Source organism: Nostoc sp. (genome assembly GCF_036916575.1).
GTDB lineage: Bacteria > Cyanobacteriota > Cyanobacteriia > Cyanobacteriales > Nostocaceae > Nostoc.
In genome coordinates this window covers 173,015-230,685 of sequence record NZ_JBALGC010000004.1, presented here as the reverse complement: position 1 = coordinate 230,685, position 57,671 = coordinate 173,015, and the positions used below count along the sequence as shown (strand labels likewise).

The window sequence follows — 57,671 nt, the reverse complement described above, 5'->3', positions numbered from 1 at the left end:
TTTGAAGATAGTGCTTTGAGTGGAGTTGGCATTGAAAACATCAAAGCTGTCTGTGATGGTAGTTTGTCCATCAAACAAAATATTGCCCAAGTCTACAGTGGCTCCTGTAGATTTGCTCAAGTTTTCCAGGTTTTCCAGGGCAAAGTTTTCCAGGATGAGTTTGCTAGGACTAAACACCTCAGAAAAGCTGATTTCCAGATTGTTGTCATTTTGGGTCAACAGCAGATTTTTGGCAGTTAAGCCTGCACCTTGAAATGTTAGGGTGTCTACTTCGGCAATGACTGCTGCTGTCGGGTTTGTTCCTTTACCTACGCCACCGAAATCAGTGATATTATTATTGTTGATGAAGGAGTCGTAAACAAATTTAAATTTATCTTTGCCACCGCTACCTGTGAAGATATCCTTGCCATCGCCATCTGTGAGGATATCATCGCCATTACCACCGTTGAGGGTATTATTACCAAAGGCGCCAGAGGCAAAAAGAGAATCATTGCCATCGCTCCCAAAGAGCAGGTTATCGGCTGGGGAATTGCTAGCATTTAAGGTATCGTCACCTACACCACCGTTGAGGGTGTTTTTGTCACGTTGTTCCTGGAAGTAGTCCTCCGCTTCGGGAGGGGAGTTAGAGACAGAGAGAGAATCATTGCCATCGCCCCCATTCAGTAGCTTATCGCCTGATGAATCGCTAGCACTTAAGGTATCGTCACCAGCACTACCAATGAGAGTATCATTACCGTTGGTTCCAATTATATTTGCCATAATTTTTACCTACCTAAATCGTTTTTTTCAGTAACTTCAGTTTTCAAGTTGATATTTGTGCGGTTTTCAGGCACAAAAATTCGCCGAAATTTGATTAACTTAGTGCCATTCCCCCATGCCCGATGTCCAATACTTCTCTTCTTAGGTTGCGCCCTAAGCGTAGCTATGCCGCAGGCTTTACGACTCCGCTCAGTACAAGTGCCCAACAAATTAATCATCTTCTAGTTTCAACAATTGTTCATCAAGAGTTTGTATCCGCCCGCGCACAATTTCTTCTGAGAGAATTCGCTTCCGCATTGCCTCATTGAGTGCTCCTTTTTCTGCCAGCAGTAAACGGCGGCGAATGGCATCAAGTTTACTGCTGTTGCCACTTTTGCCTTCCAACTTATCAGGGCGACGATTATAAAGTTCCCGCAGTGTCTTTTCTGCACCAGCAATTCGCACCTGATAAGCTGAACGCATCTCTTCATAAACGGCTTTTGGTAACACCCCTGATTTCAACAGGCTATCTAATTCATCCTGTGCTGCCTTACCTGTCATCAACTGGGCTTGTAATTCTTCAACCTGTTGTTGAACTTCTGAAAATTTAGATAATTTTAAGCGTTTTACCACCCAAGGCAAACTTAAACCCTGTGCGACTAATGACACCAGCACACTGCCGAAGACTATAGCAATCAGGACTTCTCGCCCTGGTAATGTAGTGGGTAAGCTCAGTGCCAGAGCCATTGAGAGTGAACCTTTGATGTTGCCTAAAAAGAGTAAATGTTGCCAGCGCAACGGAATTGGGCGGTCAAACCAACGAACCGCTGCTAGTAGAGGATAGACCGTAAGAACTCGCCCGACTTGATAAGCCAAAACTGCAAGTAGAATTGCAGGTAAAGTTTTCCAGAGTGTTACCAGGTCTATTTCTACACCAATCAATAGAAAAATAAAGGTATTGACAGTAAAACTGGCATATTCCCAGAAACTCAACAAGGTAATGCGACTAGAAGCAGAAGTATTCCCAGAAAGGCCTAAATTCCCGAAAATTAATCCAGCTACAACAACGGCGACAGCACCTGATACATCTAGAAATTCTCCAGCCTGGAAAGTGCCTAATGCAACTGCTACCGTCAGTAATAGACTGCTAAGGGGATCATCCAAACGGGCGAATACAGGTATGCTCAAGTAGCCTAAGACTAACCCCACAAGGCAGCCTCCTAGAGAGATAAATAGGAATTGTTGGATTCCCTGTAGTAAGGTGAGTGAACCTGTCGAATATACTTGCAAAACCAGGTTGAACGTAACTAGGGCAGCAGCATCGTTAAATAAAGTTTCTCCTTCAACGATGGTGGAAAGCCGGGAGGGTACCGGTATTTCCTTAAAGATAGCAATCATTGAAACTGTATCAGTGTTTGCCAGCATTACTCCTACAAATAAGGCAGGTATCCAGCTCAGTCCCAGTCCAAATTTCAATAGGACGGCAATAATAGCGCTGGAAAGCACAGCCCCTGGCCCAGCTAGTAGGGCAATTGGTTTAAAGGTGCTGCGTAGGCGACTGACATCTGTATTAATACCAGCTTCAAACAGGAGAATTGGCAGGAAAAGATTCAAAACAAGGGTTGGATTTAAACCAATCGGACGAGACAATAGCTCAGTGATGGGCAAACCTGCTAATACTAAACCCACAACATAAGGGATTCGCAACCGCCGGGATAGCAAAGCTACACCTGTAGCAACGAGCAAGAGAATAATTGAAACTTTGACTAATTCAGTAACATCCACTATTACGTTTTGGAAAGTTATTTGGACTTGACTGATAGATTTTCTCCTCATTTATGCCAAATTAGCAACTTTAACGTGTAAGTTCAGAACTGAACAGGCCAGTACCTCGCTACCGCTAAAAGTGTACCCACTGCTATAGCAATTACCCCCTTGCGTAACCCACTCAGATTTCACACACTCATTCAAGAATCTATCCCACTAATACAAGAATGTGGTAATCTATCTATTTATCGAAATAGAAGGTATATGACTATATGGCTGGACGAGCGACCGTATATATATAACTATAGCAATCCTAAATAAAATACAAACTAATGGTACATTTATACAAAAATGAAGTTCCTTACCAATCAATAAGAATTTGATTTTCCTAAACTCTATCAGGCTCAACACTGTTCGGATCTCAAATAGGATTGCTATATGATACAAATAAATTTCATTTTGAACTAACAATGTTAAACCAAAAAATTATCAAAAATACTTCGATATTCCCTTTTTATTCTCCTTGGTTTATTATCATTATTTTTTCTGTTCTTGGTTTAATAGGTATTCTCAACCATTCGATGTGGCGAGATGAACTAAATCCCTGGCTGATTGTTAGAGATAGTGAATCTTTCGGCGATTTAATTACAAATATTCGTTATGAAGGTCATCCTGTTCTCTGGTATTTTTCTCTGGCAATTCTCAGAAAAATAGTAGATGATCCTATTATTATACAAATTTTCCATTGGGCAATTACAGTTGTTTCAGTTGCTATTTTTTGCCTATATAGCCCTTTTAATTATCAACAAAAATTTCTGTTTTCCTTTGGTTTTTTTCCTTTTTATGAATATCTTTTAATTTCTCGAAATTATGCCTTTAGTATGTTGTTCATTTTTGCCTTCTGTACGATTTTTTCATCCCGAAAAAGAACTTATGCTTATTTGGCAATTTTATTGGGTTTATTAGCAAATAGTAATGTTTATGGTTTATTTGGATCATTTTCCTTATCATTGACTTTGCTAGCTGAATTTTGTTTTGATAGCAAACATCGCCAGCAGTATTTTAGTCAAAGCCAAAAATACGACTCATTTTTAAGTATTATAATTATCATATTTTCTTTTATTTTATCCATTTATATTATTACTCCTCCGACAGATAGTTATCTTCATGGTGGGTTAAACAATAATTGGCTAATGCAATTAGATATCCGTCATTTGTTGAAAAGCATAGGTAGAATATTTGCGAGTTATTTATTAATTATTCCTGCACAAAAAAAATGGCTGGATTTAATTGTTTGTGCAGCAATTGCTTTATTTATTGTAATTTTAACCTTGATGAAATTATCTAAAAAGCCAGTTAGCCTCTTTTTCTACATTATAGGGACTTGTGTAATATTTGCGTTTACATACTTGAGATTTACAGGGATGCCTCGGCATTTTGGACATTTTTATTTAGTTATGATAGCTGCTTTATGGCTGGGAAGTTATTATCAAGAGTCTACTGTTTTACTCAAGAATTTTTCTGTTCGTCCAAATTTAATTACATTTGTTCAAAAATGGCATTATATCGTTTTGATGCTAATTCTTTGTGTCCAGTTTGGGGGAGGTATTTACAGTTTTTCAAGAGATTTAGTTGTACCATTTTCTGCTAGTCGGGAAACAGCTCAATATATTCAAAAAGCTGGGTTAGATAATGAGTTTATTGTTGCTAGTCGAGATGCAAATATGGCTCCTTTAGCGGGTTATCTCAATCGAAAGTTTTACTATCCTGAGCTTCAAAAAATGGGAAGCTTTACCCTATTTAAAAAAGGTCGTCAAGATGTCGAGCAAGCTGAGATATTAAGTCAAATTAATTCTCTACTTATAAATAAAGATGAGCAAAAGAAAATTTTGCTGATTTTAAATAAAAAACTGAATGTCAACCGTAATGATTTGAAGATTGTTCCGATCAAAGATTTTCAGAGAGGCTGGGTGGATAATGAACGATATTATCTTTATTGGGTAGATGAAGCATAAAGTACCAAGTAGAGCGATGCCTACGGCGGCAAGCTACGCACTTCTGCCCGCTTGTTTTCCCCAACAGGGATATAGTTATAGCTAAATTAGCACTCTTTAATCACTTTAGGCAGAAATTAACAATTCAAAATTCCAAATTCACGCATTGTACTCCTACAAAGAAGCAAGCTACGCACAGCGTCTCGTACAGGACGGGAGCAAACAATAGCCAAAAAGAAAGATTTTCAGGTAGGGGCAATTCATGAATTGCCTCTACAGCGTATCTGCATCAGAGCGTCCTGTTAATTGATTAATCCCCCTGTGGATGCTCATCCCACAAGGTTGTCAGTTCCCGTAAACTTTGATGATTGCCATTACCCAAAATTAGATGATCTAGCAGCGGAATGCCCAAAACCTGTGCCCCTGCTAACAACTGGCGCGTCAATTCTATATCTTCTTGGCTGGGTTCAAGGTTTCCAGAAGGATGGTTGTGGGCAACTATTACCCGCGTTGCTCCTTGGCGAATAACTTCACGAAAAATATCACGGGGAGAGGCTAGGGTTTCGGTTGCGGTGCCAATGGTAATTACTTGCGTACCCAGTAAACGATTCTTGACATCTAACAGCACCACTGCAAAACGTTCTTTTGTTTGCCACATCAAATCTTGACTGAGGGTAGCAGCAGCAGCAAGTGGGCTATCAATTAATGTGCCATCATTGGGTCGAGATTGAAAGGCGCGTTTGCCCAATTCAATTGCTGCTAAGATACTTGTCGCCTTAGCTGGGCCAACACCAGAAATTTGCATCAACTCAGCGGGGGTAACTTCTCGCAGAACTACCAAAGGATCACGTTGGTGTTTGCCTAATTCGCTCAAGATATATTGTCCCAAACCCACAGCAGATAATTTTCCCGACCCTTGACCGGTGCCTAGAAGAATTGCAATTAACTCCGCTGTGGCTAAAATTTTGGCACCATGCGTCATTAGACGCTCACGCGGACGCTCATTTGTAGGTAAGTCGGCAATTCTGAGGCAATAGGTCATAGGAAACTAAGAGAATACTCACCCTAGATGGAACTATCCTTAGTTATCCCTTGTTTGCGATCGGAATTATCCTTAACTAGAGAAAATCTTTAATCTTGGGAAATTTTATCTATTTCTGCACATCATGTTTTCGGAGGAATAAAAGTCAATTTTTTAACGAACCGCCTTCTCTACGAGAGGCTTTTGCCAACGCGCAGCGTCTGGCAGAGAAGGCGCAGAGAAGCCAGTGCGCCCTTGCGGTTCCCCGACTTGTTCGCTCTTAACGTTCCCGTAGGGTAGCAACTGGCGCGACGCAGAGAGAAGAAAGAAATGCTTAACTAAGCTGTATTGCGTCAGGGGTTGCTTCGCCGCAATCCAAACATCGACATCATTCGAGTCCAAGATGTAAATTTATCGGGTAAGGATGATCCGACTATATTAGAGTGGGCAGCCCAAGAAGATAAAAGTTTTCCTCACACATGATGTCTCTAAAATTACCTGTTATGCTTACAAACAGATAGCAAAAGGTTAACGGATGCCAGGTGAAAGAGAGGTTACAATGACCGCTGATGATAGAGCCTATGAATTAAACATCCTGAAAAAAGTAATCAACACTTATTTAGATAAAACTATACCAGTTACAGAAGAGGGTTTAAATTCTCTAGTGTCCAAACACGATGAGACAGTCTGGAAGATAGCTACAAAAATTTATAGCGAGAGCGGACATAAGGTTGAATTTTCTCTAGTTCGTGATATTGTTAACTTCCTGTAGCTTGCACTGTTGGAGAACTCTTGGACTACATTCATAAGCAAATCTCTACCTGAAGATTAGCCGTTAGCAAAGTGCGTAGTTTACCGCCTTAGGCATCGCATGATTCTCACGCCAAAGTTTAACTAAGCTGCAATTGGTGCTAGCTTTAATAAAAGAAGTTCTTTTCCTAAGTCATTTTTCAGTTGATGGAACTACATTACTCCCTATTTCTTACTCTCCACTTCCTATCCCAGTTATTGGTACATTTGTGTTGCTTTGAGCATGTGGTAGGTAATGATTAACTGAGTAAGAGCGAGGGGATAACTCTGGAGTGTTTCCTCAGTTGTACCAGCAATTTTACCCAGTTCTGGATTACTTTCGCGATCGCAAATACTTCGTAAATGGGGCATATCAGAACAAATAATATGCTCTAGCTTATTCACCTGTTCTAAGGTTGCATGACCATCAACTTCTAAGACATCCACAGGCTTACTCATATCCCTGTCTAGCCCCAAGCGGATTGCTGAGTCAGAATTACCATAGGTAGAGTTGATAATCGGCGTAAAATCTGGGTGGGGAATTGTCGGACGTAATACCAAACGCACATTTAAATGTCCATTGGTTTCATCATCTTCGCCGACGGGTGGGTAGAAACTGATTACTATATCAGACCATTGTCGCTGCGGACGGATAAAATCTGCTGAATCTGGTTCGCGTTTTTCTAATTCTGCTAATACCTGTTCATCTGTGTAGCCGCGCTTTTGCGTATCCCGTTTGACTTTCCACTTAGCGCGTAGTTCTTCAGGTGGTGCAAGGTAAACTTTCACGTCGTAAGAATCACGGGCAGCACGGGTAGAATAACCGAGTAATCCCTCAATAATCACGAATTTATTGGGCTTGATATACTGCGGTGGCTCGAATGTGCCGGTTTTATGGCTGTAAACTGGTTTAAGAATTGGCTGTCCTGTGCGTAGCAACGACAAGTGTTGCTGCATTATATCTAAGTGGTTGCAGTCGGGGTGGAGAGCCGTGATGCCAATCTCTGCACGTTGTTGGCGATCGTAACGGTGATAATCATCTGTGCAAATAAGCGTAACATTTTCTGGGCCGAGTACCTGAGCGATTCCTCGCGTTAGTGTTGTTTTTCCAGCAGCACTGTCGCCTACAATACCAAGAATTATTGGACGGCTCATCATACCTCTCAGAATAAAAACAAGTTTAGTAATAAAATTTCCCTACAATAGTTTTTATTCTAAAAGGGTTTAGGCAAGTAACTCAAGTAAAGGCTTGGTATGCAATATCTCTACATATAGCTGTTGAGTTTCAGAATAAACATCCGAATTTTGTGGTATTTCACCCTGGCGATCAAAATAGGTCAGGTTGAAGTAGCAAACCTGACCTCACATTATCTTTCACAGGACTTACGCAAAATTATGAAAAAACGAACCGCAAAGGACGCAAAGGACACAAAGGAATGGAGTTTTAAAGGATTCTTGCGTAAGTCCTATTTCACTGAGCGGCATCGAGATTAAACTAGAGCGTACACTTTAGCTTCCCACGGGAAAATACCTTCTCTGCCTACCCATTCAGATGGAACTATCCGCTCTTGAGTAATTTCCTGCCACTGCTTGCCAACTGGGGTTACAGGCCAATTTGGAACTCTGTACTCAGAACCAACAGGAGTGCCGTAGTCAGAGAAATTTGCCACTACAACTACTAATTGATCGGCTTTATTACCACGCTGCCAGACTATAACTCGTTTACCATCATTAAAGTCAACATGAATAAATTCAGTATCATTCACAGCTAAAGCATCGGAAGTCTTACGCAAGCGAATCAACCTCGCAACGTATTGGAAAATACGTTGCCGCCAATCGTCTTTGACACGGCTATAGTTAACAGGGTCAATCTGCTTATAATCATCTGTTGGAACCAAATCCTGCTGATCGGCAAATTCGTCTCCGGCAAGGATCATCGGAATTCCTACAGCGGTCAGCAGGGAGACAAATGCTAGCTTAATTCGCGGTTCAGTATGATCAATTCCATTACTAACCAGGTAGCTGAAGAAACGCTCGTTACCATAACCGCCAACATCATGGGAAGTTATATAGTTTATCGCCTGAGAACCATCTGTAAAACCTAAGTTTCGGCAATCAATTAGTTTGCGGATACTCGACTCAAAGCTGGGTTCATCCCAGGCATTCTTACCTAAAATCACCTGTCGGATGATTTGCTTGAACTTTTCATTCCAAAGTCCATCCAGACGATTTTGGTGGATGAGAGATAGGGGTACACTCAACTCTTCGCCAACTACGAGGAAGCGATCGCCGGTTCCACCTCTTTTGTCCCAAAGGGTGCGGGCAAAATCTTTGAATTCCTGCAAAAAGTCATAGCTGGCAATATTGTTGACGCTATCCAACCGCAGACCATCAACCCGATAGTATTCTAACCAGTGGGCAATATGAGCTTTTAAGTATTCACGGGCTGGGACAAGCCATGACTTTTGCCCAGTAATCGGGTTATAGCCCTCTACTTTATAGTTGTACTTAAATAAATCGCCACCAAAGCCATCTCTTGACCCTTGTTCTGGATCACCACTAGCCCATTTGATGTAAAATTCCAAAAAATTAACGTTATGGTAAGGATTATTCCGCGAGAATGCCATCACCACATCCACAAAAAAGCGTAACCCTTGCTGATGGCAGACTTTGATCAGATTAGCTAAATCAGTCGAAGCAGTAGGTGCTGACTGGCTATCTGGACTTCCTAAGTCAAAATCCGCTGCAAAATAATTTGCTGTACCATAGCCCCAATTGAGATTATCATCACTGTCTTCTGGTGGCAGAAGTTCTAGGGCATTGATTCCCAGTTCCACAAGATGAGCGCGGTTATTCAAGGCGCTGAGTAGGGGAAAAGTAGGAGCGATCGCTTCTGGGATCAACAGTGCCAGTACGTCACGAAATGTACCAATTCCTTCTTCAATCAATCCATTTGAGTTAATCTTTGTCCAGCGGGTTGGTAATTCGTAAATCACCAGTTGATTATTGGTTGGCAGCGTCTCTAAAGGAGCATCCCCTTCCCAATTTACAGTTTGCCCTTCGGGATCACAGGGAATCAGCGTCTGATTTTGATAAAGCACGACGCTTGCCGGATCGAAGCTAGCAATACCTCCCAATTCTGACGGCGTTGGTGCACGTAAGCGTCGATCCACAGTCGTTGCTGTTGGATCTGTGCAGTAGAGAATTTGGTTAATATTGGCAGAGTCGTAGGGGTCTGAGTTGCGGACTTTAAACCAGTAAAAGTAGACCTGTCCTTCAGTTAAACCAGATTCTTGAGCCGAAACTTCCCACAATTCTGGAAATTCTGTTGATTGACGAAGCGGAATTTCTCTGAATTGAGCTAATCTGTCTGGGCTTTCGAGAGCAGTGTTGCCAATGTAGAGAGTGGGAGCTAGTTCTGAAGCACCAGGACGCCACAAGACAAAATGAGTTTTTTTGCGGCTCAATAAATCGATGGGCATTACAAAAACCTCTGGGTGAGCAAAGTTCAGTTATGAAGTTCTTACACAACAGCCGAGTCTTATTCCAGACGATAGCAGGACTTACGCAAAAATAACGTAATTTCGTCATTACGAGCGATAGCGTACTCCTAGGTCGAAGCAAGCTACGTACAGCGTCTCGTAGAGAAGTAATCCCCGCTGACGTATTAACAATGCAACCGATGCATTAACAATGCAAACCGATACATTAATAATGCAAGCTGACGTATTAACAATGCAGCCGATGCATTAACAATGCAAATCGACGCATTAACAATGCAAAGTGACGCATTGGCATTGCCGAGTATTGCCTTTGATTAATTCGCTACGAATTAATGAAATGCTGTATTAAGTGTAGTGTTGAGTTGGCGATCACTAACCAAATCACAAGTGTGATTATTACAGCAGATTGCAACTTCTCTTCTTAGGCTACACCAAGGTAAGGTACAGATCATCGTAGGGAACATGGCTGTACCCCTACCCGTGTACTTCATTTACCTGCAATACGCTGTAGGTTCAATCCCGAAATGAAGCAAGAAATCAATATTGGTAAGCGCAACAATCAAACGGCAGTTGCTACAACTTTTGGAGAAATACGCAATGCGCTACCTCAACTTTGTGCAGATTCCCTACTCGCTGTTGAGGTTGAAACTGCAAGCGCTGTGTAAACGTTATGGATTGCAGGAACGCACGTTATGACAACTCAAACATTAGGACTTGAACAAAACCTCTATGACTATTTACTATCAATCTCTCTCCGAGAACCAGAGATTTTGACCCAACTGAGACAGGAAACAGCCCAGTATCCAATCGGGAGAATGCAGATTGCTCCCGAACAGGGGCAGTTTCTGGCGTTACTGGTGCAGTTGCTGGGAGCTAAGAAAACTTTGGAAATTGGGGTATTTACAGGTTATAGTGCCTTGGTGGTGGCATTGGCGTTACCGAGTGACGGTCAAGTGGTAGCCTGTGATGTCAGCGAGGAATTTACAACGATCGCTCGGCGCTATTGGCAGCAAGCAGGAGTGGCGGATAAAATTCAACTGCACATTGCCCCAGCTTTGGAAACTTTGGATCGGCTACTGGCAACAAATGAAGCAGAAACCTTTGATTTTGCCTTCATCGATGCAGATAAGAGCAATTATGATCGCTATTATGAGCGATCACTGCAATTAGTACGACGGGGAGGACTGATTGCGATCGATAATGTCCTCTGGTCAGGCAGGGTTGCCGACCCCCAAGTGCAAGATAATAGAACTAAAAGAATTCGTGCCTTTAATCAAAAGCTGCATCAAGACCAGCGAGTTAGTCTTAGTTTAATAGCGATCGCAGATGGCTTGACTCTAGCACTGAAGAAGTAATGTCTTTGAATCCCCATTTATCCATTTGTTATGAATGCAGAAGCGGCCGTAGTGTCGCTTTTACAAAAAATAGTGGTTCCATAAGTTACTTTCATCTGTGACCCTTGGGAAGAAGACCATTTGTAGCGGCTGGCTTTTCCCACCAAAATCCACTTTTGCTACTTTGAAGTGTCACATTAAAATTTTCTTTGTTTGAAGATTAATCATGGCGTAAAATATTGTACTCGTAGACATTTTTTTCTTTTTTTAAGTATTTGTTCGGTAGTATATTATTACTAGACCAAAGTGGATAAATGCATCTACTAATTGTTTAACCTTTAATATCCGTGGAAGATATTCTGCAAGCAGTAGAAAGAATTATGCAAGACAAGCCTCTTGCTTCCATTCAGTGGTTTGTGCTCTCTCAATCGTGGTTGGGCAAAACTTACGGTGAAATGGCACAGGCATCAGGCTACCGCGATAATTACATCAAAGAAGTTGGCTCTCAGTTGTGGCAAGACCTTTCCGTTGCACTTGGAAAAAGAGTAACGAAAAAAAATCTGCATTTAGCCTTGAAAAAACACCTGCAAGACAAGATAGGTGATCAAGAGAATCAAAGACAACAAAAATTCGGCGAAGAATCTAGCTTAAAAATGGTTTCTCCAGGCTTTTTTTTAGCAAGCAAGATAGAATTTCCTAGCGGACCTGTACCACTGGATTCGCCTCTTTACATCAATCGCCCTCCCCTGGAAGAACTTGTTTGTAGCGAGATTTTGCACCCTGGTTGCTTAATCCGGATCAAAGCACCTAAAAAGATGGGAAAAAGTTCACTGCTCAACCGGATGATTGCTTATGCTAGAGAGCAAGGTTATCAAATTGTCTATTTGGACTTTCAAGAAGCTGACCAAGACGTTTTTGTTTCCCTTGATAAATTTTTGCGTTGGTTTTGTGTCAATGTCAGCAGGCAGTTAAATCTCCTTCCCTCTCTAAATGATTTTTGGGATATGGAAATGGGCAGCAAGGTAAGCTGCAAAATCTATTTTGAAGCGTATCTGCTGCAATACATTGATCATAATCCTGTAGTTTTAGCTTTTAATGAAGTCCATCGAGTTTTTGAACATCCCAATATTGCCCAAGACTTTCTGCCAATGCTGCGATGTTGGCATGAACTAGGAAAGCAGAATCAAATCTGGCAAAAACTGCGGATGGTGGTGGTTCATACAACAGAAATTTATATTCCACTCAACCTCAACCAATCGCCTTTCAATGTAGGGATAACAATTACGCTGCCACCATTTACTCTCAATCAGGTACAGAATTTAGCATTACGTTACGGACTAGATTGTGCAGCAGACTCCGAAGGGGCAAAACGCCTTGCACCCCTACAAACAATGGTAGGAGGACATCCCTATTTGGTGAGCCTTGCGCTTTATCATCTATGTCAGAAGGAAATAACATTAGAGGTGTTACTAGAAACCGCATCGACACCAGTGGGAATTTACAGTCAGCATTTACGAGAACTGTTGACCCTACTCCAAAAAGAACCAGAATTAATGTCAGCTATGCAACAGGTAATTGTAACAGATGAAAAAGTGGAGCTAGACGCGATCGCTGCTTACAAGCTAGAAAGCATGGGTTTGGTTAAACTAAACGGCAATCAAGCTCACGCTATGTGTGAGTTATATCGCCTTTATTTTAGCCAACAGCTTGTCAAGCACTAAGGTTACTAATGGTTCTAATATTTTATCAAGCAAATAATGAAGGGTTTGTAATAAGCACGAAGAGTGCTTAGAAAATAAGAACTAAAGTCCTTACTACAAACTTGCTTACCATCAATTTAAACTTGACAGACTATTAGTCAATTGTTGGAAAAATAATAAAAATACTCGATATGAGCAGAATTTTTTCAACTGGCCCATCCAAAGTTATTGATTTAGATATAGAAATAATTTAAAATAAATCAAATGAAGAATTATCGATACCAAGTTGGTGGTACACTCACCAGTGACGCTCCTAGCTATGTTAAGCGCAAAGCAGATGTGGAACTTTACGAAGCTTTGAAGCAGGGTGAATTTTGCTACATCCTGAGCAGTAGGCAAATGGGCAAATCCTCACTCATGGTACAAACAAAGCACCGCTTACAACAAGAGGGCTTTAAATGTGCCACCGTTGATATGACTAATATTGGTTGTGAAAATATAACTCCAGAGCAGTGGTATAAAGGAGTTGTAGGCGACCTATGGTTAGGTTTTAAACTGTTAGAAAAAGTCAATTTAAAACCCTGGTGGCAAGAACAAAATGATATTTCTTTGGTTCAGAAACTCAGTCGGTTTATTTCAGAAATTCTCTTAGCTCAGTTTCCTAATGAAAGACTATTTATTTTTATTGATGAAATTGATAGTATTCTCAACCTCGATTTCTCTGTTGATGACTTTTTTAGCTTGATTCGGTTCTGTTATAACCAACGAGCAATTGATCCAGAGTATTATCGAATTACATTTGCAATTTTCGGTGTTGCGACACCTTCAGAGTTAATTCTATATCGAAATCATACGACCCCGTTTAATTTTGGTAAAGCTATACAAGTAAATGGTTTCACATTTGAAGAAGCTCAACCATTATCTTTGGGACTGGATATTAAAGACAATCATCCTCAGAAAGTTTTGAAAGAAGTATTAGCTTGGACAGAAGGGCAACCATTTCTTACTCAAAAGCTGTGTCGGCTACTTGTAAATTTATCTGAAGATGATCTGGGTAAAAAGCTAAAAATTCCCCCTGGCACTGAAGAATTTTGGATAGAAAATGTGGTGCGATCGCACATGATCGAAAAATGGGAATCACAAGATGAACCGGAGCATCTCAGGACAATTCGCGATCGCATTCTTAGAAACGAACAAATTGCCGCCAGATTGCTAGGAATTTATCAACAGATTCTCCAAGGAGTGAAAGTATCAGCCGACGATAGTCGAGAACAGGTAGAACTGTTGCTGTCTGGTTTGGTGATCAAAAAGCAAGGCTTTCTCCAAATCAAAAACCAAATTTATCAAGAAATTTTCAATTTAGAATGGGTTGAAAAAAAATTAGCTTACTTGCGCCCTTACTATGAAAGCTTCAATGCATGGGAAGCCTCAAACCAAAAGGATGAATCTCGCCTATTGCGCGGACAAGCCTTGATTGATGCTCAAACTTGGGCAAATGGCAAAAGCTTAAACAACTTAGATTATCAATTTTTAGCTGCTAGTGAAGAATTAGATCGGCGAGAAATGCAACAAGCATTAGAGGCCGAACGTGCTAAAGAAGTCGAAGCACGACTTGCAGAACAACAAAAAAGGTTGGCTCAACAGAGAATATCTTCCAGAATAGTAACATTTTTGCTCTTGGGCATGACAATTAAGTTGGTGATTTCTCTAATCTGGGGAATGTCGCTTTTACGAAAGATTAATGCTTTAGAATCACAGATAAAATGTACCCAGATAGAGCATCAGGGCAAAGTAAGAACTGCAAATTCTCGGTTAGGTGGATGCCATCTGTAAAATGTTAAGATAAAGTGCTTTTTGTCCATCAGTTAAAATACTCAAAATAGTCTTAATATGCATTTTTTCAGTATTTTCTCACGAATGATTCCGGATTGCTATATTGACCAAGTATTAGCAGCTGATGCTGAGGATGTAGTTTAGGCGATCGCAGGATTTTGGGAAGTGCGTAGGCGTAGCCCTTCGTAGACATCGCTCATATATGATGGTTGATGAGCGTGCGAGCGCTGTAGAGAAAGCATGGTCTGACCAAAGCTGTTGATGATGTGAGTTAAAATCCTGATATCTTCAATAACTACCCCCGCAGAACGCCCTCGAAAAAGCGATCGCTATGCTTCAGTACCCCAATCTCGAACAAGCGCTGAAATATCACTTCGGTTACGACAGATTCCGCCCCGGACAACGGCAAATTATCGAAGATGCGCTGCAAAATCGAGATTTATTAGTTGTCATGCCTACGGGTGGGGGAAAATCTTTGTGCTTTCAGTTACCTGCATTGATTAAAAAAGGTTTAACGGTGGTGGTGTCGCCATTAATCGCTTTGATGCAAGACCAAGTGGAAGGATTGCGAAATAATAACATTGCTGCCACATTTTTGAATAGTAGTCTGAATCCCTATAAAGTGCGATCGCGGGAAGAAGCCATCCTCAGCGGTAAAGTTAGATTACTTTACGTCGCCCCAGAACGTCTGTTGAGTGAAAGATTTCTCCCGTTTCTCGATTTAGTCAAGGAAAAAATTGGGATTGCGGCTTTTGCGATTGACGAAGCCCACTGCGTCTCTGAGTGGGGACACGACTTCCGCCCAGAATACCGCCAATTGAAATCTCTGCGGAAACGTTATCCTGATGTTCCTACCCTTGCCCTCACCGCCACAGCAACCGATCGCGTCCGTGCTGATATCATTCAACAATTAGGGCTAAAGCAACCCAGTATCCATGTTGCTAGCTTTAACCGCCAAAATCTTTACTACGAAGTTCGTTCTAAAACCAAGTCTGCTTACGCTGAATTATTAGAACTCGTCCGGGAAAATGAAGGTTCGGCAATTATTTATTGCTTAACGCGTAAAAAAGTTGATGAACTCACCTTTAAACTGCAAAACGATAAAATTTCTGCTTTGTCTTATCATGCCGGATTAACTGATGAAGAACGCAGCAGCAATCAAACTCGATTTATTCGGGATGATGTGCGCGTCATGGTGGCAACGATTGCCTTTGGTATGGGAATTAATAAGCCAGATGTGCGGTTAGTAATTCACTTTGATTTACCCCGTAATTTGGAAAGTTATTATCAAGAATCAGGTAGGGCGGGAAGGGATAGTGAACCCTCACGTTGTACACTTTTTTTCAGTTTCAGTGATATTAAAACTATTGAATGGAGTATTAACCAAAAAACTGACCCCCAAGAACAGTTAATTGCTAAACAACAACTACGTCAGGTAATTGACTATGCTGAAGGTACTGTCTGTCGGCGGACAATTCAATTAGGTTATTTTGGGGAACGTTTTGGTGGGAATTGTGGTAACTGCGATAATTGCCGTCATCCCAAACCAATGCAAGACTGGACAATTGAAGCCATGAAGTTTTTATCTTGTGTGGCACGTTGTAAAGAAAGATTTGGGATGCTGCATATTATTGATGTGTTGCGGGGGGCAAAAAACCAGAAAATTACCCAAAATGAACACGATAAACTTTCTACCTATGGTATTGGTAAAGATAAGAGTGTAGATGAATGGCGGATGCTGGGGCGATCGCTTTTACATCAAGGGTTGCTAGAACAGACTAGCGATGGTTACTCAGTTTTGAAACTTAACGCCTTCAGTTGGCAAGTGATGCGGCGACAGCATATTGTTTCCCTTGCTGTTCCCGTAGCACAGAAAATTACTTGGGAAGAAGGGAGTGAAAAAGCTGCCCAAGCAGAGATATTAATGCAGAGATTGCGATCGCTCCGTAAACAACTTGCTGATGAACAGTCTGTTCCACCTTACGTTGTCTTTCAGGATTCTACCCTGAAATTGATGGTACAGCTACAACCTACAACAATAACCGAATTTGGTAAACTTTCGGGCGTAGGCAGTCACAAACTTTCCCAATATGGCGATAAATTCCTCGCAGAAATTCGTGCTTACCGCCAAGAAAAAGGTTTGGTAGATCCACCACAGGTTAATTTTACACCCTCTCTTGGCTTACCTTCCGATACAGAAATATTCACATTACAGTTACATAAACAAGGTTTGAGTGTTACTGAAATTGCCCAAAAACGCAACATTCGCCCCACGACAATTATTCGTCATCTGGCAGATTTAATTGAGAAAAATCAGCCTGTAGATTTAAATCAGTTAGTATCTCTTGAACATCAACAAAAAATTTGGCAAGTTTTAGAAGTGCTTGGTGATATCTCTTTAACACCAATTCGAGAACAACTAGGCGAAAGTTACAGTTTTGATGAAATTCGCTTAGTACGGGGTAAGTGGCGGCGTGAAAATCGTAAGTAATAATTCAATTTTAGAGGAAAATTTTAGGTTGAATGGAAAAAAAAATCTCAAGTAACGCATTAACTAAAGTCCAGGTACTGATTATGGCGATCGCAGCTGGTGTCTGTGTTGCTAACATTTATTATAATCAGCCAATCCTCAAAGATATTGCATCTTCTTTTGGAGTCAGTGAAGGCGAAGCGGGTAGCATATCTGTGCTTTCGCAAGTTGGTTACGGTTTTGGACTTTTCTTTTTAATCCCTCTGGGCGATAAAATCAACAAGAAAAAATTAATTTTTTGCTTACTTACATGTTTGTTCTGTTTGTTGATAGTCATGACGTTTTCACAAAACATCGTCGAAGTTTGGATATTGAGCGCAGCAATTGGGATTGCGACAGTCTCAGCTCAGGTTATTCTTCCCTTAGCAGCAAGTATAGATAGAGTAACTACAGGCAAAACTGTAGGCAACATTTTTACTGGTATATTGATCGGAATTTTAGGAGCAAGGGTTTTTAGTGGATATATTGCTGAATGGTTGAGTTGGCGTTATGTATATGGATTTTCAGCAGGAATGATTTTAATTGTTACTATTTTACTACAGATATACTTGCCTGATGTCAAAAATGAATATAGTGGTGATTATTTAGATTTATTAAAATCAACGCTTCAACAATTAAAACGTTTTTCACTCTTGAGAGAAGCATCTTTAATTAGTGGGTTATTGTTTGGTGTCTTTTGCTCATTTTGGACAACCCTGACTTTCTATTTAAGCGGAGCGCCTTTTAATTTTCAATCTGACACAATTGGCATGTATGGCTTTGTGGCGATCGCAGGTGCATTGATGGCACCAGTTTTTGGTAAATTAGCTGATCAAGGTAACTCCCAACGTTCCTTGACTATTGCTGTATCGCTGATGATTGCAAGTTTAGTAATTGCTAAAATTGCTTCTAATTCTGCACTGGCGATCGCTGTTGCTGTATTGTTACTAGATGTAGGTTTACAGGCAACCCAGGTCACTAATGTCGCAAGGATATACACTCTTGATGCTCAATCGAATAGTCGCATCAACACAGTTTACATGACTACCTATTTTATTAGTGGTGCTGTAGGTACTAGCATTGGTCTATTGTGCTGGCATCTTGGTGGCTGGAATTTGGTGACTTGGCAAATGTTAATTTTTACTTTACTTGCATTTTTTATTATTGTCCGACCTAAAATAACTACAGCAAGAACAAATAAATAATCAAACTCTCGTTTTCGATTAAAACAACTTTCTTTTTGGGAGATATACACATTTATTCTTTTCCCAAAACCAGATGTGTATAACTGATTGTCAGATATCGCCTTGCACCAATAACTAAATTTTCTCCTCATCAAGGCGATATCTACAGATAATCAGCTTATATTAAGAAAAACTAGGGATTTCAGAGGTGGAATCTTGTGATAGTGCAGTATTTTGGCTTTTGGCAGACAGAATTACAGATACTAGCTTAGGCAGTGCTAGGCAGGCAACAGTATTTAACAACGTCAGTAATATACCATCTATCAAACTCATATATTAATCTTCTCCGTTTGAAAATCGGTGTTGACTATATTTTTAGTTTGAAGCAAAATTAGTACAATTGCTTAAAATCAAAATATGGAATTTCTTTTATTGGATATAAGTTAACTAAATATATTCTTTTATTCTATAAAAACTATCAATTTTTAAGTTCTTCCAACTCCTCACTTGACCGACAAAGACTCATGATACAAGCCTACGTAGGCTCCCTTGTTTACGAAAAGCTGCGCCTTAAGCGTTCGCGCAGCGTCTCGTAAAGCCTAAGTGGGCAAGCTGCTCAGTGCATCGCCTAAATTTATTTATGGAGAAGAAAAATATATATGTAGAGACGCGTTACGTGAAAAATACGGCATCCTCACTTAGACCGACGTAGGCTACGCTCAGTGCATCGCCTAAATTTATTTATGGGGATTAAAAATGTTTAAATTTTGAATGCGTGAATTTTGAATTCGGAGCGTACCCCTTTGGGGATCTTGTTACGCGCAGCGTCTCGTAGAGAAGCAACGTGACCTTTGATGTATACTTTGCAAATTTTAAAATATACTCTAATATTTACTTGATAAATGGTCTTTGAGAGATTTTAGGCAATTAGAATAAATATGTCTTAAAGAGTTAATTGAAAGCTAATTTTAAATACCAAGTAATTTTTACTGGCAAACAGTCCATCAATTCAGAGAACACTTGGCACAGAAATTAGGACTAAATTTACAAAATTGGCTACCTGTCAATGGGTAAGCTGTACAATACGGAAAACTCGTAAGCTCGACTCTGACTGTTTGCAATTTGGAACCATTCGGCAACGCTTCAGTAGATTTGGTTTTATCAACCAGAAGGATAGCTAAAACCTTAGGTAACATTATGCAAGCAGCAATATTGAGCAGCGTTAGCAGTATAGCATCTATCAAATTCATAGGTAATCATCTCCTGTGAAAAATAGGCGATCGCGTTCTTAGATGCAAGCATAATGTATGCATAGCATTGATGTTCAGTCAATCTATTGCTTGCAGTCTATGTAAATTAACTTTAACATAAATTTTTGTAAATAGAAACGTGGAATTCCTGGAATTATCATACACACAAGGAAATGTGGATAATAATGACGGTGATTGTAGCGAAATAACAAAATAAACTGGAAAACGATCAGTTTACGATATTTAGGTAAGGTGTTATGTCAAAAACCCAAACCACATCTTCTTTTTTATCTCAGATCAGCGAGCGAGAACGCCAAGCATTAAAGCGGTTGGTAGATTACACAAATCTGGAAACGTTGCCAGAAATTTGGCCTTTGGCAGCTGGGCAATTTGGTGATGTTGTCGCCCTCCGCAACCCTCACAGTAAACCAGAAGTAGCGATTAGTTATACCCAGTTGGCAGAGCAAATACGACTCTTTGCTACTGGGTTGCAGGCGTTGGGAGTAAAGATAGGCGATCGCATTTCCTTAATTTCTGACAACAGTCCTCGCTGGTTTATTGCCGATCAAGGTATCATGACTGCTGGGGGAGTTGATGCGGTGCGTAGCTCCCAAGCGGAAAAAGAAGAACTGCTGTTTATCATCGCTAATAGTGGCAGCACAGCAATAGTAGTTGAGGATTTAAAAACATTTAAAAAATTACAAGACCGCCTCCAAGATTTACCAATTCAAGTAGTAATTTTACTTTCGGATGAAGCACCACCAACAGACGAAACCCTAAAAGTGCTGAACTTTGCCCAGTTGCTCGAAATTGGGGTAAATCATAATTTTGTGCCAGTCAAGCAAAATCGTGACGCTTTGGCAACCCTAATTTACACCTCTGGCACCACAGGCAAACCCAAGGGTGTAATGCTGTCTTATAACAATTTGATGCACCAAGTAACAACATTTGGGACAGTATTGCAACCAAACGTGGGCGATATCGTTCTCAGCATCCTACCTTCGTGGCACAGTTATGAACGAACTGTTGAGTATTATTTACTATCTCAAGGTAGCACGCAAGTTTATACCAACTTGCGCTCTGTAAAAGGGGATTTGAGACAATTTAAACCCAACTATATGGTGGGTGTACCCCGCCTGTGGGAATCGATTTATGAAGGAGTTCAAAAGCAATTCCGCGAACAACCAGCAAATAAGCAACGCCTAATTAACTTTTTATTGGGCATTAGCGAAAAATATATCAAAGCGCGGCGAGTTGCTCAGGGATTGAGTTTAAATAATCTTCATGCTTCAGCCGTCGAACGATTAGCAGCTAGGATACAAGCATCTGCTTTATTACCCCTCCATACCTTGGGAGAACGACTGGTTTATGCCAAGGTGCGAGAAGCCACAGGAGGACAAGTTAAGCAGATGATTAGCGGCGGTGGTGCGCTTCCCAGACATATAGATAATTTCTTTGAAATTATTGGCGTGCAGATTTTACAAGGTTACGGCTTGACAGAAACTTCTCCTGTTACCCATGTGCGGCGTCCTTGGCGAAATTTGATTGGTGCATCAGGGCTACCACTTCCGGCTACAGAAGCTAAAATCGTAGATCCTGAGACAAAAGCGCCTCTACCAGTAGAGAAGCGAGGCTTGCTATTGTTGAGGGGGCCGCAGATTATGCAAGGCTATTACCAAAATCCGGAAGCGACAGCGAAAGCAATTGATGCTGAAGGTTGGTTTGATAGCGGCGATTTGGGTTGGCTGACACCACAAGACGACTTAGTGCTGACTGGCAGGGCGAAAGATACGATTGTATTGACTAACGGAGAAAACATCGAGCCGCAGCCAATTGAAGATGCGTGTTTGCGATCGCCATACATCGATCAAATTATGCTCGTCGGCCAAGATCAGCGCAGCCTGGGAGCCTTAATTGTCCCCAATCTTGAAGCCCTAGAAAAATGGGCAGCAAGCCAGAATCTGATCCTGGATACACAGAATAATCAAGTTACTTCCTCAGATAGTCAAAAAATTGACTTGGGGAGTAGAATGATCCAGGATTTATTTCGGCAAGAATTGAATCGGGAAGTGCAAAATCGTCCAGGCTTTCGACCGGATGACCGCATCGGAACGTTTAAACTCATCCTAGGACAGTTTTCCATCGAAAATGGCTTGATGACACAAACACTGAAAGTTCGACGACACGTCGTCACAGAACGCTATCGCGATATTATTGACGGCATGTTTGCCTGATGATTCCACCTGCTAACTATAAGAGTGAACGTGAAATATTTATGGATGTCTCCAAATCTAATTTGCTCCTGAAACGCGTCGTTAACGTCAAAGTCATTGTTACTCCCCTCTGGAAAGAGGAAGTACAACAGCAGCTGCAAACGCAAATCAATCAACTTGACCAGCAACTGCAACAGCTAGACGTCGAAGGACAAAGAGCGATCGCGGCAATTCAAAAACAGAGTTTGCAACCACCTGGCCCCCAGACCCTCCAACAAATTGACAATATCCAACTCCAAGTCAATCAAAAGAAAAGTGAATTCCTAGAGCAGAAAAATCAATTGTTGCAAAACCTCCAGCAAGTACAGTTTCTCCAGCAAGATCAGGAAGTTAACCAATTCCAAATGGAAGGCTTTTTCCGGGTAGAAATTGGTGATAACCTAATTAGTAAAATGCAGGTTGAAATCGTTCTGCGCGATGGCGTTGTAGAAGAAATTCGCGGCGACATTTAGTAAAGTTATGAGTTATGAGTTATGAGTTATGAGTTGAAATTCCTAACTCCTCACTTTTGTACAGACGCGATTAATCGCGTCTGTACTTTTAACTTTTGACTCCAGCCCAAACAATTTGCCACACTGGAGGTGAGCTAATAAAAAGCGATCGCCCAAAGGTGGTCATCTCAACTCGATATTTAATACCAACTGAATCATCACCCCGCTTGATTTGCGTAATCGTCACAAAGGCCTGATTCCGTTGCGGATAAGCTACCTCTACCTTTCGTGTTCCTCCCACTGATGCTATGTCATCAAAGGCATTCAGGGCGAGGGTAGCAGGATCACTACCTTGGAGAGATGAACTGAGCTTTTCTAGAGGTATAGTTTTATAATCAGAACGCTCTAAGTATGCTACAACCTCTTGAGACTGATGTATTGCTGCCACCTGCTGCGTTTGTCCATCACTAGTCTCAACAATCGGTGCGGATGGCTGGCGCTGGATAATATAAACTCCAGCGCCAGCAGTGGCAAAGATACTTAGTATCACAATCAAAAAGAATTTCAACTTTGCCGACATAAAAGTAAACAGGAATTTCAAATAGGTTTATTACCAATTTTGAATTCTAGATTGAACTGCATCCGATATCCTCTACCTGTGAGAAGCTCCTGTATCTTAAGCAGTGGTTATGAGGAATATAAATAGCAATCCCATTTTATCCGTGAGAAACTCGTAGTCGTTTTTGCAAGTCAACAACTAAAACGAGATATTGGCTAACCATTGAGGATAGCTCTGTATTATAGACCTCTAAGTCATATTTAGGTTCCTAAAGTCAAGGGTCATTGGTCATCAGTCATTAGTCATTAGTCAAAAGCTAATGCCCCATTCCCTGTTTGGTCAATCCCCAATGCCTGATGCCCAATGCCCTGTTTGCCCAATACCCAACCTAAAATATAAAATCTCCAGTCCAAAATTCTTTTCTCAAGATACAATTCGATCTGACAAAAGCTGTTAAAGTCCATAAACCATTGATTCCCAAACCACCCTATGAGCATTCACGAAGTATTTATGCCGGCTCTGAGTTCTACGATGACTGAAGGCAAAATCGTCTCCTGGATGAAATCGCCAGGTGACAAAGTGGAAAAAGGCGAAACAGTGGTGGTTGTAGAGTCAGATAAGGCAGATATGGATGTAGAAACCTTTTATGAGGGATTTCTGGCCCATATCGTAGTTGAAGCTGGTGAAACTGCCCTGGTAGGATCTGTGATCGCCTTCATCGCCGAAACGGAAGCTGAAATTGAAACTGCCAAATCTGTTGCCAATTCCGGCGGTGTGGCTGCTACTACTACCTCTTCCCCTGAACCAATCCCCGCTACAGCCACAACCGAAACACCTACCTTAGCGTCTCAAAACGGGTCTAACCACAAAGAAGGAAGGCTTGTAGCTTCACCCCGTGCCCGCAAGTTAGCCAAAGAACTTAAAGTTGATTTAACTACTCTCCAAGGCAGTGGCCCCCACGGCCGCATTGTCGCCGAAGATGTTGAAGCATTATCCAATAAGGGCAAACAACCCGCCCCTGTGCCAGTTGCCCCACCAGCACCTGTACCAACCAGCGCCCCAGTTGCACCCCCAGCACCTCGCACACCAGCACCCACACCAGTGGTAGCGGCTGTTCCTGGTAAAATCGTACCTCTAACTACTTTCCAAAATGCTGTAGTGCGGAACATGGTAGCCACCATATCCGTGCCCGTCTTCCGTGTCGGTTATACAATTACCACCGATGGATTAGACAAACTTTATAAACAAATTAAATCCAAAGGCGTGACAATGACAGCGCTACTGGCGAAAGCTGTAGCGGTAACGTTGCAAAAACACCCATTGTTAAATGCTAGCTACTCAGACCAGGGTATTGTTTATCATTCTGATATCAACATTTCCGTAGCAGTAGCGATGGATGATGGCGGATTAATTACACCTGTGCTGCAAAATGCCGACGCAGTGGATATATATTCTCTGTCACGTACTTGGAAGTCTTTAGTAGAACGTGCTAAGACAAAACAACTACAGCCTCAAGAATACAACAGTGGTACATTTACCTTGTCAAATTTGGGGATGTTTGGCGTAGATAAATTTGATGCGATTTTGCCGCCTGGACAAGGTTCAATTTTAGCGATCGGGGCATCCCGCCCGCAAGTGGTAGCAACACCCGACGGTTTATTTGGCGTGCGCCAACAAATGCAAGTCAATATTACCTCTGACCACCGGATTATTTATGGTGCCCATGCTGCGGCGTTCTTGCAAGATTTAGCGAAATTGATTGAGACGAATCCTCAATCTTTGACAATGTAGTTTTGAAAAGACACCAAATTTAAATGTTAGCGCTATCAGCGAGTAGCAGTTTCTCGTAGAGTAGCGCTAACAATAAATAATACGTAGACTTAAATTTTTGATAGACAAACTATGTAGCGATATCACATCTTTACATAAGTTTATGTCCAAACTGATATCAAAGTGACATACGACAACTAATTGATGACACGCCCTAACTGACGACTACGCCCATAGGCTAATGCCACAATTAAACCAATCACACCCAATGAAATCAAAACAGTGTGCAAATGACCTTGTTGCAAGCTAAATCCTAACCATCCCCAAGAAAGCAAGGAAATAATTTCAAATAAACTTAACAATACATCAAGTTTACTATTTTGCCTTCGTCGAAACAATTCTGTAAACTTTACAGGGCGAGAATTCCACAGACTGAGAGTTGCTGCACAAGTAGTACCAGCCAAAAAAACCACCATCGGCATAAACCACGGTTTACCGTTGACTATCAAAACAATAAACAGTGGTGATATGAATAACCAGATAGGAATTAATGCCGCTAACAACTTCAATTGATGCAGCTTTGAACTATTTACTGGTGAAGATTTGAGCAAATCTGGTGCTTCTTCCCCAGAAACGCAAATTTGCACTAAATTTAATGTCAAAGCTTCTGCCAACACTAAACTCATCCCTAAAATACCACCATTGTTATGTTGTCGTAATATACTCAAAAATGCGAATGCGAGGAGAAATATTTGCAGAAATAGGCGTGAAATTAAATAAGGATTGCGCCGCATAATCCGCCATTCTTTGAGTAAAGCAACACGATTAAAACCACCAACAAGGCGAGTTGCTTGGGTTGGGCGCAGCTGACGATGTTCACTTGTAATATGCTGCTGTGTACCTGCAATAAAATAACGATGTAAAACTTCCACCGTTAACCACGTCAAACTGATACTAATTAACAACACTAACACTACTGACACCGGATCAAAGAAAATAGCCCTTGCAGGAAACCAAACCCAACTATCTGCACTCAAAAAGTTTCCTTTCGCTAACCAATGTTCTAACTGAAACCAAATTGATGCCGTGTTTCCATCCGTTTTTTTCAGGAGATTAGGTAACTGAGAACTCAAATATATAGTGATGATAAATAAAACTGTAAGAACTTGAGCAAAAGTCCGCGTCCGTTTTGCACCTATAACACGAACTAACCCTAAAACAAATAACATTGCTAAACTTGTAGCGCTTAAGCTAAGACCAATCAAAGCCGGGTAAAGCCCTAAAAGTTGAGGAATACCGAGTAATAAAGCGATTAAACTTATAGGAATTACAAATAAACAACCACTGAAAAAAGTTTTCAGGGCAATTTTTAACACTTGACTCGCAAAAATCACTTGACTCGAAATTGGTGATGACACAAGTAAATCTAAATCCCCGCGTTCAAATAACCCTATCAAGCTACTTCTCATCGCTTGGATAAAGCTATAGTAAAATCCGAACAACCAAACTACTACCGCTATCCAAATAGCAGAATCTGGTATGGTATGAAATGATATCGTACCTCGAATATTACCAGACGTAACCCCTAACCAAGTTAAATAAACACTACCCAAAAGTGCAAAAATACTGAAAACAAATATTGCTACAGGTCTAACAGTAATTTCACGCCACCACAAACTTAATTCGTAGTCCAAAAGCCAAGGTAATGTCCCTACTTTCATCTTGCACCTTCAACATTATTATCTTGAGTTAATTCTAAAAAGACCCTTTCCAAACTACCGCCTGCTTCACCACTTTGAGTTCTAAGTTCATCTAAAGTACCTTCGGCAACTAAGTACCCATGATTAATAATCCCAATTCGCTGCGCCATACGCTCGGCAATTTCCATAATGTGAGTAGTTAAAATTACCACACCACCTTGGTTTACAAACTCGGTGAGCATATTTTTGACTAAGCGGGCTGCGGCTGCATCTAATCCTGTTAGCGGTTCATCTAAGATAATAATTCTCGGCTGATGAATTAATGCCCCTGCTAAAGCAAGTTTTTGCCTCATCCCTCGCGAAAAAGTTTCACTAAAATCTCCTCTGTTATCCCACAAGTTTAATTGTTTGAGGAGTTCTTCGGCAGAAGATTGAGCTTTAGAAGGAGGAATTCCCCAAAGTCCGGCGATAAACTCTAAATACTCTATCGGACGTAGCTTGTTGTAGAGTAGAGGCTCTTCAGGTAGGTATGCTAAAAGTTGCTTTGCTTTTTGAGGCGATCGCCGGATACTATGTCCTAAGATCATAATATCCCCGTTATCTGGTCGTAGTAACCCTGCAATCATTCGTAGAGTAGTAGTTTTTCCTGCACCGTTGGGACCTAAAAGAGCATAAAATGAACCTTCTGCAATCTGCAAGCTGAGATTGTTTACTGCTTGGTGAGAACCATAATATTTGGTAAGTTGGGAAAGTTGAAGTGCGATTCTCATATGTTGTGATTATGCTTAATTCAAACGAAGCAGAACATTTTATTGAGGATATTATGCGAGCGATCGCCTAAGAATATCAATGCCCAGAAGTATTTCCAAAAGAGAAAGGTGTTATTGAGTTGGCGGATGTTACGGTCTATACAGTAATGTATACAATTGGCATATTTCTGGCGTGATTCCATGACGACGAATTTGTTCAACAACACGCTCAATTTATACTGATGGCGTCCCTAATTTCATGACGATAATCATTGCTTTGAATCTTCTAAAAATATTGCAATCATTTGTTTAGTTAGAGTTCCTAAGTTTGATAATGTTGTTTATCGAACCCTCAAATATCAATCAGTCTAGTTTTTTAGTTTTATGCAAGATACTATAAACAAACTTTATATTCCACATTCGGCACTTCAAAATGTCATACTTAATGCTTCAATAAATTTTATATACAAAACTTATTTAATTGAGTATTAATACTTATATTTGCTAGGCTTTTAGCGTTTAAAAAATAAAAAAGTGGGCATTACCCACTCTACATAAATTTAGCCCTTAACACAAAGTACTTGCTTAAGTGTTGCTACAACCTCAACCAAGTCTGCTTGGTTTTCCATAACTTGTTCTATTGGTTTATAAGCACCAGGAATTTCATCTAACACGCCCTCATCTTTGCGGCATTCTACACCATTTGTTTGCTCAATTAAATCATCAAGCGTATAGACATTTTTTGCCTTATTTCTAGATAGCAAACGCCCTGCGCCGTGAGAGCAAGAACAGAAGCTGTGGGCATTACCTTTACCCTTAACAATGAAAGACTTTGCCCCCATCGAACCAGGAATAATCCCATAATCTTCAGTCTGGGCACGGACTGCACCCTTACGAGTAACGTATACATCCTCGTCAAAATGCACTTCTTTTTCGGCGTAATTGTGATGACAATTAACCTGCAATAAAGGTTTAGTTGCCTTCCCACCTGCGAGATGCTTCTCAACTATGTGCTTAAAACGTGCCATCATCACATCGCGGTTGACACGTGCATAGTTTTGTGACCATTGTAAATCGTGCCAATATGCCTGGAATTCTGGTGTACCAGCGACAAAATGAGCCAAATCAGGGTCAGGCAATTTATTACCAGCCATCTTTGCTAATTCTCTGGCTGTGTGAATATGACACTGAGCGAGTTTATTACCGATGTTACGCGAACCAGAATGCAGCATTAGCCAAACTTGATTCTCTGTATCAAGGCACACTTCAATAAAGTGGTTTCCTCCACCGAGAGAACCCATCTGTTTCATTGCTTTAGTTTGTAGGTCTTGCACACCACGATGCAAATCTTTAAAATCATCCCAGTGTTGCCAGTTGCTGACAGATTTTTCAATGTTTTTATTTTCGTTGAATCCAGTCGGAATTGCAGCTTCAATATCCAGGCGGATTTTCTTTAGTTTACCTTCCAGTTGTTCAGCAGTAAATGCTGTTTTGATAGCGCTCATTCCACAACCAATATCCACACCAACAGCAGCTGGTATAATTGCCTCTTTGGTTGCAATTACAGAACCCACTAAGGCACCTTTTCCTAAGTGAACATCTGGCATTAATGCCACGTGCTTAAACACAAATGGTAGCGATGCCACATTCTTTGCCATCTTAGTTTCTTCTGAGGCCAAAGAGTGATTTGCCCAAGATAAGACCGGTGCTGGTGTGGTAATTTCTAACTTTTCGTAGGGCATAATCGTTTCTATTTTAGATTTTAAATTTTAGATTTTGGTGAGGCAGTGCGGTCTTCTCCCTTGGCGATAGCGCAGCGTAAAGGCCTCTCTTCTCCTTCTTCTGTCGGAGACGCTGCGCGAACAAAGACGCTAACGCGAACGAGAGGCTTGTCTGCGACACACTGCGCGTAACTTGCTTCTCCGTAGGAGTACGCCAATTGCATAGCATCTGGTAGAGAACGTTTGGGGGTTTCCCTGATGAGCAACTGCCGTTAGCGCAGCGCTAGCGACAAAAGAGCGTTACCCGTAGGGATTAAGTATAGGGCACTGATAATTATCGCTATGGTTTATAACCCATTACTTAGTTAGTTGTAGCAATTTAAATGTTGTATTGTCTTTCATTTGGCTCTCTCAATTTTCGTGAAGCTGAAGAACTACTCATAGAGTAATACCAATTCAAAATGACGCTCGCGGACTCGCTAACGCTGTGCTAACAAAATTCAAAATTAAGCAAGCCAGACAGAACAAAGGTATGTCCGTATGTATCTGTCGTATTCTTTTTTTAAATTGGTATAATATATGTATTATATTTATAATACATATAAGTGACAAAAGTCAAGCCAATACCAGAGAGAAAGCAGATAATTGCCAGATGTATTAAAATTTGTAAAGAAAATCAGTTGTTTAAATAGCCTCTTAAAGTTCTGATACAATATGGCAGTGCGTCAAGATACAATCTGGGAACGTTTTTTATCACCCGTAGTGCGTCTTCTGATTGATGAAGACGGATTACGGCGTTACGCTGATAGTATTGATTGGGAGAAAGAGTGCGATCGCTATCGACGAGATGATGTGATAATTCCGTGGTACTACAGTAATCAAAACTTTCATGGTATTACTGGCGGATATCTGACTTACGGTGCAGCAGTTACTTACGATCCGATTACTCAATATGTTCTACCGCCGAATGAAAGTATTGTTCGTCAAGCTTTAATTGATGCCGTCAAGGTAAAACCACGACGCATACTCGATTTAGGCTGTGGCACAGGTTCCACTACTTTAATGTTAAAGCAGGCTTTCCCCCAAGCGGAAGTTATTGGTTTGGATTTATCACCCTATATGTTGGTAAGGGCAGAAGATAAAGCGAGAAATGCTGGTTTAGATATAGTATGGCGACATGGGAATGCTGAAAAAACTGGTTTGAGTGACGCAACATTTGACTTAGTGACAGCTTCTTTGCTATTTCACGAAATACCAGATGCGGTGTCTCTAGCAATTCTGCGGGAAAGCTTCCGGTTGCTGGTAACTGGAGGGCAAGTATTAATTCTAGATGGGAATCAGAAGACTCTGCGTCAGTTAGAATGGCTTAATGATGTTTTTGAGGAGCCATATATTTGTGAGTATGCTGCTGGTAGCGTAGAGGCAAATATGGGTGCAGCCGGATTTGAAGCAGTGCGATCGCAGGATGTATGGTGGATAAATCAGGTAACTAGCGGCGTTAAACCGCTCGCAACCGAAAATGTGCGCCAGTACACTCCCACATCAATAGATACCACAATAGAGGGGCTTGGATCTCCAGCGTTTGGCATAATGGCATGAGTTTAAAGGCAGTTCTCTTTGATTTTAATGGTGTGATCATTAACGATGAGCCAATCCACCTGCAACTGATAGATGAGATTCTCATGGAAGAAAATCTCCAACCCCAACGGGTTAATGAGCGTCAAGCTTCTTTAGGACGCAGCGATCGCGCTTGTTTTCAGCAATTACTCGCAAATCGTGGTAGAGTGGGTAACGAAAACTATTTAACTCAATTGCTGTACCGCAAAGCTCAAGCCTATGTGGTGGAACTAGAGAAAATACAGAAACTGCCTTTATATCCAGGTGTAGAAGATTTAATATTTCAGGTGCGATCGCGGAATTTGAAACTAGGATTAGTCAGTGGCGCTTTTCGTAAAGAAATAGAATTGGTACTCCAGCGAGCTAAACTAGCCGAACATTTTAAAATTATCGTCGCGGGTGATGACATCACCACCAGTAAACCAGAACCCGATGGTTATCTACTAGCAGTGAAACGCCTGAATAAAGCATATCCGGAATTGAATCTTCAACCACAAGAATGTTTGGCAATTGAAGATACCCCAGCAGGTATAGCAGCAGCGAAGCGATCGCACATGCAAGTTGTTGGTGTAGCGAATACTTACCCATTTCACATGCTCCAGCGCTGCTGTAACTGGACTGTTGATTATCTCAGTGATTTGGAACTCGAACGCGTGCAGAAGGTTTATTCCCAAAAACAGCCTCAGCCATTGGTAAGTGAATGTTAAAATATTCTATGGTGAGCGGGTGTTGAGCTAACGAGTGATATTACTCTTGACTCAGCACTAATGAAGGGGAATTAGCTCAGTTGGTAGAGCGCTGCGATCGCACCGCAGAGGCCATCGGTTCAAATCCGTTATTCTCCATTTTGTATAGCGACAAATTATTTCTCTGTAGCAACAGATTATTTGTCGCTCTACATCTGTACATTACCCATTGTCTATTTTCTCTCATGACCATCTGGGGTTGCCATATTTGCGGTAGAACAAAAGTTCCCGGTCTACCAACTGTACTTTTCGAGAATCAGGGTTAAATGAGAGGATTAGCGGTGAGATGCTACGGTCTGCTTGCAGCTTGTCAAGCCTATTTAAAGCAGCAGACAAATCTGACAATCTAACCTGTGGCTCTGATTTATTAATCCGAGTCATTATTTCGTCACGGTGCAAACCATACTAGCTCGATCCACATAAGTATATTTGGGTATGGATGTTGCTATGCCAAAAACTTCACCAAGCTGAACCATATTTTATTACTCTAAAATAATCTTCACACCCTTACTTACCAAGTTTAACAAGTGTTCAGGCAAACTTTCTACCACCTGTTTAACTGCCTCGATTATAACTTCGACCTTACGTTTAATTAGTAAAAACAAGAAAAATAATCCGAACTTTTGAAACAAAGGCAACTGAATCGATATGAAAAAAAGGAGCCTGACTCAGACTCCTTAATCAAAAACTAGTAATAGAATTGTGACTACTTCACAGTCACCTTACCGCCAGCTTCTTCGATGCGCTTCTTAGCATCTTCAGCAGCATCCTTAGCAACACCTTCTTTAACTGCCTTGGGTGCAGCTTCCACCAGGTCTTTCGCTTCTTTTAGACCTAAACCAGTCAATTCCCGGACAATTTTCAGCACGGCAATCTTCTTATCAGCTGGGACTGATTCGAGAACTACTTCAAACTCGGTTTGCTCAACAACTTCCTCAGCAGGAGCAGGACCACCAGTACCAGGGCCTGCGAACGCTACGCCAACGGGTGCAGCTGCACTCACGCCAAAAGCTTCTTCAATTTGCTTGACTAACTCAGAAGCTTCCAGCAAAGAAAGGGTTTTTAGCTGTTCTAAAATTTGATCGGTTGTAGCAGACATTGATATAACTCCTGTAATTTTGATTATTTATTTGTCATGGGTCATTGGTCTTTAACTATAGACTTTTGACTCTTGACTGATGAACCACGAAATCTATTCAGCAGGGCTTTCAGTGCTGCTATCTTGTACAGTAGCGGTTTCGGTACTGCTATCTTGTACAGCCGGGCTTTCGGTACTGCTATCTTGTACAGCAGGGCTTTCAGTGCTGCTATCTTGTACAGCAGCGGTTTCGGTGCTACCACCACTTTGCTCTTGCTCGGCCACAGCCTGCAAAGCACGAGCCAGTGAACCAGGAACTTCGTTGATACCCACAGCAATCTTGGTAGCCAAAGCGTTGATAGCTCCTGCAATTTGGGCTATGAGTTGTTCCTTAGATGGCAAGTCTCCCAATACCTTGACATCAGGTTCTTTTAGTAGACGACCTTCCAGGACACCACCGCGAAGTTCTGTTTTCTTGCTGACTTTTTGGAATTCTTGGTATGCCTTAATTGCCGATGAAAAATCTTCTTTTACCAGCAAAAAGGCGGAAGCACCGTTTAGCAATTCCGACAGAGGTTGCCATTTTTCATCACCTTCAATGGCAATGCCCATAAGGGTATTCTTCGTCACCTTACAAACAGTGCCACTAGGACGTAGCCGCCGCCGTAAATCGGTGATTTCAGAAACTGTTAGTCCCTGATAGTCAATTACCAGTGCCAGAGTTGACTCACTCAAAGTTTCTTTGAGGTCAGCTACTATCTCTTTTTTATTTTCTATTGTTCTACCCATTCCAGTCTCACCTCCTTAAAACAATCAGCGATTTCCCTACTCGTGCGCTTTTTCTAAACTTAATCCGAAACAACAAACCCCGACTAATTTAGCCGGGGTTGAGTATTAAGACTCCTGATGCCATAAGTTATCACACCTTTATGGGTGGTAATTCTGACAATTAGAGTTTTAACCTCGGCAGGATATTAAGCTATTAGCACCTGCTGTCTCCGGCTTTGCCTATTCAATTAGGTACTGGTGATTGGGTATTGGGTACTGGGGATTGGGGATTAGTAACAGACAAAAGGTAGAGACTTAATTCAATAATTCCCCTACGTCCCCCTAGTCCCTAGTCCCCAGTTCCCAGTCCTTTTTACGCTGCTTCGCTCAGTTTTAAATCTCGTAGGGCACTGATATCAACTTTAATTGATGGCCCCATAGTGGCTGCCACATAAAATGTACGCCAATAACGACCTTTAGCTCCTGAAGGACGGTTACGGTCAATCGTCTCCTGCAATGCCTTCAAGTTGACTAACAAATCTTCAGGCGAGAAGGTTGCCTTACCAAACATAACATGGACAATACCAGTTCGATCAGCTCGGAATTCTAATTTACCAGCTTTGAATTCTGCGATCGCACTTGCTAAATCAAATGTCACCGTTCCACCTTTGGGCGATGGCATCAAACCACGTGGCCCAAGCAACTTACCCAGCCTTGCCACCTGTGGCATCACATCGGGTGTGGCAATCAGCTTGTCAAAATCCATCCTACCTTTCTGGATTTCGTCAATCAGTTCTTCTGAACCTACTATATCAGCACCAGCATTGCTTGCTTCGTTTACCTTTTCGCCTCTGGCTATCACCGCCACTCGGACGATTTGTCCTGTACCTTTGGGCAGTGCTACCGTTGTCCGCAACTGTTGGTCTGTATACTTGGGGTCAATTCCCAGGCGGATATGCGCTTCAGCAGCTTCGGTAAATTTAGCTGTTGCTGTGTCTTTGAGAAGGGCTAAAGCCTCTAGAGGTTGATAGTCCTTATCTTCTACTTTTGCTTGCAGCGTCTGCAAACGACGTGATATTTTTGGCATTTTTTTCTCCTGGGGTAATTCCGAAGCTTCGCCTCTCCCCCGATAATTTTTGGTTACTTGTCCTTTGTCCTTTGTCCTTTGTCCTTTGTCAGTTACCAATGACTAATGACTAATGACCATTGTACAGACGCGATTAATCGCGTCTCTACTGACCAATAACTAATGACTAATCCGTGACTGTTATCCCCATATTCTTAGCCGTTCCTGCCACAATCTTCATTGCCGCGTCTATGTCGTTGGCATTAAGATCAGGGAGTTTCGTTTGGGCTATTTCTTGCAATTGCGCTTTGGTAATTGACCCAACCTTCTTTTTGTTGGGTTCATTCGAGCCTTTTTCAACTTTCGCCGCCTTCCGAATCAGCACTGATGCTGGTGGCGTCTTGAGCACAAATGTAAAACTCCGGTCTTCAAAAACCGAAATTTCTACAGGTATCACCATTCCAGCTTGATCTGCTGTTTTGGCATTGTACTCTTTACAAAACATCATGATGTTGACGCCATGTTGACCCAAGGCGGGGCCCACTGGCGGTGCTGGGTTGGCTTTTCCAGCATTCAGGGCCAGTTTAATGACCGCCACTACTTTCTTCGCCATTTGTATTTAGCTCTGTTTCTCTACCTGATTAAATTCCAATTCTACTGGTGTATCCCTGCCAAATATTGACAGCAAGGCTTTAAGCTTACTCCGTTCTGGAGAGACTTCAATCACCTCACCTTCAAAATCTTTAAATGGACCAGAAAGCACCATTATCTTATCACCAGTAGCCATGTCAATTTTGACAACCGGCTCCTGTTCGCTAGTTTGTTTGAATATACGTTCTACTTCTGAAGAACTTAGTGGTATCGGGTTGACATGACCACGACCCTTGCTACTACCACGTTTTTGTTCTGAACCTACAAAATTAATTACATGGGAGGTGTTTCGTACCACCTGCCAGGTATCATCATCCATCATCATCCGCACCAGCACATAGCCAGGGAAAACTTTTTCTTCTGTATGCTGGCGACTGCCATCTTTACGGATTTTCACCGCTGGCGTCTGCGGAATTTCTACCTGGACAATTTTGTCAGCTACATCAAAAGTTTGAATGCGTTGCTCTAAGTTAGTTTTTACACGCTTTTCACAACCTGAGGCTACTTGCACCGCATACCAGCGTGCTTCTTTTGACGCTGCTTCTACTGTTTCTACTGTTTCCTCCGGCTGCAACGTTGAGTTGCGAGGTTCGTCTGTTGAAAAAGTCATCAGAACACCTGTTTTGCTGCCCAACCAAACAATCCATCGACCAAGTATATCAAAGATGCGGAGAGTGCCACCATTAACAATACAGCGGCGGATTCGCTCACTATCTGCTTCCGACTCGGCCAGACTACTTTTTCAAGTTCTTCTCTGATTCCTTGTATGAAGTTGCCAGGGCTAAACCCATTTGTGGTTTCTGGCAATTCTGCTTCACTTTTTTTGGCCACGACCGTTTATCTCCCCGTTTGTCACTCCATTTTGGATTTTGGATTTTAGATTTACCCCATGCCTTAAGGCAAAGGTACTTAATTTTAGATTTTGGGTTGTCGATTTTAGATTTTTTCTCAATCTAAAGTCGGCAGATTTTGTCTTTTTAATCCAAAATCTTAAATCTAAAATTTGATGATCCCGGTTTGCAGTTTCGACTATATTTCACTTAACTGAAAGCAAAACAACTGCAAATTCAATAACTTTACCCGAAATTATTACTGCTAACTGCTATGTTAGCAGCTGCGTAATTATTTCGGGCTTTGTTTTTTGCTCTTGAGCGCGCCCTGGAGGACTTGAACCCCCGACATCAGGTTTTGGAGACCTGCGTTCTACCAACTGAACTAAGAGCGCACAAGCTGTTTTTGATTCAGTTATTGCGCTGAACTAAATTTCAGTTTAACGCAATATGCAATTTCTATTATACCTCAATTTTACCCTTGGGAACAAGTCAGCGGCAGATGCCGCTTCCAGCTTGAGATTTCTCTCATACTTTTGAAGGATGAATTACAAAGGGCGGTCAAAGCGTTGCTTGATCCGGGTTGCCTTACCTACGCGATCGCGGAGATAATACAGTTTAGCACGGCGGACTTTACCGCGACGTAATACCTTGATGCTGTCAATCCGGGGAGAATGCAACAGAAAAACCCGCTCGACGCCCACACCTTGAAAAACCTTACGGACTGTAATAGTTTCGTTGATGCCACCATTGCGCTTGGCAATTACTACTCCCTCGTAAGGTTGTACACGGTATTTTTCGCCTTCCTTGATTTTCACTCCGACTTTTACTGTGTCGCCCACATAAATGTCGGGCACATTTGATTTTAGCTGTTCCGCTTCAATCGAGCGGATAATCTCTTGAGCGCTCATAGTCTTTGGTGTCTGCTTAAAAAAAACTCACAATCATCAATCATAAATCGATAATCCTCTTTCAGTCTACTTGTTGTGATTGATAATTTTACTGATACAACAGTCTAGGGTTCAAAGCTATATTGCAGAATGCTATATCACAGGGTTGAAATTTATGAAATTTAGCGTCGTCATCAGTACTTATAATCGCTTTAACTTGCTGCAAAGAGCAATTGACTCGGCTCGTAACCAAACAATTGAGTGCGAGGTGGTTGTTGCTGATGACTGTTCATCTGATGATACCCAAACCTATGTCAAAAGCTTAGGGGACAAAGTTATTTACCATCAAAACGAAGTGAACCTTGGTCATGCAGCAACGGTAAATGCTGGAGTTGCCAAAGCTAGCGGCGACTGGATTAAGTTTTTAGATGATGACGATTATTTAGCGCCCAACTGCATAGAAGAGATGGCAAAGGCGATCGCACTTCGTCCTGATGCTGTAATCTGCTCTTGTGTGGCGGCTCAGGTGGATGGCAATGAAGTTGAACTCAGTCGCACCCCGCAAGTTGGTCCCGGATTAGCTTTTTATGTCCCCCAAGCCGATATTCACTACGGTATGCTCTTAGAGGTTGTACCCTTTGGCACGCCTGTACAAGTAGCTTGCCAACGCGATGCTTTCCTGCAAACTGGTGGTTGGGACTCCACACTCGATGCTAACTGTGATGACATCGATTCCTGGATTCGGATTGCTCAGTTTGGTGATGCTATTTTCTTCAATCAGTGTCTTGCTTACCGCACTATCTGGCCTGGTGCATATAATCAAAAGTTTTCTTTGTCTCGGCGGTTGGCTACAAATATTTTGATGAAGGAGAAAATTTACGCCTTGGTAAATGACCAACATCGCTCAAAGATTCCCGTCTTTCAGGATATAAAAAATTATCTAAAACTCCATTGGATTTTAGTAGCACTGAAGCAAAAAAATCTCAAGAGTTTTCTTTCAATGATAGATCCGTCTGTACTTTCTCCTCAGTCTTGGAAGTTTTTGCTAACTGCTGCCTCATCACGCCGCTCTCAGGGAAACAATTCTCAGATTCGCAAACTTGTGTTGATTGAATCGTAATTATGATGTCTGGCAAAATACATAGAATAAAAGCGCCAGTCGCCATTCAGAATTTAATTCTGTGCGACTGGTGGACTTCGGCGTGAGCGCTAGACAAGGACGTTACTACCAACTACCAGATTTGTCGCAGTGAAATTATCCAAAGTCGCTAATGTGTAATTGAAATAACCATCACCATAGTAAGAGTAATTAACTTGTGTAGAAGTACCCGATTGCACAAACTGTAAGTAGCCATCTAAGATGGGATTGCTGCCAGTGTAGCCCTGATTCTTAAACACGTCAGTAAGGACTAACTTATCCTCGCTCTGATTAAAGTCAGTGATTGTATCACCGACATAGCTCGAGGTTTGGAGGATAAACTGGTCATGACCACTACCGCCAGTCAGGGTATCATTAGAATCACCAGCAAATAGGATGTCATCACCAGCACCTCCGATGAGGCTATTGTTACCTGCACCACCAAAAAGGGTGTCATTACCTGCACCACCAAGCAGGGTATCATTACCTGCACCACCGCGTAGCAGGTCGTTGCCACTCTTGCCGTCGATGCGGTCATCACCCCCCTGACCATTAATCACATCATCTGATTTGTCAAAGCCATTGACATTGTTGTTCAGGTCATTAAGAAAAGTGACTGTGTTTTTGTTGAATATGCTGCTTTGAGTGGAGTTGGCATTAAAGACATCAAAGCTGTCACGAATGCTGGTTTGCTCATCAAATAGGATATTACCGATGGTGGAGAGGTTGTCTAGGTTTTCCAAGGGAAAGTTTTGCAGAATAACTTTGTCATCAGCCACCCCTTCAAAGGTGATTTCAAGATTGTTACTATTTTGAGTGAGTAGCAGATTTCGAGGTGTCAATCCAGTACCTTGGAATTTCAGAGTATCCAATTCGCCAATGATTGCTGCCGAGGGATTTGAGCCTTTACCTAGCCCAGCAAAATCGGTGATGGTATCAACACCGTCACCTAAATTGTAAACAAATTTATCTTTGCCACCGCCACCAGTTAGGATGTCGTTGCCTTGATTACCTGTGATGGTATCATTCCCGTCTTGAGCGTTAATTATGTCACCATAATTGTTGCCTACGAGATTATCAGCGCCATTGGTTCCATTCACCCCGTTAAACTCTAAGGCACCAATATCAACTGTACCCTTAGATATTCTGTCAAATCCAGCGCCGCGTTGGTCGGTGGTGATCCCTGCTGGAATCAGAGTATTATTGCCTGCGTTAATGGCGGGACTATCTGCAAGTAAGGCATTAGTAAAGTTTGCACCACCGTTATTTTGCAAAGGGCTGAGTTTGGGGTCGATGGGGTTGGCGCTGGTGCCGACGAGGGTGCTGGTAGTAAAGCCCGTGCTATTAGTGTTATCGCCAATCAAGTTATTGCCGAGGTCGGTGAAGTTGCCTTCAACGTCGCTGGAAACACCATACTTTAAGTTACCTGCAATGATAGTGTTTCCAACGATAACAGTACCATCAGATTCATTGAAAATGCCGCTATTATCAGGATCACCGTTGTAGCTACCTTTTGCCTCGTTATTGGTAATAGTGTCGTTGGTAAGGGTGAGAGTGCCGCTGTTGTTATAGATGCCACCGCCTCTAGTATATACATTATTATCAGAGACAGTGCTGTTAGTCAGGCTAAAAGTACCATCGTTAAAGACGCCACCGCCGTCTCCTGCCTCATTACCAGAGATAGTGCTTCCCGATATATCAACAGTGCCGGAGTTATAAATGCCACCAGCATAGGACGGGTAGGGGTTAGGAGCACGGTACTCCAGACCATTGGCGTATGACGTATTATTAGAAACAGTGCTTCCCGTTATTTTGAGGGTGCCTGTGTTAAATATGCCGCCGCCGTAGGCATTGAATGATCTGTAGATGTATGCACTATTACCAGAGACAGTACTGTTAGTCAGGCTGAGAGTACCTGTGTTAAATACACCACCGCCTAATGATGACCCCCGATTGCCTGAGACAGTGGTGTTGGTCAGACTGAGGTTGCCTCTGTTAAAGATGCCTCCTACTGCTCCCTGATTATCTGAGACAGTGCTATTAGTCAAGTTGAGGCTGGCATTGCTATTGAGTAAAATACTGCCATATATGACATCATTGGCATTGGCAATCTTCAAGCCATCAATGTTGACATCTGTTCCTGCCTCCGTGATCTCGAATACACTGGAGGCATTATTGCCGCTGATGGTCAGCTTAGATGCTCCAGTTCCCACAATGGTTACATCATCAGTAATCGTCAGTTGCCCAGAGGTAAGGGTAATGATATCTGGAGTGGCATCAGTGAACACGCCGCCTGCAAAGGTAATCGTATCCGCCCCAGCAGTCGCATTAGCATTCAGAAGTGCCTGCCGCAACGACCCTGCCCCAGAATCGTTGGTATTAGTCACTACTGTGTCAGTGTTAACAGGTAATGGGGTAATGGGAGACTGGACTTCATAAGCACCAATATCAACTGTACTATTGAAAACTCGGTTAAATCCAACACCTCTTTGGTCAGTAGTGACACTAGTTGCAACTAGGGAATTATCGCCTGCGTTAATGGCAGGACTACCTGCAAGTAAGCTATGAGTTAAGGTTACACCACCGTTATTTTCTAACGGCCCGAGCTTTGGGTCAATGGGGTTAGCGTTGGTGCCCACTAAGGTACTGGTGGTAAAACCAGTGCTACCAGTCTGATTACCAATCAGATTATTGCCCGAATCTTTGAAACTGCTGCCGGACACGTCGGGGTTGATATTCCCGGAGCTAGATTTGTCGAAGTTGCCTGCAATAATGGTGTTGCCCACAACGCTGAGTGGGTTGTTGTATATATCAGACTCACTACTGAAAACGCCACCAGCGTTACCAACACCATCATCGTTTGAGTCCCCAGTGTTATTGGTAATCGTGCTGTTGATGAGGCTAAGGCTGCTAAAGTTATAAATGCCACCGCCATCCTCTAATGCCTCATTACCAGAGACAGTGCTATTAGTCAAGGTAGCTGTACCGATGTTAAAAGCACCATTAGTTCCTCCGTTATAAATGCCGGCGCCGTTGTTCGCCGTATTGTTAGAGACAGTGCTATTGGTAAGCTTGAAGTCGCCATCGCTATAAATGCCGCCACCGATGGAGGTTGTCGTATTGTTAGAGACGCTGCTTTTAGTTAGGTTGAGGATGCCTTCGCTATAAATGCCGCCACCGCTGGAGGTTGCCGTATTCTCAGAGACGCTACTTTTAGTTATGCTGAGGATGCCTTTGTTATTGATACCGCCGCCGTTAGAGGGTGCCGTATTGCCAGAGACATTAGTATTGGTAAGCTTAAGGGTACCTTCGTTATTGATACCGCCGCCGCTGGAGGTTGCCGTATTATCAAAGACATTACTATTGGTCAGGCTAAGGATGGTATTGGTATTGACCAAAATACCGCTATCATTACCATTAGCGATCGCCAAATCATCAATACTGACATCTCTGCCTATTCCCGATATCTCGAACACTCTGGAAGCATTATTTCCATTCACGGTGAGGTTCGATACCCCAGTGCCCAAGATGGTCACATCATCGGTAATCGTCAGTTGCCCAGAGGTGAGGGTGATGGTATCTGGTGTTGTATCGTTGAACACTCCCCCAAAGGTAATGGTATCATCCCCAGCAGTAGCATTGGCTAAGTTAATTGCTTCCCCTAGAGTAGTGATGCCGTTGTTTGCATTACCATCATCTGTGTCTCCAGTATTATTCACCGTGAACGTTGCTAGTACTCCTGGGTAAGCTTCTCGCGTCGTTTCTGCAAACGCAAGATTTACTTCCATATCAGCGGTGTGGACTTCTAACTCCCAGTTGCCGCCTAATGCTGCATTGCCTATCCGCTGACGCGAAGCAGCAATATTTGCTCCTGTGAGTTGGTGCAGTTTGGCAATAAATTCTGCCCCCACATCACCGTCAGCTACGTTGCAACCATAGATGAGTAAGTTGGCTACAGATTTTGTAGCGGATGTCATTAATGATTTATCGGATTTGGGCGAGGCGGAAAATATCTTCTGCCATTGTTGCAGTTGCTGGCTATGGTATTCGAGGGTATCGAGTCCCAAGTGAGTATTACCCAGTTGCAAGCTACCGGGGGCACCGTGGCAAACTATGTGAATGCTGCTAAGATTCTGGTCAGCACGAGTTGCCAAAATCTCCGTAATTTGCTCAACACCGTCCTGTGTGGAGTCAATAACGAATACTTCAGTGTCGGGGATAACACCGTTAACTAAACTCTGATAGTCTTCAACTGCCGTGTCGATGAAGACGAGGCTATGCGTATATGAGGTGGTAATTATGGAATTTAATTGGAAGTGTGGAGTATGTAACGTTGCCATTTTGTTACTTCAAACTAAGGTTATGAGTTGATCTAAAACTGACTGAAGCTTTGTCATAACCGGGTTTTCACACAGCTTTTAACAGTAATAATGAACTATTTATTACTATTAATTTCCTTCTTTCTTATCGTCACCTAAGTTGCTGTTTTTGTAAAGCCAGAAAAGTACAGCAGATTGCAACTTCTCTACCTTGGGCTACGCCAAGGTGAGGTACAGATCATCGTAGGGAACATGGCTGTACCCCTACCCGTGTATTTCATTTACCTGCAATACGCTGTAAGTAATTTAACTAAATAGCTAAAGTTCCTGCTAGTACCGCTGAGTTCCTTCAAAAGATGGTAGCATAGCTTGTTTCAACCTAAGAGGACTCAGAACTCAAAAAGGCTTTGGCGCTCCTGTGTTGAATCGTATCCATATTTGTAAAGTACGATGCTAGGGTATTGGCTCATGCTAGTCGTAGCTATTGGGGAATCGGAAATAAAGCTGTAGCGGCTTAAATAGCAGATTTGGTCTTCAGAATTTTGGAGTTTTACCCCGATTTCTCGAGCCGTTACTGAATAAGTCTTTAAGCTAAGTAACTGGTTAGAAGCGCTCTTGGTCAGTAGCAAGTGGTCATTGTTACGCACTACTAACTACTTTTGAGTTGTCGCTGAAGACCTCAATAATTATGTTGATTTACACACAGTTACTTATCTTGATTTATTATACATATCTCAAAGATTATGCGAATCATACATATTTTGAACCACGTTCAAGAAATAGGTAACGGTATTGTGAATGTGGCTGTAGACTTGGCTTGTTTACAGGCAAAATCTGGTTATGAGGTAGCGGTTATTTCTGCTGGTGGTGAATATGAGAAATTACTAAATATTTGTGGCGTCAAACACTACCAACTAGACCAAACCAGGAAACCGATAAGTATTATCAAAGCAGCTGTACGTTACCGGGCGATCGCAGGAGAATTTCAGCCGGATATTGTTCATGCACATATGATGACAGGAGTCATACTAGCACGCATTTTTAAACGGCATAAGTATGCTTTAGTTTCTACAGTCCACAACGAATTTCAGCGTTCCAGCCTGCTGATGGGTTTAGCTGATAGGGTAATTGCCGTCAGCAAGGCTGTGCGAGATTCTATGGCAAGGCGCGGTATCCCAGAAAATAAGTTGCGGGTGGTATGCAACGGAACTTTGGGTAGTCCCCGCACGCGACAAATACAGGATTATCAACCTTTGCCATTACAGCGTCCAGCAATCGCCACTGTAGCCGGGATGTATCAACGTAAGGGAATCACTGAGTTAATCGCTGCCTTTGAACAAATTGCCTCAGATTTTCCCCAAGCGCACCTTTATTTGATCGGAAATGGCCCTGATAAACAACTATTTGAAGCACAAGCACAAGCAACTTCTGTAAAAGAACGCATTCATTTTGAAGGCTTCCAACCGGAACCTCAACGCTATCTCATATCTTGTGACATATTTGTGTTGGCTTCCCATCGTGACCCTTGCCCTCTGGTACTTTCGGAAGCTAGGGAAGCTAGAACTGCGATCATTGGCACTCAGGTAGATGGAATTCCTGAAGCCTTGGACAATGGACAAGCAGGTCTTTTAGTCCCAGTAAAAGATAGTAATGCTTTAGCTGGGGTTTTAGTGCAATTACTGAGTAATGCCTATATGCTGCATGAGTGGAAACAGCGGGCAAATCAAAACCTAGAGTGGCTAACTGTTGCCCGTGTCCATCAGGAAACACTGGTAGTGTATGGTGAGTTAATTACAGAGTAAGAGTGTTAACAGCGTAGCGATCGCTTTAGTTTTAAAGCTACGCCTAAAGCGCCAAAGACCAGTACACCTGCCAAAAATTGTGTTTTCAACCCCAATTTTCCCCAAAGTTTTAAGTACTATTGCTTATTAACAAATAGTATATAATTCTAACGTCTCACGAATGGGTTACGTTACTGAAGCGATCTCCCAAACTGAATTTAGTGTGTTATTGTCCAGGTTTTACACGCTGCCCTGTGAAAGTGAACCTTCCTGCTACCGGGGCATTATCTTTGAGCAGATTTGCATTTAGATTGAAGAACCGAACTGTTGCTGTTGCTTGCACTATCCCCGTTTTCGGAGCAAATGTCGCACGAAAATCGCTTCTGGCAATTTTGCCGGATAATGTCGCTGTTGGGTAAGTGAAGTCGAATGTCGTGGCGGTAATCTCTTTGTCTGAAGTACACTTCCAACTGCCCTGTACATTACCATAGGGTTGGATAGAGGGAACACCACTTTGGTTTGAGGCAGTGACAAAAATGTTGCCATCTTCAGTGAACGTTATAATACTAGGAAACGAACCGAAGTCACCAGAGTTTGTTGTAAGGTATGTGCCTGTCACCAATTTGCGACAATCCGTTATGGATTCAGCTTCGGCTTTGTGAATCTGCACAAAGTTGGGAATAGTGAGTGCCGACAATACACAAATCGTTAACGTGGCAGCATTAAAAGGGTTGCGGATAAATGACTGTAGCATAATAAATTTCTCCAGATAGCCTACTAATTTCAGCAGTCGATGATCTTAACCGGAAGTAATTGTCAGTTTTGGGTGAGTGTGGGCTACTGCGGTAGTATCCACTCCCGACAATTCTATGTATAAGCAAATAAACTTATTCAGCTTCAGGAAAAGTTTATAACTGGATACTTTTCAGTAACAACTACCAACAGCTAGTGACAAGCGTTAAATATGCTGTGGTCAGCTGCTTCTTCAAACAACCAGCCCTTTGCCAGTCCTGCCCTGACAAAAGGCTATTTAATGCCCTTGAAATCCTGTGGATAATAACATTATGCAAGGGGGTAGGGTAGGTTGGGTTATAGGCAATGGAGGAGTTGGTGAGAAACAAACTTGATAAGAAAGGTTGAGTATTAAAGCAGGGTAGTTTTGTATTAATCCCTATCAAGAATTCAAATAAATTTTTTCGTAAATCTACGTAACCGGATAAACACTGGCTTCGCCCAATTTCTACCTAGCAAATCGTGCAGCAGGATATAAAAACAGGGGATGATAAATAATGTCAGCATTGTTGCGATCGCCATCCCAAAGAAAACTACAATCCCTAAGGGCTGCAAAAACTCGGAACCTTCGCCAATACCCAACGCCAAGGGAAACAGTCCCAAAATGGTAGTGACTGTGGTCATGATAATTGGGCGCAAGCGTTGAGGAGCAGCTTTCACGATCGCAATTTGGCGAGTACAATCTTCTTCTTCCCGAATTTGATTTGCTAGTTCTACCATTAGAATCCCTGCGTTCACCACAATTCCTACCAGCAGCACAACGCCAACAATTACAGTTGCGCCAATTGCAGTTTTGGTAATGTAAAGTCCAAAAATTCCCCCAGCTAATGCCAGTGGTACGGTGAACATAATTACCAATGGGTCAATCAGCGAATTGTATTGCACCGCCATAACTACAAAAATTAAGAATGTCGCTAACGCCCCCAAAGTTTTTAAAGCATCCTGAAGTTGCTGATTAGTTTCTTGGGCAGAACTAGGCACAATTGAAACCCCATCAGGTAAGTCTACATCCTTGAGTACCTCGTTGACTTCTGCGATCGCTTCACCAAGACTAGCTCCTTCGCTGAGATTACCTGCCACAATAAAAGCTTGGCGCTGATTAATCCGTTGCACCTCACCAGGCGCTTGCCCTTCTTGAATGTTTGCAACATCTGAAAGCCGGATTAGGTGATTGTTTTCTGTAAATAGCGGTAATTGCTCTAGCTGGGAAGGACGCTGGATGGCTTGTTTATTTAGCTGCACTCGCACATCAACTAAACGATTACCGCGTTGAATTTGCGTGGGAACTGAACCTTCAATTGCTGTCTGAACTGTTGCACCAATTTGCCCGGCGCTCAACCCTAAAGCCGAAACCCTTTCCCAGTCGGGGCGAATTTGGATTTCCGGTTGCCGGGGGTCGGCATCTGGTCGGAATGTTGCTAATTTTGCCCTTTCCTGCAATGCTTGCAGCACTTGGGCTCCTGCTTGCGTTAAGTTTTGTTCATTCTCACCTTGCAGAATCACGTCAATTTCTGACCCTTGCACTGGAGAATTACTCAAGATTAAACCCCGCACCTGACCAGGATTGAGGCGCAGCAGAATTCCTGCTAAGTTGAGTTTGTTAAATTCTTGAGTTACTTTTTTGACGAAAGCTTCAACATCTGTGCCTGGTTTTAGATTGATGGTGCTGCTGGCACGTAAAGGATTTTCTGTAGTATTGCTACCAAATAAATTACCACCTACAGTTGTGAAAGCAGACTCGGTTTCTGGTTGTTTGAGCAAAATGTCATCAACAACTTGCATAACTTTTTGGGAAGTTGCTAGAGGTGTACCGGGCGGAAACTGCGCTCTCAAGTTAGCTTGACCAGTACTGATGCGGGGTAAAATTTCTTGGGGAATTTGACCAAACATAAAGAAGCTGCTACCGCCTAAAATTACCAAAGCAGCGGTAACTACGAGGAGCCGATAACGTAAAACCTTGGTTAAGAAGTTACCGTATAAGAGCGTAGCATCTTCAAATCGGTGATTAAACTGTTTAAGCAGCCAAAATTCACTGATCCGACTAGACCAGCGAATTCCCAAAAGTCGAGAAGACAGCATCGGCACTACTGTAATTGCGACGACAAGGGATGCTGCTACTGCAAAGCTAATTGTCAGAATCAGTTCATTAAATAGCAGGGCAATAAAGCCGCCAATTAAGAGAAATGGTACTACAGAAACTAAGTTGGCACCTGTAGCAGCAACTAAAGCAGATTCTACTTCTTGGGAAGCATTAATGGCACTGTCAATAAAAAATTTGGAATTACCCTGCCTTCCCTGCTCCCCCTGCTCCCCTCTCTCTCTTTGATTAGGAGTCATCCCCGCTTTTTCGGAAATGTTTTCTAGGATCACAACGGATGTATCAATTGCTTGACCAACTCCTAATGTCAGACCTGCCAAACTAAAAACATTTAAAGTCAGACCAAATATTTTCATCATAGCGATCGCTGTCAGAGTACACAGCGGAATCGTCAAACTGATAATCAATGTTTGCCTGAATGATCCCAAAAATAACAACACTGCTGCTGCTGCTAACAATGCCCCAGAAATCCCCGAAAAGATCACATCATTTAAAGAATTGCGGATGAAGATAGATTCATCTGTGGTCGGACTCAAAGTCATGTCTGCTGGAATTAAACCCGATTGCCGTAATTGTTCAATTCGCCGCTTAACAGCATTTACAACTGTGATTGTGTTGGCCTCAGGCTGCTTTTGGATTGAAAATTTCACCGCAGGCTGACGGTTAAGGTAAACAAATAGTCGCTGGTCTTCTGTATCATCAATTACCTCAGCAAAGTCTCGCAAATAAACGCGGCGAGGAGGAGTAGAGGAAGCAGGGAAGGCAGGAAAGGCAGGGGAAGAGGAGGAAACTTCCAACGAAAGGTTTTCAATTTCACGGGCATTTTGGAAGCGTCCTACAGTCCGAGTTAATGGCTCAGAATTTTGCCCTAGAATCCGACCACCAGAAGTGTCTTGGTTACGGGCTGTTAATTCTTCTAATACGTCATTTAACCCCACACCCAAAGCTTGCAATCGGTTTAAGTCAACAAGCACCCGTACTTCTTCCTCTGCACCACCAGATACATCAACAGAAGCGACTCCCGGCACGACACTGAGTTCACGGGTTAAGTCTTCGTCAGCAAATACACGTAAATCTTTACCAGGTAAAGAAGCAGATGTCAATGCCAATTCATAAACCGGCAATTGGGAAGGATCGACTTTAAATAAGCGCGGCTCCTCTATCGTATCTGGCAGTTGTCCTCGACCTCGGTTAAAAGCAGCAGTAGCATCGTTTAGGGCTTGGTCAATATCGCCCCCTGGTTGGAAGTATAAATCGAGGCTTACTTGTCCTTCACGAGTTCGGGAGAAAACTTGCACTACATTCTCGGTTGCCGATAAAGCTTCTTCTAAGGGTCTGGTGATTTCATCTACTGCTACTTCTGGTGAAATACCAGGGGCTTCTAGCCGAACCCCAATTCGGGGATAGGTAATTGAGGGTAGGAGATCGACTTGAATGGTTGTGAGAAAAAATATCCCAATGACAATTACTGCCACGGTGAGCATGAGTGTACCAATGTGTTGGCGGATAGCGATCGCACTAAGACTAAATCCGCCATTGCCATTATTATTATTTGCTTGTTGCATGATCCTAAGTGCTAAGTGCTAAGTGCTAAGTGCTGACTACTGAGTACTTTTTTCATTGGTATGGTGGTTATTGTTCACCCTACTATTGCTTTTCTGAAAGAATTGAAAGACTTACAGTGTCACCTTCTTTTAACGGCTTACCACTACGAACAACATAGCGCTCTCCCGCTTGCAAACCGGATAAAATTTCTACTCTCCCATCAGCCTTTTTTCCCAACATAACGGCTCGTGCTGTTACCTTCGTTTTACCTTCTGTGTCTTTGACGACAAATATTGCCCCACTTTGGTCTTGTGACTTTGCCTCTGCTGTACTAGATGTGTTAGGCAAAGAAGAATCCTGTCGTACATTTGTTTGCGTCTCCCCTGTACCCTTGGAGTTTTTACTGCCTGCTTTCTGAATAGCTGTTTGCGGCACGACTACACGCTGTTGCGTCTGGTTTTCAAAATTGACTCGTGCCAGCAATCCACTGCCAATCTTGCCTTGAGTGTTGGGAATCACTACTTCTACAGGTATCAAACGAGCGGTGGCATCCGCAGCTGGAGAAATGCGCGTAACTCTGCCAATTAATCTTTCGTTGGAGAAGGCATCTAAGCGGACTTGTACAGACTGCCCAACCTGAATTTGTGCCAGTTCTAACTCGGAAACTTGCACGATGACTTTGACACGGTTAAAGTCGCCAATTTTCAAGACTTCGCTACCTGCTTGCAGAAGGTTGCCGGGTTCTGTAACCTTTTGTGTGACTACGCCAGTAATAGGGGATGTCAACTGAGCGTAAGACCTGCGCTCTTTGGTTTGGGCAACCAATGCCTGCTGGGCTAATACTCTACCTTGAGCAGCAGCGACGGCTTGCTGTTCTGTACGGACTTGCTCTTGGGCTGCCCGCAATGCCTGGGCTGCTGTTTTTGCTTGGGTACCCGCTTGCTGGGCATTTTGTTCAGCGATCGCTCCGGCTTTGAATAGATTTTGTTGGCGTTGGGAGTCTGCCTGAGCTTGTACCACTTCTAACCGTGCGCGTTCAACGTCTGCACGCGCATTGCTTACCTGATTAGTTGCCTTAGCTACTTCTGATTTGAGGGCTGCTAATTCTGCTTGGGCTTGGTTTAATTCGGTCAAAAGTATGGCATCATCTAACTGCCCGATGTTTTGTCCAAGCTTTACCGTATCGCCTACATCTAAGTTCAAAGCCAACAACCGGGCTTCCACCTGCGATCGCACTGATACAATCCGAAAGGGTGTTGTATTACCTGTGTATTCTAGTTGTTTTTCGAGTAAGTCAGTCCGAGCGATCGCCACATCTACAGCCGTTGCACCACCACGTTGTCCACTACCAGGACTCTGAGATTCTGCATCAGCCGATTCCTTGGGCAGTGATCCGCAATTCGCCATCAGCAGTCCTATGCCCAGCAAACAGGGAATTAATAATATGGGTGCAAAAGGGGAAGACACCTTTGTGTCAACGCTACTTTTTACATCTGCGACAGCCACATCAGTCTTCACAACTGAATCTAACAGGACATTAATTACCTGGTTAGCGGCTGCGAAAGGTGAGATTTTCGCCTGCTTTTGCGGCTTATTTCTGTCCAAAATCATTTATTTTTCTCCTATTTGGGGAGCTTTTGGGGTTAAACAGCCGTGCATTACCAAGTAATTTTGAGACATTATGACCAATGAAAAGCGGCGAGAGTCAATTAACTATCTTCTTGCAGAATTATGTATCAAAAACTACTTTTTATCACGAAAAATTCTCACCACTTTAACTCATTACATCGAGTAGGCAATTTTTTAGCAACAGACGCAATTATTAATTTAGTATAAATACTTTTAAATTTCTTGCAATCTGCCCTTAGGAGAAGAGTAGCGTTTCTTGAAGATATCGGACTTTTACGCCCTACTTCTAAAATGGGCAGTATCAAATAACTATACTTCTGCTTACATAGCAAAACTTAACTATAGCAAAATGCCTAGTAATTTTTACGCTTGAGCCGATATATTAAGAATAGTAAAGATAAATTGCTTTTTTTTTACGCTGTAGAATTTCGATCAAGCAATTGCATATACAGCAAAGAAAAGGCCGATATGTACTACAGCCATAATTCTTAAATGAGGAAAGTTACGAGTGACATCATTGCTAAAAATTGTACAAACTACAGATGAATCCCAGATTTCGGAATTTTTTCAGGAATCAGCGGGTAAGTGGCGGTCGCAACGACGCTATTACACCCTACCTCAGGGAGAAACCAAGGAGATGGAGAGTATAGTTACGATCAATTTTCTAGAGCAGGGCTGTGATGAATTGCAAAAGCTAGCTCAGATGCATGATTTACCTGATACAGTCAGTTTGATCTGTGGTGCAGCAGTTACATGGGAAAGTACGGATGTGCCCAAGGCCAAGAAAGAGTCGCAAGGTTCAACAATATTTGGGGCTATGGGAAACATTTTGTATCGCGATCGCGGTTTTGCCATATCCAAACCAGTCACTGCCCAGTATTATTTCTCCAACCCTAAAACACTGTTTTTGCGAACTGAATACAATGGTTCAATGTTCGAGGAAGAGTTAAAGCTAATTGGCAGCAAATATCGCACCAGACAAACCATTATCTCTCGTGCTGGTGAGCAGTTGATGATCGGTCAATATTTAGAAAAGAGAATGGATTAGTTTATCGGGTGGATGCAACTGGCTACAGCCTCACTCGTTTTGAGACTAGTCAGCACCTAGCTATCAACTGGTAATATAACTTTTTATAACAGGTTTTTAAACTTTCTCCTAGAAAATTAATTGCTATGTCATCATGGGAAGTGAAATGAGAATTAATTCGGCGACAGTGTTTGTTTTTAGTATTGACAGGCTTTTCCCTTTTGGTATTACAGACTTCTCTCCGAAATCTAAATCTCTACAAACTTATGATTTTGGAGACATTCCATGTCAATTTATGTAGGTAACCTCTCCTATGAAGTTACACAAGATGCGCTGAATGCTGTTTTTGCAGAATATGGTTCTGTAAAACGCGTTCAGCTACCCACTGACCGTGAAACAGGCCGTTTACGCGGCTTTGCTTTCGTGGAAATGGGTACAGAAGCTGAAGAAACAGCAGCCATTGAAGCTCTTGATGGTGCTGAATGGCTGGGTCGTGACCTCAAAGTCAATAAGGCCAAGCCCAGAGAAGACAGAGGTGGTTCCTTCGGTGGTAACCGTGGTGGCGGCGGTAACTTCCGTAACAACCGCTACTAAGCCAAGTAGACTGAAGTAACTTAATTGAAAAAAAGGCTCAGGCAACAATGCTTGAGCCTTTTCTATACAAAACTTGAACTATGAATAATTTCCGATAGTTGCTTGGTATACCGCACCTATGATTCTTTAACTAGAGTGCCTTGATGAAAGATCATTTTCCATCGATTATTGTTCAATTTTCAGATGGAACTTCGCAGCGAATGAACAGGGTATTCGCCAGATCCACTATGTTTGACTATACGATAGGTTACTAAAACAACTCCTGTTGCTAAAACTAACGTTTTGAATTCCATTATCGATCTTTGAGTCAGGGGTTCGATGGGTTCATTCTGCAAGCTGTTGATAATTTGCTGTTTATCAAAAACACGCCCTGAACTTCCGAACTCAATAAACTCGTCAGCAAGTAAGTCCATGACATCTTTAGCTGACTTTCGGGCGTTGCATAAAACAGGGATGAATTATTGAACCGCGAAGACGCAAAGTGCGCGAAGGAATTAGGTTTATGAATTCACAAAAATTAAAAAACATCCTGCAAATATGCAACGCCGACTTTCGTACATCCGATTGAAGCAAACGCTCCTCCAACTCACAAAGAAGTGATTCCTCTAAATAGTCTGCTTTCATCTACTTACTGGAGTTGATTATGTCTTTGACAAGACGGCTTGCAACCGCCTGATGCAATGGGGTTGTTAGGCTGTCTCGCCGTTTGCTGCTTGTGGCATTGACTCAATCAACGCCCTTAACACTTTATTGACCGATTCTGGTGTGGTGAAAACCTGAGCCACATCTTCATCTAAGACCACAACTGTTAATTGTTGCGTTCCACTACGGGCAGCAAAGCGATTGGGCTTTGCCTTCTGATAATCGAAGCGATACTCAGCCTGAAGCTCGTCGTCAGAATTTTGCGATTTTTCAAAGGGTGTTTCGTTCATAATCTTCACGTTCCTTTCGAGTAGCTAGACGGCGCTAATGATACGGATAGCGTTAGAGCGCTCAGTAAAGGAAATCAACAGCAAGAGATTTTGTTGAGAGTGACCAATAATGATTTCTCGCTGCTCATCTATAGAGTGCGCTTCATCATCAAAGATGACTGCCAGTTAAAGCACCCCACCCCGCTAGCGGTGAGGGAAACAATTGTACTAGCAAAAATCGGCTGGGGTCGAAAATTGACCATGATTGATTAATAATGAGTTGCCGACTTGCGATGATGCACAGCTGTAACGCCATCAGTATCTAGCAATTTGCCACTCTCAACAGTCGCATAAACCAGCCAGTGATCACCAGATTCCATCCGGTTTTGTACAGAACATTCGAGATATGCTAGGGCATCGGTAAGTATGGGAGAACCGCTTTCCGCTTCTTGGGCGGCGACATCAGCAAATCGGTCTTGTCCTGGGCCGAAGGGTTTGAGGAAGTGCTTCATCAACCCCAAATGATTCCCTTCTTTAAGAATATTGAGGACAAATTTATTGCCTGAGTGTGTCAGTGTTTCTACTGCGCGTTCTTTAGCTACAGCTATGGTTAAACCAGGGGGACTAAAGCTAGCTTGAGACACCCAAGAGGCTAACATGGCACTGGATCGATCGCCTTCTTTTGCTGTCAGAACACAAAGAGAACCGACAATCCGACCAACTGCTTGTTCTACACTTGTTGCAGGTTGCCTTGGCGATCGCACTTTTCTAGCTTTCTTCAGTGCTTGAGCAAAGTCGGTTCCAGCTTCTTCACACAATTGTAAGGTGGCATCGTTGGGTTTGAATTTTACGCGGATGGTATCAAAACCAAACCGATAGCCAGCATCTTTTAATTTATCCTCAATTAAATCAACCGCTTCCCCACTCCAGCCAAAGGAACCAAAAACTCCAGCGAGTTTATTGTTAGTAGCCGTGGATAGCACAATCCCTAAAGCTGTTTGCACGGGTGTGGGTGCATGACCGCCGAGAGTAGGAGAACCCATGATAAAACCACTGGCTTTTTCCACAGCCGCCCGGATTTCTTCTGGTTCAGTAAATTCGCAGTTAATCGATTCTACGGCAACGCCAGCTTTTGTGATCCCACGAGCGATCGCTTGAGCTAAGGTTGCTGTATTTCCATAAGCTGATGCATAAATTAACGCTACTGTCAAGTCAGCAGATGTTTGCTGTTGACTCCATTCCCGATAAGCTTTGGTCAGTTCGATTAGGCCATAGCGTACCAAAGGCCCGTGCCCAGTGGCATACATTCTCACGGGAAAATCGACAAGTTTATCCAGCGCTGTTTCAACTTGACGGGCGTGGGGAGCCATGAGGCAATCAAAATAATAACGCCGATCTTCGTTATATATTTCCCAGCCTTCATCAAATACCTGATCTCCACAAACATGTGCCCCAAATAACTTATCTGAGTACAAAACTTCAGTTTGCGGGTCGTAGGTGCAAAGTTGATCTGCATAGCGGGGATTAGGGGTGGGAATAAATTGTAAATTATGCCCATTACCTAAATCCAGAGTTTCTTCGCCCCGCATCACAAGAATTTGCAGATCTGGATTTTCTAGTGCCCCACGTAAATTTTTCGCCCCTGGATTAGAACAAACAAAAGTGATTTGCGGGGCAATTTCTAACAAAGCTTTTAAAGTCGCAGCCCGGTTAGGATTTACGTGTCCCAAAATTACATAATCTAACTCTTCGACATGGAAACGCTGCTGCAATGCTTCTAAATAAATTTGCGTAAAGGTTTCCCCTGGAGGATCGATTATGGCAGTTTTCTCGCTTTCTATTAAATAAGAATTAGCAGTTGTACCCTTAGCAAGAGCATATTCAATTTCAAATCTGAGCCTAGACCAACTGCGCGATCGCAGTATTCTTGTATCTGTAGCTATTGGATAAACTTGAACGTCACGGGGTTTGTTTGTTGACATGGCTTTATTGGGGATTGGGTACTGGGGACTGGGTATTGGGTACTGGGGACTGGGTATTTGGAAAACTTTTTCCCAGTTCCTAGTCCCCAATTGGGTACTGGGTACTGGGGACTGGGTATTTGGAAAACTTTTTCCCAGTTCCTAGTCCCCAGTCGCTAGTCCCTAGTCCCCAATCCCTAATCCCCATTCCCTAATAGTGATTACCAACTTTACGGTGATGCACAGCAGTCAAAGCATCTGGCTTAGAAACCCGTCCGGCGTAGACGGTGCTGTATACTGCCCAATGGTCGCCGCAATCCATTCTACTGACAACTTCGCACTCCATGTAGGCAAGGGCGTCGTTGAGGATGGGGGCACCATTTTCGGCTGGCTGGGTTCTCACACCTTCAAAGCGATCTGCGCCAGGGGCAAATCGTTTCAAAAAGTGCTTCATTAGTGGTTGGAAGTTGCCTTCTTCTAAGATGTTAAGAACAAAGCGATCGCCTACTTGCATGAGTGATTCAATTGCTCGATCTTTGGCGACTGCAATGGAGAATCCCAATGGTTTAAAGCTAGCTTGAGCAACCCAAGAGGCTAGCATGGCACTAGAAACATCGCCTTTTTTAGCAGTAATAATATATAACCCACCGCTGATTCTACCTAGTGCTTTATCTAAGTCAGCACCAAGGGATTTCATCGCTTTGATACTGCGATCGCGTGTTACCCATTGCCCTAAGTCTGTACCCGCTTCTTCACACAGCTTGTAGGTATTTTCTGTGGGTGTTTGTTTAATCCGAATTGCTGGAAAAACTGTTATCAAACCCAAATTCCGGAATTTACTCACCAAAGGATCTATCGGTTCATCATCGCCACCGCCAGTTTCAAACACGCCGATGGCTTGCTTTTCTTTGGCAGAGCCTAAAACTGTACTGAGTGCAGCTTGGATGCTAGCAGCGCCAGAAGCAGGGGGTAGACCAACGATTAGCCCAGTACAGCGGCTAACTAGTTCCCGCAGTTCTTGTAAATCGACTTCAGATCCCAAATCGACAATTTCTACGGCGACACCAGTTTTACTAATCCCGTTGGCAATTGCTTGCGCGAGGCGATCGCTATATCCGTATTCGGAAACGTAAAATATCCCAATTGTTGTTTCTGCCTTGGTTTGTGTTTGGCTCCAAGTGCGGTAACGTCCAATTAGTTCCTCAACATTATGGGATAATAATGGCCCGTGTCCTGTGGCAACCATATTAATGGTTTTTAGTTCCGCCATTCGCTTCAGGGCAGACACAACTGACCGGGCATTCGGGCCCATTAAGCAATCATAGTAGTAATGAAAGTCTTCTTCGATAGCTGCCAAGTTTTCATCAAAGGTGCTATCTGAGCAATAGTGCAACCCAAAAGCATCGCAGGTATAGAGAATTTGGGTTTTGTGGTCAAAACTGAAAATGGTATCCGGCCAGTGTAAATTTGGAGCAATCACAAATTCAAATTCATGACCATTGCCCAAATCTAAGCGATCGCCATTTTTGACAATCCGCCGTTTAAATGGCTGATGTACCAAATCCTCAAGAAACTGAATCGCCACCTTAGAGCCGACAACGGTAATTTCCGGAGCCATTTGCAGCAAATCTTTAACTAAACCGCTGTGGTCTGGCTCGGTATGGCTGATAATCAAATAATCAATCTCTGTTGGCTTGATTAGTCCGGTAAGCGTATCAAAGTATAGTTGACGAAACTTTTCGTGGGAGGTATCAACTAGGGCAGTCTGCTCCCCACGGATGATAAACGAGTTGTAAGTAGTACCGTTTTGCAGACCAAACTCAATATCGAAGCGATCGCGATCCCAATCCAAAGAGCGAATAGCCGTCGTCTCTTGAGCGATTTCCACCTGCTGTATGGTGAGCCGTTTTTCAGTTTTTTCGGTGAGCGCTACCATAACTCCCCTCCTTGACAAATTGAGTATTTATTCCTCTGGTTTTATTGTTACACGGCTTGAATGTTAATTTTTATTAAAAAACCTCTAACTGACTTAAAAAAGTTAAAACAGTGAAACCGTATAAGCACCCAAAACAAACAGAGAATGTTTGGTTAGCTTTGGAAATTGGGAATTCTCGGCTGCATTGGGCATTGTTTCTAGGCGAGACGCTTTCCTCAGCTTGGGATACCGACCATATACCAGAGTCTCTCATACAGCAGTTGGCTGAATGTCAAACGCTGGATAATTTACTAAAGAAAATTTTTCCACTCCATCAGAGAACTGATAAACAAGAAGCACACGGAGGCAATTCCCTCCCCCCTCTCCTCATTGCCTCTGTAGTTCCCAGCCAAACTGCTATTTGGCAAATTTACCCCAATATTCGGGTTATTACCTTAGATCAAGTACCGCTCAAAGGTATATATCCTACACTAGGAATTGACCGCGCTTTAGCTTTGTGGGGTGCAGGCAAAACGTGGGATTTTCCAATGTTGGTGATTGATGCTGGGACAGCGCTGACTTTTACGGCTGCGGATGCTAATCAATGTCTGATTGGAGGTGCAATTCTGCCAGGAATAGGTTTGCAATTTGTGACTCTCGGTGAAAAAACAGGACAATTACCATTAGTAGAAATGCAAAACTTTGCCTCTCTACCTCCACGTTTTGCGCTGAATACTATAGAAGCAATTCACAGTGGAGTTATTTACACTTTAATAGCAGGAATCAAAGATTTTATTGAGGCGTGGTGGCACTTATTTACTAATGGGAAGATTGCAATTAAAGGAGGTGATCGCACTTTATTATTCAACTATCTACAAGCTTTGTATCCTGAAATTGCAGCGCGTTTGATTATCGAACCAAATTTGATTTTTTGGGGAATGCGGGAAATATTAATGGGTGATAAGTAAATGGTAAATATTGGGGCGATCGCCAGATAAACAGACAGATTAAAGCATAGATTGAATAAAATCAAGAAAGAATACCTGTAGTTAAGTTATACCCAAAACATCACCGTTTTATGTAATCACTGTAATATCAAGCATTACAAATTTGACGTTGTTGAATCAGGGGAATGCAAATGATAAACTCAGCACCAACTCCTGGTTGCGAAATGCATTCTAAAGAACCGCCATGTCTTTCTGTGATAATTTGGTAACTAATAGCCAGTCCCATCCCCGTACCTTGTCCAACAGGCTTTGTCGTAAAAAAGGGATTAAATATTTGCTTTTTAGCATCTTCTGATATTCCCAGTCCGTTGTCGGCAATACGAATTGTGACTTGATTTGGCGCTAGTAATTGGGTGCGAATATAAATTCGGGGATTATCCATTTTTAGTTGTTTATGTGTTGCCCACCGACCTCTAACCACTGAATCTTCTAAAGCATCGATCGCATTTACTAAAATATTCAGCAATACTTGGTTTAACTGCC

The 57,671-nt window shown here is 42.4% G+C and carries 47 protein-coding genes, 2 tRNA genes, 1 pseudogene and 1 other annotated feature (2 of these 51 running past the window's edge); of the genes and pseudogenes, 19 read left to right on the top strand and 31 right to left on the bottom strand.

Translation table 11 applies throughout. From position 1 onward, the window contains the following. The 3 genes in view from V7L29_RS02170 to V7L29_RS02160 are tightly spaced (at most 5 nt apart) and all read right to left on the bottom strand, a layout consistent with a single transcriptional unit that may run on beyond the window. A protein-coding gene (locus V7L29_RS02170; protein ID WP_334734382.1) for a calcium-binding protein crosses the window boundary here: on the bottom strand, positions 1-759 show its 5' end (the start). 837 nt of this gene lie to the left of the window's left edge; only the first 759 of its 1,596 coding nucleotides appear in the window; its start codon is at positions 757-759; its stop codon lies beyond the left edge, outside the window. 5 nt (positions 760-764) lie between these two features. After that, a complete protein-coding gene (locus tag V7L29_RS02165; RefSeq protein ID WP_334734381.1) occupies positions 765-977 on the bottom strand; it encodes a hypothetical protein in 213 nt (70 codons plus the stop codon). Continuing rightward, positions 970-2,523 carry a cation:proton antiporter gene (locus V7L29_RS02160; RefSeq protein WP_334692321.1) on the bottom strand — a complete coding sequence of 518 codons (1,554 nt, stop codon included), beginning with the start codon at positions 2,521-2,523 and terminating at the stop codon, positions 970-972. The genes V7L29_RS02165 and V7L29_RS02160 overlap by 8 nt, the downstream gene beginning before the upstream one ends. Positions 2,524-2,975: 452 nt before the next feature. Between V7L29_RS02160 and V7L29_RS02155 the strand changes: the two genes are divergently transcribed. Beyond that, positions 2,976-4,520 (top strand): hypothetical protein, encoded by a 1,545-nt coding sequence (locus V7L29_RS02155; RefSeq protein ID WP_334734380.1) that lies wholly within the window; start codon positions 2,976-2,978, stop codon positions 4,518-4,520. Positions 4,521-4,809: 289 nt separating this feature from the next. Here the strand turns inward: V7L29_RS02155 and radC are convergent, their stop codons facing one another. Then, entirely contained in the window at positions 4,810-5,541 is a 732-nt protein-coding gene (gene radC, locus V7L29_RS02150) for a RadC family protein (protein ID WP_334734379.1), read from the bottom strand. A 153-nt stretch (positions 5,542-5,694) separates the two neighbouring features. Then, positions 5,695-5,922 (bottom strand): hypothetical protein, encoded by a 228-nt coding sequence (locus V7L29_RS02145; protein ID WP_334734378.1) that lies wholly within the window; start codon positions 5,920-5,922, stop codon positions 5,695-5,697. Positions 5,923-6,079: 157 nt separating this feature from the next. Here V7L29_RS02145 and V7L29_RS02140 point away from each other — a divergent pair, with 157 nt between their 5' ends. Then, a complete protein-coding gene (locus tag V7L29_RS02140; protein ID WP_334734377.1) occupies positions 6,080-6,292 on the top strand; it encodes a hypothetical protein in 213 nt (70 codons plus the stop codon). 233 nt (positions 6,293-6,525) lie between these two features. On the opposite strand, the gene V7L29_RS02135 is transcribed toward V7L29_RS02140, so the two are convergent. Then, complete coding sequence (locus tag V7L29_RS02135) at positions 6,526-7,464, bottom strand: phosphoribulokinase (RefSeq protein WP_334734479.1); 939 nt, start codon at positions 7,462-7,464, stop codon at positions 6,526-6,528. A 335-nt stretch (positions 7,465-7,799) separates the two neighbouring features. After that, positions 7,800-9,791 (bottom strand): alpha-amylase family glycosyl hydrolase, encoded by a 1,992-nt coding sequence (locus V7L29_RS02130; RefSeq protein WP_334734376.1) that lies wholly within the window; start codon positions 9,789-9,791, stop codon positions 7,800-7,802. A 545-nt stretch (positions 9,792-10,336) separates the two neighbouring features. Between V7L29_RS02130 and V7L29_RS02125 the strand changes: the two genes are divergently transcribed. The 6 genes from V7L29_RS02125 (at position 10,337) to V7L29_RS02100 (ending at position 18,393) form a co-directional block, all read left to right on the top strand. Next, positions 10,337-10,477, top strand: coding sequence for a hypothetical protein (locus V7L29_RS02125; RefSeq protein ID WP_334734375.1), 141 nt, complete (start codon positions 10,337-10,339; stop codon positions 10,475-10,477). A 27-nt stretch (positions 10,478-10,504) separates the two neighbouring features. After that, a complete protein-coding gene (locus tag V7L29_RS02120; RefSeq protein WP_334688752.1) occupies positions 10,505-11,167 on the top strand; it encodes a class I SAM-dependent methyltransferase in 663 nt (220 codons plus the stop codon). Between the two features lie 359 nt (positions 11,168-11,526). Continuing rightward, positions 11,527-12,867: an AAA-like domain-containing protein gene (locus V7L29_RS02115; RefSeq protein ID WP_334688753.1), complete on the top strand. Its 1,341-nt coding sequence runs from the start codon at positions 11,527-11,529 to the stop codon at positions 12,865-12,867. A 243-nt stretch (positions 12,868-13,110) separates the two neighbouring features. After that, positions 13,111-14,679 carry an AAA-like domain-containing protein gene (locus V7L29_RS02110; protein WP_334688754.1) on the top strand — a complete coding sequence of 523 codons (1,569 nt, stop codon included), beginning with the start codon at positions 13,111-13,113 and terminating at the stop codon, positions 14,677-14,679. A gap of 331 nt (positions 14,680-15,010) precedes the next feature. Further along, positions 15,011-17,170, top strand: coding sequence for a DNA helicase RecQ (gene recQ, locus V7L29_RS02105; protein WP_334734374.1), 2,160 nt, complete (start codon positions 15,011-15,013; stop codon positions 17,168-17,170). 32 nt (positions 17,171-17,202) lie between these two features. Next, entirely contained in the window at positions 17,203-18,393 is a 1,191-nt protein-coding gene (locus V7L29_RS02100; RefSeq protein ID WP_334734373.1) for an MFS transporter, read from the top strand. Between the two features lie 162 nt (positions 18,394-18,555). Here V7L29_RS02100 and V7L29_RS02095 read toward each other — a convergent pair whose 3' ends face one another. After that, complete coding sequence (locus V7L29_RS02095) at positions 18,556-18,705, bottom strand: hypothetical protein (protein ID WP_334688916.1); 150 nt, start codon at positions 18,703-18,705, stop codon at positions 18,556-18,558. A gap of 1,174 nt (positions 18,706-19,879) precedes the next feature. On the opposite strand from V7L29_RS02095, the gene V7L29_RS02090 reads away from it, so the two are divergent. Both V7L29_RS02090 and V7L29_RS02085 read left to right on the top strand, forming a co-directional pair. Beyond that, the gene (locus tag V7L29_RS02090; RefSeq protein WP_334734372.1) at positions 19,880-21,856 is read left to right on the top strand and encodes an AMP-dependent synthetase/ligase; all 1,977 of its coding nucleotides are present in this window, start codon (positions 19,880-19,882) and stop codon (positions 21,854-21,856) included. 41 nt (positions 21,857-21,897) lie between these two features. After that, entirely contained in the window at positions 21,898-22,347 is a 450-nt protein-coding gene (locus V7L29_RS02085) for a YlqD family protein (RefSeq protein WP_012412623.1), read from the top strand. Positions 22,348-22,435: 88 nt separating this feature from the next. Here V7L29_RS02085 and V7L29_RS02080 read toward each other — a convergent pair whose 3' ends face one another. Next, positions 22,436-22,906, bottom strand: a complete 471-nt coding sequence (locus tag V7L29_RS02080) for a hypothetical protein (RefSeq protein WP_334688918.1) — start codon at positions 22,904-22,906, stop codon at positions 22,436-22,438. Between the two features lie 468 nt (positions 22,907-23,374). On the opposite strand from V7L29_RS02080, the gene V7L29_RS02075 reads away from it, so the two are divergent. After that, positions 23,375-24,676, top strand: a complete 1,302-nt coding sequence (locus tag V7L29_RS02075) for a dihydrolipoamide acetyltransferase family protein (RefSeq protein ID WP_334734371.1) — start codon at positions 23,375-23,377, stop codon at positions 24,674-24,676. A 176-nt stretch (positions 24,677-24,852) separates the two neighbouring features. Here V7L29_RS02075 and V7L29_RS02070 read toward each other — a convergent pair whose 3' ends face one another. From V7L29_RS02070 to V7L29_RS02060, 3 genes are all read right to left on the bottom strand, one after another. Then, on the bottom strand, positions 24,853-26,376 hold the full coding sequence (locus V7L29_RS02070; RefSeq protein WP_334734370.1) for a hypothetical protein: 1,524 nt from the start codon (positions 26,374-26,376) through the stop codon (positions 24,853-24,855). Continuing rightward, positions 26,373-27,125: an ABC transporter ATP-binding protein gene (locus V7L29_RS02065; RefSeq protein WP_334688940.1), complete on the bottom strand. Its 753-nt coding sequence runs from the start codon at positions 27,123-27,125 to the stop codon at positions 26,373-26,375. Before V7L29_RS02065 ends, V7L29_RS02070 begins: the two co-directional genes overlap by 4 nt. A gap of 539 nt (positions 27,126-27,664) precedes the next feature. Beyond that, positions 27,665-28,846 (bottom strand): RtcB family protein, encoded by a 1,182-nt coding sequence (locus tag V7L29_RS02060; RefSeq protein ID WP_334734369.1) that lies wholly within the window; start codon positions 28,844-28,846, stop codon positions 27,665-27,667. Positions 28,847-29,539: 693 nt separating this feature from the next. On the opposite strand from V7L29_RS02060, the gene V7L29_RS02055 reads away from it, so the two are divergent. The 3 genes from V7L29_RS02055 to V7L29_RS02045 all read left to right on the top strand — a co-directional run bounded on the left by V7L29_RS02055 (position 29,540) and on the right by V7L29_RS02045 (position 31,287). Then, positions 29,540-30,424 carry a class I SAM-dependent methyltransferase gene (locus V7L29_RS02055; protein ID WP_334734368.1) on the top strand — a complete coding sequence of 295 codons (885 nt, stop codon included), beginning with the start codon at positions 29,540-29,542 and terminating at the stop codon, positions 30,422-30,424. Further along, positions 30,421-31,149: an HAD family hydrolase gene (locus V7L29_RS02050; RefSeq protein ID WP_334734367.1), complete on the top strand. Its 729-nt coding sequence runs from the start codon at positions 30,421-30,423 to the stop codon at positions 31,147-31,149. Before V7L29_RS02055 ends, V7L29_RS02050 begins: the two co-directional genes overlap by 4 nt. A 65-nt stretch (positions 31,150-31,214) precedes the next feature. Beyond that, positions 31,215-31,287: transfer RNA gene (locus tag V7L29_RS02045), tRNA-Ala, on the top strand. A gap of 84 nt (positions 31,288-31,371) precedes the next feature. On the opposite strand, the gene V7L29_RS02040 is transcribed toward V7L29_RS02045, so the two are convergent. The 9 genes and pseudogenes from V7L29_RS02040 to rplS form a co-directional block, all read right to left on the bottom strand. Further along, on the bottom strand, positions 31,372-31,569 hold the full coding sequence (locus V7L29_RS02040) for a hypothetical protein (RefSeq protein ID WP_334688944.1): 198 nt from the start codon (positions 31,567-31,569) through the stop codon (positions 31,372-31,374). A gap of 325 nt (positions 31,570-31,894) precedes the next feature. Beyond that, the gene (gene rplL, locus V7L29_RS02035) at positions 31,895-32,287 is read right to left on the bottom strand and encodes a 50S ribosomal protein L7/L12 (protein WP_334688945.1); all 393 of its coding nucleotides are present in this window, start codon (positions 32,285-32,287) and stop codon (positions 31,895-31,897) included. Positions 32,288-32,527: 240 nt separating this feature from the next. Beyond that, positions 32,528-33,055 (bottom strand): annotated as a pseudogene (gene rplJ / locus V7L29_RS02030) (50S ribosomal protein L10); the annotation flags it as partial. A 62-nt stretch (positions 33,056-33,117) separates the two neighbouring features. Beyond that, positions 33,118-33,286: a sequence feature (ribosomal protein L10 leader region), on the bottom strand. A gap of 121 nt (positions 33,287-33,407) precedes the next feature. Further along, positions 33,408-34,121, bottom strand: coding sequence for a 50S ribosomal protein L1 (gene rplA / locus V7L29_RS02025; RefSeq protein WP_334688946.1), 714 nt, complete (start codon positions 34,119-34,121; stop codon positions 33,408-33,410). Between the two features lie 166 nt (positions 34,122-34,287). After that, positions 34,288-34,713 carry a 50S ribosomal protein L11 gene (rplK, locus tag V7L29_RS02020; RefSeq protein ID WP_069071558.1) on the bottom strand — a complete coding sequence of 142 codons (426 nt, stop codon included), beginning with the start codon at positions 34,711-34,713 and terminating at the stop codon, positions 34,288-34,290. 6 nt (positions 34,714-34,719) lie between these two features. Then, positions 34,720-35,361: a transcription termination/antitermination protein NusG gene (nusG, locus tag V7L29_RS02015; RefSeq protein WP_334688947.1), complete on the bottom strand. Its 642-nt coding sequence runs from the start codon at positions 35,359-35,361 to the stop codon at positions 34,720-34,722. Further along, entirely contained in the window at positions 35,361-35,582 is a 222-nt protein-coding gene (gene secE, locus V7L29_RS02010; RefSeq protein WP_334688948.1) for a preprotein translocase subunit SecE, read from the bottom strand. Before secE ends, nusG begins: the two co-directional genes overlap by 1 nt. A 321-nt stretch (positions 35,583-35,903) precedes the next feature. Then, positions 35,904-35,976, bottom strand: a tRNA-Trp gene (locus V7L29_RS02005). A 153-nt stretch (positions 35,977-36,129) separates the two neighbouring features. Next, positions 36,130-36,492 carry a 50S ribosomal protein L19 gene (gene rplS / locus V7L29_RS02000; RefSeq protein WP_322643797.1) on the bottom strand — a complete coding sequence of 121 codons (363 nt, stop codon included), beginning with the start codon at positions 36,490-36,492 and terminating at the stop codon, positions 36,130-36,132. A gap of 154 nt (positions 36,493-36,646) precedes the next feature. Between rplS and V7L29_RS01995 the strand changes: the two genes are divergently transcribed. Further along, on the top strand, positions 36,647-37,591 hold the full coding sequence (locus V7L29_RS01995) for a glycosyltransferase family 2 protein (RefSeq protein WP_334688949.1): 945 nt from the start codon (positions 36,647-36,649) through the stop codon (positions 37,589-37,591). Positions 37,592-37,680: 89 nt separating this feature from the next. Here V7L29_RS01995 and V7L29_RS01990 read toward each other — a convergent pair whose 3' ends face one another. Further along, positions 37,681-41,949, bottom strand: coding sequence for a DUF4347 domain-containing protein (locus tag V7L29_RS01990; protein ID WP_334734366.1), 4,269 nt, complete (start codon positions 41,947-41,949; stop codon positions 37,681-37,683). A gap of 722 nt (positions 41,950-42,671) precedes the next feature. On the opposite strand from V7L29_RS01990, the gene V7L29_RS01985 reads away from it, so the two are divergent. Continuing rightward, positions 42,672-43,730 carry a glycosyltransferase gene (locus V7L29_RS01985; protein WP_334734365.1) on the top strand — a complete coding sequence of 353 codons (1,059 nt, stop codon included), beginning with the start codon at positions 42,672-42,674 and terminating at the stop codon, positions 43,728-43,730. A 205-nt stretch (positions 43,731-43,935) separates the two neighbouring features. Here the strand turns inward: V7L29_RS01985 and V7L29_RS01980 are convergent, their stop codons facing one another. The 3 genes from V7L29_RS01980 to V7L29_RS01970 form a co-directional block, all read right to left on the bottom strand. Next, a complete protein-coding gene (locus V7L29_RS01980) occupies positions 43,936-44,463 on the bottom strand; it encodes a hypothetical protein (RefSeq protein WP_334691701.1) in 528 nt (175 codons plus the stop codon). 428 nt (positions 44,464-44,891) lie between these two features. Further along, a complete protein-coding gene (locus V7L29_RS01975; RefSeq protein WP_334734364.1) occupies positions 44,892-48,164 on the bottom strand; it encodes an efflux RND transporter permease subunit in 3,273 nt (1,090 codons plus the stop codon). An 82-nt stretch (positions 48,165-48,246) separates the two neighbouring features. Beyond that, entirely contained in the window at positions 48,247-49,551 is a 1,305-nt protein-coding gene (locus V7L29_RS01970; RefSeq protein WP_442944116.1) for an efflux RND transporter periplasmic adaptor subunit, read from the bottom strand. Between the two features lie 730 nt (positions 49,552-50,281). Here V7L29_RS01970 and V7L29_RS01965 point away from each other — a divergent pair. Together V7L29_RS01965 and V7L29_RS01960 are read left to right on the top strand one after the other, a co-directional pair. After that, positions 50,282-50,821 (top strand): phycobiliprotein lyase, encoded by a 540-nt coding sequence (locus V7L29_RS01965; protein WP_334734362.1) that lies wholly within the window; start codon positions 50,282-50,284, stop codon positions 50,819-50,821. Between the two features lie 264 nt (positions 50,822-51,085). Further along, positions 51,086-51,394 carry an RNA recognition motif domain-containing protein gene (locus V7L29_RS01960; RefSeq protein WP_334692036.1) on the top strand — a complete coding sequence of 103 codons (309 nt, stop codon included), beginning with the start codon at positions 51,086-51,088 and terminating at the stop codon, positions 51,392-51,394. 179 nt (positions 51,395-51,573) lie between these two features. On the opposite strand, the gene V7L29_RS35355 is transcribed toward V7L29_RS01960, so the two are convergent. The 5 genes from V7L29_RS35355 to V7L29_RS01940 form a co-directional block, all read right to left on the bottom strand. Continuing rightward, entirely contained in the window at positions 51,574-51,849 is a 276-nt protein-coding gene (locus V7L29_RS35355; RefSeq protein WP_442944115.1) for a DUF4440 domain-containing protein, read from the bottom strand. Positions 51,850-52,083: 234 nt separating this feature from the next. Continuing rightward, the gene (locus tag V7L29_RS01955) at positions 52,084-52,326 is read right to left on the bottom strand and encodes a hypothetical protein (RefSeq protein ID WP_289796790.1); all 243 of its coding nucleotides are present in this window, start codon (positions 52,324-52,326) and stop codon (positions 52,084-52,086) included. A 24-nt stretch (positions 52,327-52,350) separates the two neighbouring features. Beyond that, complete coding sequence (locus V7L29_RS01950; RefSeq protein WP_334734478.1) at positions 52,351-52,434, bottom strand: hypothetical protein; 84 nt, start codon at positions 52,432-52,434, stop codon at positions 52,351-52,353. A gap of 140 nt (positions 52,435-52,574) precedes the next feature. Next, on the bottom strand, positions 52,575-54,287 hold the full coding sequence (locus V7L29_RS01945) for a diflavin flavoprotein (protein ID WP_334692037.1): 1,713 nt from the start codon (positions 54,285-54,287) through the stop codon (positions 52,575-52,577). Between the two features lie 190 nt (positions 54,288-54,477). Beyond that, positions 54,478-56,202, bottom strand: a complete 1,725-nt coding sequence (locus V7L29_RS01940) for a diflavin flavoprotein (protein WP_334734361.1) — start codon at positions 56,200-56,202, stop codon at positions 54,478-54,480. A 110-nt stretch (positions 56,203-56,312) separates the two neighbouring features. Here V7L29_RS01940 and V7L29_RS01935 point away from each other — a divergent pair, with 110 nt between their 5' ends. Next, a complete protein-coding gene (locus V7L29_RS01935; protein WP_334734360.1) occupies positions 56,313-57,149 on the top strand; it encodes a pantothenate kinase in 837 nt (278 codons plus the stop codon). 127 nt (positions 57,150-57,276) lie between these two features. On the opposite strand, the gene V7L29_RS01930 is transcribed toward V7L29_RS01935, so the two are convergent. Continuing rightward, positions 57,277-57,671, bottom strand: the 3' end of a protein-coding gene (locus tag V7L29_RS01930) for a sensor histidine kinase (RefSeq protein ID WP_334734359.1). 697 nt of this gene lie beyond the right edge of the window; the window shows 395 of its 1,092 coding nt (coding positions 698-1,092); the start codon falls outside the window, past its right edge; it ends in the stop codon at positions 57,277-57,279.

What these genes read in the sequence shown, in the direction of transcription:
- V7L29_RS02165 (WP_334734381.1), bottom strand. Translation starts at nt 977, where the DNA reads ATGATTAATTTGTTGGGCACTTGTACTGAGCGGAGTCGTAAAGCCTGC.
- V7L29_RS02155 (WP_334734380.1), top strand. Translation starts at nt 2,976, where the DNA reads ATGTTAAACCAAAAAATTATCAAAAATACTTCGATATTCCCTTTTTAT.
- radC (WP_334734379.1), bottom strand. Translation starts at nt 5,541, where the DNA reads ATGACCTATTGCCTCAGAATTGCCGACTTACCTACAAATGAGCGTCCG.
- V7L29_RS02140 (WP_334734377.1), top strand. Translation starts at nt 6,080, where the DNA reads ATGACCGCTGATGATAGAGCCTATGAATTAAACATCCTGAAAAAAGTA.
- V7L29_RS02135 (WP_334734479.1), bottom strand. Translation starts at nt 7,464, where the DNA reads ATGAGCCGTCCAATAATTCTTGGTATTGTAGGCGACAGTGCTGCTGGA.
- V7L29_RS02130 (WP_334734376.1), bottom strand. Translation starts at nt 9,791, where the DNA reads ATGCCCATCGATTTATTGAGCCGCAAAAAAACTCATTTTGTCTTGTGG.
- V7L29_RS02125 (WP_334734375.1), top strand. Translation starts at nt 10,337, where the DNA reads ATGAAGCAAGAAATCAATATTGGTAAGCGCAACAATCAAACGGCAGTT.
- V7L29_RS02120 (WP_334688752.1), top strand. Translation starts at nt 10,505, where the DNA reads ATGACAACTCAAACATTAGGACTTGAACAAAACCTCTATGACTATTTA.
- V7L29_RS02115 (WP_334688753.1), top strand. Translation starts at nt 11,527, where the DNA reads ATGCAAGACAAGCCTCTTGCTTCCATTCAGTGGTTTGTGCTCTCTCAA.
- V7L29_RS02110 (WP_334688754.1), top strand. Translation starts at nt 13,111, where the DNA reads ATGAAGAATTATCGATACCAAGTTGGTGGTACACTCACCAGTGACGCT.
- recQ (WP_334734374.1), top strand. Translation starts at nt 15,011, where the DNA reads ATGCTTCAGTACCCCAATCTCGAACAAGCGCTGAAATATCACTTCGGT.
- V7L29_RS02100 (WP_334734373.1), top strand. Translation starts at nt 17,203, where the DNA reads ATGGAAAAAAAAATCTCAAGTAACGCATTAACTAAAGTCCAGGTACTG.
- V7L29_RS02095 (WP_334688916.1), bottom strand. Translation starts at nt 18,705, where the DNA reads ATGAGTTTGATAGATGGTATATTACTGACGTTGTTAAATACTGTTGCC.
- V7L29_RS02090 (WP_334734372.1), top strand. Translation starts at nt 19,880, where the DNA reads ATGTCAAAAACCCAAACCACATCTTCTTTTTTATCTCAGATCAGCGAG.
- V7L29_RS02085 (WP_012412623.1), top strand. Translation starts at nt 21,898, where the DNA reads ATGGATGTCTCCAAATCTAATTTGCTCCTGAAACGCGTCGTTAACGTC.
- V7L29_RS02080 (WP_334688918.1), bottom strand. Translation starts at nt 22,906, where the DNA reads ATGTCGGCAAAGTTGAAATTCTTTTTGATTGTGATACTAAGTATCTTT.
- V7L29_RS02075 (WP_334734371.1), top strand. Translation starts at nt 23,375, where the DNA reads ATGAGCATTCACGAAGTATTTATGCCGGCTCTGAGTTCTACGATGACT.
- V7L29_RS02070 (WP_334734370.1), bottom strand. Translation starts at nt 26,376, where the DNA reads ATGAAAGTAGGGACATTACCTTGGCTTTTGGACTACGAATTAAGTTTG.
- V7L29_RS02065 (WP_334688940.1), bottom strand. Translation starts at nt 27,125, where the DNA reads ATGAGAATCGCACTTCAACTTTCCCAACTTACCAAATATTATGGTTCT.
- V7L29_RS02060 (WP_334734369.1), bottom strand. Translation starts at nt 28,846, where the DNA reads ATGCCCTACGAAAAGTTAGAAATTACCACACCAGCACCGGTCTTATCT.
- V7L29_RS02055 (WP_334734368.1), top strand. Translation starts at nt 29,540, where the DNA reads ATGGCAGTGCGTCAAGATACAATCTGGGAACGTTTTTTATCACCCGTA.
- V7L29_RS02050 (WP_334734367.1), top strand. Translation starts at nt 30,421, where the DNA reads ATGAGTTTAAAGGCAGTTCTCTTTGATTTTAATGGTGTGATCATTAAC.
- V7L29_RS02040 (WP_334688944.1), bottom strand. Translation starts at nt 31,569, where the DNA reads ATGACTCGGATTAATAAATCAGAGCCACAGGTTAGATTGTCAGATTTG.
- rplL (WP_334688945.1), bottom strand. Translation starts at nt 32,287, where the DNA reads ATGTCTGCTACAACCGATCAAATTTTAGAACAGCTAAAAACCCTTTCT.
- rplA (WP_334688946.1), bottom strand. Translation starts at nt 34,121, where the DNA reads ATGCCAAAAATATCACGTCGTTTGCAGACGCTGCAAGCAAAAGTAGAA.
- rplK (WP_069071558.1), bottom strand. Translation starts at nt 34,713, where the DNA reads ATGGCGAAGAAAGTAGTGGCGGTCATTAAACTGGCCCTGAATGCTGGA.
- nusG (WP_334688947.1), bottom strand. Translation starts at nt 35,361, where the DNA reads ATGACTTTTTCAACAGACGAACCTCGCAACTCAACGTTGCAGCCGGAG.
- rplS (WP_322643797.1), bottom strand. Translation starts at nt 36,492, where the DNA reads ATGAGCGCTCAAGAGATTATCCGCTCGATTGAAGCGGAACAGCTAAAA.
- V7L29_RS01995 (WP_334688949.1), top strand. Translation starts at nt 36,647, where the DNA reads ATGAAATTTAGCGTCGTCATCAGTACTTATAATCGCTTTAACTTGCTG.
- V7L29_RS01990 (WP_334734366.1), bottom strand. Translation starts at nt 41,949, where the DNA reads ATGGCAACGTTACATACTCCACACTTCCAATTAAATTCCATAATTACC.
- V7L29_RS01985 (WP_334734365.1), top strand. Translation starts at nt 42,672, where the DNA reads ATGCGAATCATACATATTTTGAACCACGTTCAAGAAATAGGTAACGGT.
- V7L29_RS01980 (WP_334691701.1), bottom strand. Translation starts at nt 44,463, where the DNA reads ATGCTACAGTCATTTATCCGCAACCCTTTTAATGCTGCCACGTTAACG.
- V7L29_RS01975 (WP_334734364.1), bottom strand. Translation starts at nt 48,164, where the DNA reads ATGCAACAAGCAAATAATAATAATGGCAATGGCGGATTTAGTCTTAGT.
- V7L29_RS01970 (WP_442944116.1), bottom strand. Translation starts at nt 49,551, where the DNA reads ATGGCGAATTGCGGATCACTGCCCAAGGAATCGGCTGATGCAGAATCT.
- V7L29_RS01960 (WP_334692036.1), top strand. Translation starts at nt 51,086, where the DNA reads ATGTCAATTTATGTAGGTAACCTCTCCTATGAAGTTACACAAGATGCG.
- V7L29_RS01955 (WP_289796790.1), bottom strand. Translation starts at nt 52,326, where the DNA reads ATGAACGAAACACCCTTTGAAAAATCGCAAAATTCTGACGACGAGCTT.
- V7L29_RS01945 (WP_334692037.1), bottom strand. Translation starts at nt 54,287, where the DNA reads ATGTCAACAAACAAACCCCGTGACGTTCAAGTTTATCCAATAGCTACA.
- V7L29_RS01940 (WP_334734361.1), bottom strand. Translation starts at nt 56,202, where the DNA reads ATGGTAGCGCTCACCGAAAAAACTGAAAAACGGCTCACCATACAGCAG.